The 56,708-nt window shown below is 72.7% G+C and carries 49 protein-coding genes, 4 tRNA genes and 1 pseudogene (1 of these 54 only partly in view); 28 read left to right on the top strand and 26 right to left on the bottom strand.

What is annotated here, in order from left to right:
* Window positions 1-178: 178 nt before the first annotated feature.
* From ACZ6A9_RS08690 to ACZ6A9_RS08700, 3 genes are all read left to right on the top strand, one after another.
* Window positions 179-670, top strand: coding sequence for a MarR family winged helix-turn-helix transcriptional regulator (locus tag ACZ6A9_RS08690; protein ID WP_468980981.1), 492 nt, complete (start codon window positions 179-181; stop codon window positions 668-670).
* A gap of 85 nt (window positions 671-755) precedes the next feature.
* Complete coding sequence (locus ACZ6A9_RS08695; protein WP_468982857.1) at window positions 756-3,152, top strand: MFS transporter; 2,397 nt, start codon at window positions 756-758, stop codon at window positions 3,150-3,152.
* Window positions 3,153-3,279: 127 nt separating this feature from the next.
* On the top strand, window positions 3,280-3,396 hold the full coding sequence (locus ACZ6A9_RS08700) for a YceI family protein (RefSeq protein WP_468980984.1): 117 nt from the start codon (window positions 3,280-3,282) through the stop codon (window positions 3,394-3,396).
* A gap of 283 nt (window positions 3,397-3,679) precedes the next feature.
* Here the strand turns inward: ACZ6A9_RS08700 and ACZ6A9_RS08705 are convergent, their stop codons facing one another.
* A complete protein-coding gene (locus ACZ6A9_RS08705) occupies window positions 3,680-4,360 on the bottom strand; it encodes a GAF and ANTAR domain-containing protein (protein WP_468980987.1) in 681 nt (226 codons plus the stop codon).
* A 215-nt stretch (window positions 4,361-4,575) separates the two neighbouring features.
* Here ACZ6A9_RS08705 and ACZ6A9_RS08710 point away from each other — a divergent pair, with 215 nt between their 5' ends.
* Together ACZ6A9_RS08710 and ACZ6A9_RS08715 are read left to right on the top strand one after the other, a co-directional pair.
* Window positions 4,576-4,935, top strand: coding sequence for an STAS domain-containing protein (locus tag ACZ6A9_RS08710; RefSeq protein ID WP_468980990.1), 360 nt, complete (start codon window positions 4,576-4,578; stop codon window positions 4,933-4,935).
* Window positions 4,936-4,944: 9 nt separating this feature from the next.
* Window positions 4,945-5,415: a PPOX class F420-dependent oxidoreductase gene (locus tag ACZ6A9_RS08715; protein ID WP_468980993.1), complete on the top strand. Its 471-nt coding sequence runs from the start codon at window positions 4,945-4,947 to the stop codon at window positions 5,413-5,415.
* Window positions 5,416-5,440: 25 nt separating this feature from the next.
* Here the strand turns inward: ACZ6A9_RS08715 and ACZ6A9_RS08720 are convergent, their stop codons facing one another.
* From ACZ6A9_RS08720 to ACZ6A9_RS08755, 8 genes and pseudogenes are all read right to left on the bottom strand, one after another.
* Window positions 5,441-6,214, bottom strand: a complete 774-nt coding sequence (locus tag ACZ6A9_RS08720; protein WP_468980997.1) for a TetR/AcrR family transcriptional regulator — start codon at window positions 6,212-6,214, stop codon at window positions 5,441-5,443.
* Window positions 6,215-6,284: 70 nt separating this feature from the next.
* Window positions 6,285-7,808, bottom strand: coding sequence for an MFS transporter (locus ACZ6A9_RS08725; protein ID WP_468981001.1), 1,524 nt, complete (start codon window positions 7,806-7,808; stop codon window positions 6,285-6,287).
* A 52-nt stretch (window positions 7,809-7,860) separates the two neighbouring features.
* Entirely contained in the window at window positions 7,861-10,065 is a 2,205-nt protein-coding gene (locus ACZ6A9_RS08730; protein ID WP_468981004.1) for an ArnT family glycosyltransferase, read from the bottom strand.
* A complete protein-coding gene (locus ACZ6A9_RS08735; protein WP_468981008.1) occupies window positions 10,062-11,399 on the bottom strand; it encodes a bifunctional glycosyltransferase family 2/GtrA family protein in 1,338 nt (445 codons plus the stop codon). The genes ACZ6A9_RS08730 and ACZ6A9_RS08735 overlap by 4 nt, the downstream gene beginning before the upstream one ends.
* Before the next feature lie 14 nt (window positions 11,400-11,413).
* Window positions 11,414-12,964 (bottom strand): sensor histidine kinase, encoded by a 1,551-nt coding sequence (locus tag ACZ6A9_RS08740; protein ID WP_468981010.1) that lies wholly within the window; start codon window positions 12,962-12,964, stop codon window positions 11,414-11,416.
* The gene (locus ACZ6A9_RS08745) at window positions 12,961-13,701 is read right to left on the bottom strand and encodes a response regulator transcription factor (protein WP_468982860.1); all 741 of its coding nucleotides are present in this window, start codon (window positions 13,699-13,701) and stop codon (window positions 12,961-12,963) included. Before ACZ6A9_RS08745 ends, ACZ6A9_RS08740 begins: the two co-directional genes overlap by 4 nt.
* 84 nt (window positions 13,702-13,785) lie before the next feature.
* A pseudogene (locus ACZ6A9_RS08750) lies at window positions 13,786-14,057 on the bottom strand (amidohydrolase family protein); the annotation flags it as partial.
* Between the two features lie 45 nt (window positions 14,058-14,102).
* A complete protein-coding gene (locus ACZ6A9_RS08755; protein ID WP_468981014.1) occupies window positions 14,103-14,975 on the bottom strand; it encodes a DUF2797 domain-containing protein in 873 nt (290 codons plus the stop codon).
* Window positions 14,976-15,118: 143 nt separating this feature from the next.
* Here ACZ6A9_RS08755 and ACZ6A9_RS08760 point away from each other — a divergent pair, with 143 nt between their 5' ends.
* The 4 genes from ACZ6A9_RS08760 (at window position 15,119) to ACZ6A9_RS08775 (ending at window position 18,039) form a co-directional block, all read left to right on the top strand.
* Window positions 15,119-15,550: a DUF7144 family membrane protein gene (locus tag ACZ6A9_RS08760; protein ID WP_468981017.1), complete on the top strand. Its 432-nt coding sequence runs from the start codon at window positions 15,119-15,121 to the stop codon at window positions 15,548-15,550.
* A 65-nt stretch (window positions 15,551-15,615) separates the two neighbouring features.
* A complete protein-coding gene (locus tag ACZ6A9_RS08765) occupies window positions 15,616-16,077 on the top strand; it encodes a potassium channel family protein (protein ID WP_468982863.1) in 462 nt (153 codons plus the stop codon).
* A 171-nt stretch (window positions 16,078-16,248) separates the two neighbouring features.
* Window positions 16,249-17,637, top strand: coding sequence for an FAD-binding oxidoreductase (locus ACZ6A9_RS08770; protein WP_468981019.1), 1,389 nt, complete (start codon window positions 16,249-16,251; stop codon window positions 17,635-17,637).
* Window positions 17,638-17,730: 93 nt separating this feature from the next.
* On the top strand, window positions 17,731-18,039 hold the full coding sequence (locus tag ACZ6A9_RS08775) for a hypothetical protein (RefSeq protein ID WP_468981022.1): 309 nt from the start codon (window positions 17,731-17,733) through the stop codon (window positions 18,037-18,039).
* Window positions 18,040-18,146: 107 nt separating this feature from the next.
* Here ACZ6A9_RS08775 and ACZ6A9_RS08780 read toward each other — a convergent pair.
* Together ACZ6A9_RS08780 and ACZ6A9_RS08785 are read right to left on the bottom strand one after the other, a co-directional pair.
* Window positions 18,147-18,219 (bottom strand) — tRNA-Arg (locus ACZ6A9_RS08780).
* Between the two features lie 189 nt (window positions 18,220-18,408).
* Window positions 18,409-18,499, bottom strand: a tRNA-Ser gene (locus ACZ6A9_RS08785).
* Window positions 18,500-18,940: 441 nt separating this feature from the next.
* On the opposite strand from ACZ6A9_RS08785, the gene ACZ6A9_RS08790 reads away from it, so the two are divergent.
* On the top strand, window positions 18,941-23,158 hold the full coding sequence (locus ACZ6A9_RS08790) for a PAS domain-containing protein (RefSeq protein WP_468981024.1): 4,218 nt from the start codon (window positions 18,941-18,943) through the stop codon (window positions 23,156-23,158).
* A gap of 84 nt (window positions 23,159-23,242) precedes the next feature.
* Here the strand turns inward: ACZ6A9_RS08790 and ACZ6A9_RS08795 are convergent, their stop codons facing one another.
* The 3 genes from ACZ6A9_RS08795 to ACZ6A9_RS08805 all read right to left on the bottom strand — a co-directional run bounded on the left by ACZ6A9_RS08795 (window position 23,243) and on the right by ACZ6A9_RS08805 (window position 26,202).
* Complete coding sequence (locus ACZ6A9_RS08795; protein WP_468982867.1) at window positions 23,243-24,886, bottom strand: long-chain fatty acid--CoA ligase; 1,644 nt, start codon at window positions 24,884-24,886, stop codon at window positions 23,243-23,245.
* Window positions 24,887-25,038: 152 nt separating this feature from the next.
* Complete coding sequence (locus tag ACZ6A9_RS08800; RefSeq protein ID WP_468981026.1) at window positions 25,039-25,599, bottom strand: SigE family RNA polymerase sigma factor; 561 nt, start codon at window positions 25,597-25,599, stop codon at window positions 25,039-25,041.
* Between the two features lie 279 nt (window positions 25,600-25,878).
* Complete coding sequence (locus ACZ6A9_RS08805; protein WP_468981028.1) at window positions 25,879-26,202, bottom strand: hypothetical protein; 324 nt, start codon at window positions 26,200-26,202, stop codon at window positions 25,879-25,881.
* Between the two features lie 358 nt (window positions 26,203-26,560).
* On the opposite strand from ACZ6A9_RS08805, the gene ACZ6A9_RS08810 reads away from it, so the two are divergent.
* The 3 genes from ACZ6A9_RS08810 to ACZ6A9_RS08820 all read left to right on the top strand — a co-directional run bounded on the left by ACZ6A9_RS08810 (window position 26,561) and on the right by ACZ6A9_RS08820 (window position 28,481).
* Window positions 26,561-27,427 carry a bifunctional DNA primase/polymerase gene (locus ACZ6A9_RS08810; RefSeq protein ID WP_468981031.1) on the top strand — a complete coding sequence of 289 codons (867 nt, stop codon included), beginning with the start codon at window positions 26,561-26,563 and terminating at the stop codon, window positions 27,425-27,427.
* An 89-nt stretch (window positions 27,428-27,516) separates the two neighbouring features.
* Window positions 27,517-27,948 (top strand): hypothetical protein, encoded by a 432-nt coding sequence (locus ACZ6A9_RS08815; protein ID WP_468981033.1) that lies wholly within the window; start codon window positions 27,517-27,519, stop codon window positions 27,946-27,948.
* A 2-nt stretch (window positions 27,949-27,950) separates the two neighbouring features.
* Complete coding sequence (locus tag ACZ6A9_RS08820) at window positions 27,951-28,481, top strand: DinB family protein (protein ID WP_468981035.1); 531 nt, start codon at window positions 27,951-27,953, stop codon at window positions 28,479-28,481.
* 9 nt (window positions 28,482-28,490) lie between these two features.
* On the opposite strand, the gene ACZ6A9_RS08825 is transcribed toward ACZ6A9_RS08820, so the two are convergent.
* The 4 genes from ACZ6A9_RS08825 to ACZ6A9_RS08840 all read right to left on the bottom strand — a co-directional run bounded on the left by ACZ6A9_RS08825 (window position 28,491) and on the right by ACZ6A9_RS08840 (window position 31,739).
* Complete coding sequence (locus ACZ6A9_RS08825) at window positions 28,491-29,348, bottom strand: GNAT family N-acetyltransferase (RefSeq protein WP_468981038.1); 858 nt, start codon at window positions 29,346-29,348, stop codon at window positions 28,491-28,493.
* A gap of 243 nt (window positions 29,349-29,591) precedes the next feature.
* A complete protein-coding gene (locus ACZ6A9_RS08830) occupies window positions 29,592-30,029 on the bottom strand; it encodes a hypothetical protein (RefSeq protein ID WP_468981042.1) in 438 nt (145 codons plus the stop codon).
* Window positions 30,030-30,136: 107 nt separating this feature from the next.
* Window positions 30,137-30,223 (bottom strand) — tRNA-Ser (locus ACZ6A9_RS08835).
* A gap of 64 nt (window positions 30,224-30,287) precedes the next feature.
* Window positions 30,288-31,739 (bottom strand): S1C family serine protease, encoded by a 1,452-nt coding sequence (locus ACZ6A9_RS08840; protein ID WP_468981046.1) that lies wholly within the window; start codon window positions 31,737-31,739, stop codon window positions 30,288-30,290.
* 289 nt (window positions 31,740-32,028) lie between these two features.
* Here ACZ6A9_RS08840 and ACZ6A9_RS08845 point away from each other — a divergent pair, with 289 nt between their 5' ends.
* From ACZ6A9_RS08845 to ACZ6A9_RS08855, 3 genes are all read left to right on the top strand, one after another.
* A complete protein-coding gene (locus ACZ6A9_RS08845) occupies window positions 32,029-32,859 on the top strand; it encodes a glycerophosphodiester phosphodiesterase (RefSeq protein ID WP_468981049.1) in 831 nt (276 codons plus the stop codon).
* A 264-nt stretch (window positions 32,860-33,123) separates the two neighbouring features.
* Window positions 33,124-33,681, top strand: coding sequence for an ATP-binding protein (locus ACZ6A9_RS08850; RefSeq protein ID WP_468981052.1), 558 nt, complete (start codon window positions 33,124-33,126; stop codon window positions 33,679-33,681).
* 148 nt (window positions 33,682-33,829) lie between these two features.
* The gene (locus tag ACZ6A9_RS08855; RefSeq protein WP_468981054.1) at window positions 33,830-34,795 is read left to right on the top strand and encodes a DUF5926 family protein; all 966 of its coding nucleotides are present in this window, start codon (window positions 33,830-33,832) and stop codon (window positions 34,793-34,795) included.
* A 349-nt stretch (window positions 34,796-35,144) separates the two neighbouring features.
* On the opposite strand, the gene ACZ6A9_RS08860 is transcribed toward ACZ6A9_RS08855, so the two are convergent.
* Window positions 35,145-35,672 carry a hypothetical protein gene (locus ACZ6A9_RS08860; protein ID WP_468981057.1) on the bottom strand — a complete coding sequence of 176 codons (528 nt, stop codon included), beginning with the start codon at window positions 35,670-35,672 and terminating at the stop codon, window positions 35,145-35,147.
* Window positions 35,673-35,801: 129 nt separating this feature from the next.
* Window positions 35,802-36,467: a bifunctional DNA primase/polymerase gene (locus ACZ6A9_RS08865; RefSeq protein ID WP_468981060.1), complete on the bottom strand. Its 666-nt coding sequence runs from the start codon at window positions 36,465-36,467 to the stop codon at window positions 35,802-35,804.
* Between the two features lie 505 nt (window positions 36,468-36,972).
* Here ACZ6A9_RS08865 and ACZ6A9_RS08870 point away from each other — a divergent pair.
* Together ACZ6A9_RS08870 and ACZ6A9_RS08875 are read left to right on the top strand one after the other, a co-directional pair.
* Window positions 36,973-38,484, top strand: coding sequence for a PP2C family protein-serine/threonine phosphatase (locus ACZ6A9_RS08870; RefSeq protein WP_468981062.1), 1,512 nt, complete (start codon window positions 36,973-36,975; stop codon window positions 38,482-38,484).
* 274 nt (window positions 38,485-38,758) lie between these two features.
* On the top strand, window positions 38,759-40,216 hold the full coding sequence (locus ACZ6A9_RS08875) for an aminopeptidase P family protein (protein WP_468981067.1): 1,458 nt from the start codon (window positions 38,759-38,761) through the stop codon (window positions 40,214-40,216).
* A 75-nt stretch (window positions 40,217-40,291) separates the two neighbouring features.
* Here ACZ6A9_RS08875 and ACZ6A9_RS08880 read toward each other — a convergent pair whose 3' ends face one another.
* Entirely contained in the window at window positions 40,292-40,759 is a 468-nt protein-coding gene (locus tag ACZ6A9_RS08880) for an ATP-binding protein (protein WP_468981073.1), read from the bottom strand.
* 229 nt (window positions 40,760-40,988) lie between these two features.
* Between ACZ6A9_RS08880 and ACZ6A9_RS08885 the strand changes: the two genes are divergently transcribed.
* From ACZ6A9_RS08885 to ACZ6A9_RS08925, 9 genes are all read left to right on the top strand, one after another.
* On the top strand, window positions 40,989-41,798 hold the full coding sequence (locus tag ACZ6A9_RS08885) for a hypothetical protein (RefSeq protein WP_468981079.1): 810 nt from the start codon (window positions 40,989-40,991) through the stop codon (window positions 41,796-41,798).
* A 245-nt stretch (window positions 41,799-42,043) separates the two neighbouring features.
* Complete coding sequence (locus tag ACZ6A9_RS08890) at window positions 42,044-42,805, top strand: YcnI family copper-binding membrane protein (protein ID WP_468981084.1); 762 nt, start codon at window positions 42,044-42,046, stop codon at window positions 42,803-42,805.
* A gap of 92 nt (window positions 42,806-42,897) precedes the next feature.
* The gene (locus tag ACZ6A9_RS08895; protein WP_468981088.1) at window positions 42,898-43,554 is read left to right on the top strand and encodes an SCO family protein; all 657 of its coding nucleotides are present in this window, start codon (window positions 42,898-42,900) and stop codon (window positions 43,552-43,554) included.
* Window positions 43,551-44,012 carry a copper chaperone PCu(A)C gene (locus tag ACZ6A9_RS08900; RefSeq protein ID WP_468981094.1) on the top strand — a complete coding sequence of 154 codons (462 nt, stop codon included), beginning with the start codon at window positions 43,551-43,553 and terminating at the stop codon, window positions 44,010-44,012. Before ACZ6A9_RS08895 ends, ACZ6A9_RS08900 begins: the two co-directional genes overlap by 4 nt.
* Window positions 44,013-44,025: 13 nt before the next feature.
* The gene (locus ACZ6A9_RS08905) at window positions 44,026-46,245 is read left to right on the top strand and encodes a copper resistance CopC/CopD family protein (RefSeq protein WP_468981099.1); all 2,220 of its coding nucleotides are present in this window, start codon (window positions 44,026-44,028) and stop codon (window positions 46,243-46,245) included.
* 6 nt (window positions 46,246-46,251) lie between these two features.
* Entirely contained in the window at window positions 46,252-47,538 is a 1,287-nt protein-coding gene (efeB, locus tag ACZ6A9_RS08910) for an iron uptake transporter deferrochelatase/peroxidase subunit (protein ID WP_468981102.1), read from the top strand.
* Between the two features lie 70 nt (window positions 47,539-47,608).
* Complete coding sequence (gene pheA, locus ACZ6A9_RS08915; protein WP_468981104.1) at window positions 47,609-48,541, top strand: prephenate dehydratase; 933 nt, start codon at window positions 47,609-47,611, stop codon at window positions 48,539-48,541.
* A 547-nt stretch (window positions 48,542-49,088) separates the two neighbouring features.
* Window positions 49,089-50,366 (top strand): serine--tRNA ligase, encoded by a 1,278-nt coding sequence (gene serS / locus ACZ6A9_RS08920; protein WP_468981107.1) that lies wholly within the window; start codon window positions 49,089-49,091, stop codon window positions 50,364-50,366.
* A complete protein-coding gene (locus ACZ6A9_RS08925; RefSeq protein ID WP_468981109.1) occupies window positions 50,363-51,166 on the top strand; it encodes an HAD family hydrolase in 804 nt (267 codons plus the stop codon). The genes serS and ACZ6A9_RS08925 overlap by 4 nt, the downstream gene beginning before the upstream one ends.
* A 14-nt stretch (window positions 51,167-51,180) precedes the next feature.
* Here ACZ6A9_RS08925 and ACZ6A9_RS08930 read toward each other — a convergent pair.
* The 5 genes from ACZ6A9_RS08930 to ACZ6A9_RS08950 form a co-directional block, all read right to left on the bottom strand.
* Window positions 51,181-51,269: transfer RNA gene (locus ACZ6A9_RS08930), tRNA-OTHER, on the bottom strand.
* A gap of 338 nt (window positions 51,270-51,607) precedes the next feature.
* A complete protein-coding gene (locus ACZ6A9_RS08935) occupies window positions 51,608-52,327 on the bottom strand; it encodes an ABC transporter permease subunit (protein WP_468981111.1) in 720 nt (239 codons plus the stop codon).
* A gap of 10 nt (window positions 52,328-52,337) precedes the next feature.
* On the bottom strand, window positions 52,338-53,249 hold the full coding sequence (locus ACZ6A9_RS08940) for an ABC transporter ATP-binding protein (RefSeq protein ID WP_468981114.1): 912 nt from the start codon (window positions 53,247-53,249) through the stop codon (window positions 52,338-52,340).
* A 52-nt stretch (window positions 53,250-53,301) separates the two neighbouring features.
* On the bottom strand, window positions 53,302-54,216 hold the full coding sequence (locus ACZ6A9_RS08945; RefSeq protein WP_468981118.1) for an ABC transporter permease: 915 nt from the start codon (window positions 54,214-54,216) through the stop codon (window positions 53,302-53,304).
* Window positions 54,206-55,225 (bottom strand): ABC transporter ATP-binding protein, encoded by a 1,020-nt coding sequence (locus tag ACZ6A9_RS08950; RefSeq protein WP_468982870.1) that lies wholly within the window; start codon window positions 55,223-55,225, stop codon window positions 54,206-54,208. The genes ACZ6A9_RS08945 and ACZ6A9_RS08950 overlap by 11 nt, the downstream gene beginning before the upstream one ends.
* A gap of 135 nt (window positions 55,226-55,360) precedes the next feature.
* On the opposite strand from ACZ6A9_RS08950, the gene ACZ6A9_RS08955 reads away from it, so the two are divergent.
* Window positions 55,361-56,708 carry the 5' portion of an SDR family oxidoreductase gene (locus ACZ6A9_RS08955; RefSeq protein WP_468982874.1) on the top strand. It continues 401 nt past the right edge of the window, so the window shows 1,348 of its 1,749 coding nt (coding positions 1-1,348); it begins with the start codon at window positions 55,361-55,363; its stop codon lies off the right edge, out of view.

Below are 56,708 nucleotides of genomic sequence, written 5' to 3' on the forward strand. Positions count from 1 at the left end.
CGGACCGCGCGGAGGCCGCCGCAGGCCGGGGCGGTGCGGGTGCACCGCCTGCGACCTGCGTGTTTACTGTCGCGATTACTTGCCTTTGCCAAGTTTTTGGATCGCCCCGCCTCCTTTTGCTTGCCTGTAGCAACCATTGACTTCTATCGTTGCTTCGAGCAACGAAATGGGAGGTGCCATGGCCGGGACGGCGCAGTACGAGGAACTGGTCCGACAGTTCAGCGCCTTCGGCGCCGTCAAACGGGAGATGAACCGGATCATGCCGGCGGACTGCCCCAGCGGCTCCGCGCCCGTGCTGACCCTCCTCGGCCGCCACGGCGACATGCGCATGAGCAGGCTCGCCGAACTGCTCTCCATGGACCTGTCCGTCACCAGCCGCCACGTCGCCCACCTGGCCGAGCGCGGATGGATCGAGCGCTCCTGGGACCCCGCCGACAAACGGTCCCGCATCCTGCGCCTCACCCCCGCCGGGCGGACGCAGCTCGACGAGCTGTTCCGGCTGACCACCCGCCTGCTAGCCGATCGCCTCGGCGACTGGTCCGACGAGGAGGTCGGCCGCCTCGCCCAGCTGATGGCCCGGCTCAGGGACAGCTTCGGCGAGAGCCGCACCGCGACCAGGCCGGCGCCTCCCGCACCCGAACAGACCACCCGTACACCCGCAAGCACCTAAGAGAAGGACGCCCATGGCAACGACCACACCAGCCGGTGTGCGGGCTCATGCCAAGCACGGGGGAGGCTCCTCCGCAGACGCTCCGATGACCCACCGGCAGATCATGGAGGCACTGTCCGGGCTGCTGCTCGGCATGTTCGCCGCCATCCTGTCGTCGACCATCGTCACCAACGCCCTGCCCGAGATCGTGGGTGACCTCGGCGGCGGCCAGAGCGCCTACACCTGGGTCGTCACCGCCTCGCTGCTGACGATGACCGCCTCCACCCCGCTGTGGGGCAAGCTCGCCGACCTGTTCAGCAAGAAGGTCCTGGTCCAGATAGCCCTCTGCGTCTTCGTCCTCGGCTCCGTCGTGGCCGGACTGGCGCAGAACCCGGCCATGCTCATCAGCGCACGTGCCATCCAGGGCCTGGGCGCCGGCGGCCTGGCCGCCCTCGCCCAGATCATCATGGCCGCGATGATCTCCCCCCGGGAGCGCGGCCGCTACTCCGGCTACCTCGGCGCCACCTTCGCCGTCGCCACCGTCGGCGGCCCGCTCCTCGGCGGTGTCATCACCGACACCAGCTGGCTCGGCTGGCGCTGGTGCCTCTACGTCGGTGTCCCCTTCGCGCTGATCGCGCTCGTCGTCCTGCAGAAGACGCTGCACCTCCCCCTGGTCAAGCGCCGGGTCGAGGTCGACTGGGCGGGCGCCTTCTTCGTCACCGCCGCCGTCAGCCTGCTGCTCGTCTGGGTCACCTTCGCCGACGACAAGTACGACTGGCTCTCCTGGCAGACGGGCGTCATGGTCGGCGGTTCGATCGCCCTGACGCTGGTCTTCCTGTTCGTCGAGAGCAGGGCCGCCGAGCCGATCATCCCGCTGCGCCTGTTCCGCAACCGCACCATCACCCTGGCCTCGCTGGCCTCGCTGTTCGTCGGCATCGCGATGTTCGCCGGCACCGTCTACTTCAGCCAGTACTTCCAGCTGGCCCGGGACAAGTCCCCGACCATGTCGGGCGTCATGACGATTCCGATGATCGGCGGCATCTTCGTGTCGTCCACGGTCTCCGGCATCGTCATCACCCGGACCGGCCGGTGGAAGGCATGGCTGCTGGCCGGCGGCGTGCTGCTCACGGCGGGCCTGGGTCTGCTCGGCACCATGCGCTACGACACCCCGTACTGGCACATCGCCCTCTTCATGGCACTGCTGGGCCTCGGCGTCGGCATGATGATGCAGAACCTGGTGCTGTGCACACAGAACCAGGTGGCCCCGGGCGACCTGGGCTCCGCCTCCTCGGTGGTGACCTTCTTCCGGTCCCTCGGCGGCGCGGTCGGCGTCTCCGTCCTCGGCTCGGTCATGTCGACCCGGATCACCCATTACGCCCAGGACACCATCGGCCGGCTCGACCCGCAGGAGCAGGCGGCGGCCGCCAAGGCCTCCGGCAGCGGCGCGATCCCCGACATGGACCTGCTGCCCCCGCCCATCCGCACCTGGCTGGAGAGCGCCTACGGGCACGGCATCGCCGACATCTTCCTGTACGTCACCCCGGTCGCCCTGCTCGCCTTCCTGGTGACCCTGTTCATCAAGGAGGTCCCGCTGCGGACCACCGGCGCGCTGGCCCAGGCGGCGGAGGAGAAGGCCACGACGGTGGCCCCGGCCGCCGGGGGCACCGCGGCCGCCGGCGCCGAGGAGGACGCCGCCGCCCCGGTGCCGGCCACCACCGGCCCCGCGGAGGGTTCCTCCCCGGCCGGCATCCCGGTGCGCGGGGTGGTGCGCGGCGCCGACGGCGTGCCCGTGCCGCGGGCGGCCGTCACGCTGATCTCGCTCGGCGGGCGCCAGCTGGGCCGCTCGGTGGCCCGGGCCGACGGCGGCTACGCGGTGGACGCGCCCGGGGCCGGGTCGTACGTCCTGATCGCCGCCGCCGACGGCCACCAGCCGCAGGCGTCCACGGTCGTGGTGGACGGCGGACCGCTCGCCCACGACGTCCTGCTCAGCGGCACCGGCGGGCTGGCCGGAACGGTGCACGCGTCCGGCACCGGGGCGCCGGTGACGGACGCCATGGTGGTCGTCACCGATGTGCGCGGCGACCTGCTGGCCGGCGGGAGCACCGGTGAGCAGGGCGAGTTCTCGTTCGCCGAGCTGGTGCCCGGCACGGTGACCCTCGCGGTGAACGCCGACGGCTACCGGCCGCGCGCGCAGCCCGTGCAGGTCGGCGGCACCGGGGTGACCCGCGTCGAGATCGGCCTGGAGACCGGCGCCCTGCTGCGGGGCGTGGTCCGCGCCCCGCACGGGCCGCTGGCCGACGCCCGGGTCACCCTGCTCGACGCGGCGGGCCACGTGATCGGCACGGCGACGACGGGTGCGGACGGCGCGTACGCCTTCGCCGACCTGGACGACGGCGAGTACACCGTCGTCGCCGCGGGCTACCCGCCGGTCGCCGCCGCGCTGACGGTCACCGGCGGCGGAGCCGACGGCCACGACATCGAGCTCGCCCACCCGGGCGAGTGACCGAGAACCCCGGCCCGTGGCGGGCCGCGCGTCCTGTAGCGGAGACGCGCCCCGCCCCGGGCCGGTCCCACGACGCCCCCTGGTCGAGGTCGCCCCGGACGACGTCACGCGGTCCGGGGTGGAGGCGGTGATCCGGGCCGCGTCCATCGACACCGGCAACAGCACCCGGGACACCCACCTGCGCTCCGCGGACTGCCTGGACGTCGAACGCCACCCCGGGACACCTACCGTTCCACCGGCCTGACCGGGCGGGTCCCGACCGCCGGACGGTCCACGGCGAGCTGTCCCCGCGCGGGGTCGTCCGCCCCGTCGACCTGGACCTCGCCCGCCTCGGCACCGGCGCGGAACCCTGGGGCGGCGCCCGGGCGGCCTTCCGCGCCACGGCCGAACTGCGGCGCGAGGGCTCCGCGATGCACTACAACCAGGTCGTCCGGGCCGGCATCGCCGCCATCGGGCACGACGCTGCGGGCGGAACCGGACGTCCAGGGCCGTGCGGGGCGGGCCGCTCCCGGCCTTCTGAGGACCCCTCAGGGCGTCTCGTGGGCGTCGACGATCCGGCGGGCGAGGTCGCGCAGCTTCACGTTCTCCCGCTGCGAGGCCCGTACCAGGCTGTCGAAGGCGCCGGCCGCGTCCATGTCCATGCGCTCCATGAGGATGCCGGTGGCCTGGCCGATCAGGTCCCGGGTGCGCATGGCCTCGGTGAGCTGCTCGCGCACGGTGGCGGAGTCCAGGGCGATGCCCACGTGCGCGGTGAACAGCCGTCCGACCCGCAGCGCGGACGCGTCGAAGGCGCGCGGCTTGCGGGCGTACGCGCTGAGCACGGTCAGCCGGCGCCGGTCGGCGCGCAGCCGCAGCGAGAGCACCGAACGCAGACCGAGACCGGACAGGTCGTCCGCGCCCTCGTCCCCCTCGCTGTCCTCGACCTCGGCCACCGGGGCGGTCCACAGACGGTGCCAGTACGGCTGTCTCCCCGGTTCGGGGCGGCCGGCCTCGGCGACGCGCACCACCTCGTCGGTCCAGGCGAGGGTCTGCCTGCGGTTGTCGCGCTCCATGACGGAGATGCCCGCGTGCTCGGCGCCCGGCACGAGGTCCACGGCGAGCCGGACCGCGGTGTCCAGGGTGCTGTCCGGGGTGGACGTCTCGTGCAGTCGGCACGCCGCGTCCGTCAGCGCTTCCGCCAGTTCCGCACCGGCAGGGAAACGGGGCAAATCAGAAAACCGGGACGCAGCCACCACGAACCTCTTCGGCGAGCACGGCCGAAGAGGCCGTGCGCGGGAGAGCTCCGCAGCACATTCCCGACTGCGAGCACAGGACGGACACAATTTTAGCCGCTTCCGGTGACGCACTCCGACGTGGTGCAATGGGGGTGGGTCAGGAAGTGGCCTTGCCGGAACTCCGGACGCACGTCTGCCAGGTGACTGCCGTGACCCTCCTTCCCGAACCCTCCGGGGAACACACCCCGACCGCACACGTACGGTTCGCGTTCCCGGCCGAGATCGACTTCTCCAACGCGGACCGGCTGCTGCCGCAGGTCATGGCCCGCGCCCTGCCCCGTCCCGGCTGCCCGGCCCGGCTCCTGGTCCTCGACCTCACCGCGACGGAGTTCATGGACTCCCAGGGCGTCCGCCTCATCAACGACGTGCACCGGCTGCTGCGCCCCGAGACCCGGGTGTACGTGGTGGCCGGCCCGGAGAGCCTGGCGAGCCGTGTGCTGGAACTGACCGGCGTGCGCCGCGACATCCCGGTCTACGACAACCTGCCCGAGGCGATGGCCGCCCACTAGCCTGGCGCCATGGCACCGAACATCGCGACGAACACCCGGGTCTCCCTCGACGAGCTGCTGGACTTCGTACGACCCCGGCACCGGGCGGTCCTGCTGACCCGGCGGGCGGACGGCGGCCCCCAGGGCTCGCCGCTGACCTGCGGGGTCGACGACTCGGGACGGATCGTGATGTCCACCTACCCCGAGCGCGCCAAGACGCGGAACGCCAAGCGGGACACCCGGGTGAGCCTGATCGTCCTGAGCGACGAGTGGGACGGGCCGTGGGTGCAGATCGACGGCACCGCCGAGGTGGTGGACGCGCCCGAGTCCGTGGAACCGCTGGTGGAGTACTACCGGAACATCGCCGGTGAGCACCCCGACTGGGACGAGTACCGGGCGGCGATGCTCAAGCAGGGAAAGTCGCTCATCCGGGTCACCCCGGAGCGCTGGGGGCCGGTGGCGACCGGCGGGTTCCCCGCGCGACTCGTCGAGGGGGACTGAGGAGGAGCGCCGAGGGACGGCCCGCTCAGTCCCGGCCGCGGGCCACCATCGCCTCGATGCCGGCCACCAGCAGGTCCAGGGCGAAGGCGAAGTCCCGCTCCATCATCTCCTCGACCGTGTCACCGCCGCGGGCCGCCATGATCCGCGTCGACTCCTCGAACACCCCGACGGGATCCGGTGACCGCGTCACCGCGGTCATGGCCCGCTCGTGGTACTCGTCGGGCGTCATGCCCGTCGCGGCGACACGGGTGTGGAAGTGGCCCTCGATCGTCCCGTAGCCGTACACGAACTGGAAGACGGCCGAGATGGCCCCGGTCACCCCGTGCTCCGGCAGGCCGGTCCTGCTGATGACCTGCTGGATCACCCGGGAGAACCGCAGCGCGTTGGGCCCGATGTTGAGGAACCGTCCGGCCAGCGGCGACAGCCAGGGGTGGCGCACCAGCAGGGCGCGGTACTCGCGGGCGAGGGCGCGCAGCTGGTCACGCCAGTCCTCGTCGGCGGCGGGGTCGGGCAGACTCAGCTCGCCGAAGGAGTGGTCCAGGGCCAGTTCGAGGAGGTCGTCCTTGGTGTCGACGTACCAGTAGACGGACATCGCCGTCACGTTCAGCTCGGCGGCGAGCCGGCGCATGGAGAACTTGGCCGGTCCCTCGGCGTCCAGCAGCCCTACGGTGACCTCGGTGATCCTCTCCCGGTCGAGGCCCGAGGGCTGTCCGCCGGACCGCCCGCCGCGGCGGTCCGTGCCCTCCAGCCAGACACTGGTCCGCGGCGCACCGCCGGACCGCTGGGCTGCCCTCACCATGGCGCACCTTCCTCGACTCGCCGGCACCGGTCGGCGCCGTCACCCGGTCCGGGTTCCGGCCGTCCGGCCCTCAGGCCTTCTCCCGCGATTCTGCCCGGTCCGCGCGGCGCAGCAACGCCGCCGCGATCAGTCCGCCGAGCAGCACGGCCACCGCCCCCACCAGCAGACTCGTCTCCAGCCCGGCGGAGAACGCGTCGGTGATCCGCGCCCGTTCGCCGTCCGAGCCCGCCGCGGCCAGCGCCACCGGGAGCGAGGTCGCCGCCACCGGCACCAGCGCCGCGAACCGCGCGTTGAGCACCGCGCCCAGCACCGCCACGCCGAGCCCGGTGCCGAACTCGGCGAGGGTGCCGTTGATCCCGGCACCGACGCCCGCCTTCTCGCGCGGGACGGAACTCATCACCGCGTGCGCCATCACCGGGCTGCCGATCGCCGTGCCCGCCCCGATCAGGACCAGGCCGAGCAGCGTACCGGCGTAGCCGTGCTCGGTGAGCGTGGCGATCGACACCAGTCCGCCCGCCATCAGGGTCATGCCGACGGCTATGGAGAGCGGGGTGCCCATCCTCGCCGCCCACGTGGTGCCGACGCCCGTGAAGTTGAGGGCGACGACGGTCATGGCCATCGGCGCGGTGCGCAGTCCCGCCTCCAGCGGGCCGTAGCCGAGGACGAACTGCAGGTACTGGGTGAGCAGGAACAGCGCGCCGCCCATGCCGAAGGTGATCAGCACCAGTCCGCCGACCGCGCCCGTGAACCGGCGGTTGCGGAAGAAGCTCAGGTCGAGCATCGGGTGGGGGACGCGGCTCTCCCAGAGGGCGAAGAGGCCGAGGACCAGGCCGGCCGTCACCGCCGTGGCCAGCACCCGGGTGGAGGTCCAGCCGTGTTCGGGGCCCGAGATGATCGCGTACACCAACGCGGTCATGCCGATGGTGGAGAGGACCGCGCCGACCAGGTCGGGGCGGTCGCCCTGCCGGTTCCTCGACTCGGGGACGTAGGCGGTGACGGCGGCCAGCGCGAGGGCCACGACCGGCAGGTTGATCAGGAAGATCGCGCCCCACCAGAAGTGGTTCAGCACGACGCCGCCGACCAGTGGACCGGCCGCGAAGCCCAGCGAGTTGACGGCGCTCCAGATGCCGATCGCCTTGGGCTGCTCCTCGGGCGTGAAGATCTGCATCACCACGGCGAGGGTCGTGGTCAGCAGCAGCGCCCCGCCCACCCCCATGCCGGCCCGGGCGGCGATCAACTGGCCGGACGACTGGGCCAGTCCGGCCACCAGCGACCCCGCTCCGAACAGGGCCAGGCCCACGATCAGCATCTTCTTGCGGCCGTAGCGGTCGGCGGCGTTGCCCGCGCTGAGCAGCAGGCCCGACTGCACCAGGGAGTAGGCGTTGATCATCCACTGGATGTCGGCGGTCGACGCGTCCAGCTCCCGGGTGAGCGAGGGGATGGCCACGTTCAGGACGGTGTTGTCCAGCAGCACGGTGAGCTGGGCGAGGCAGATGACACCGAGGATCAGCCAGCGCCTGGCGTGACCCTGCGGCGGGAGGTCCGCCCGGCCGGGAGAGCGGCCGGGGGCGTGCTCCGGGGAGGACGTCGTCATGCTGTACACCGTAGAACAGCTCCCATACGGTGTACAGCTCGACTGGTGTGCGTCAGCTGCCGGTCCGCTCCCGGGTGAGGTCGTAGAAGGTCGCCGTACCGGCCGTCACCTCCTCGAAGTTCTCCTCCACCCAGGACGTGATCCGCGCGGAGGCGCCGGAGTCACGGCCGCCGCCGCCCATCGCGCCGCCGGCGACGAAGTAGTGGATCCTTCCGTCGGCCACGTGCTCCTTGAACTGCGCGAGTGTCGGGGAGGGGTCGGTGCCGTTGAAGCCGCCGATCGCCATCATCGGTGCGCCGGTGGCGAGTTGGTAACTGGCGGCGTTCTGGGCGCCGACGGCCGCGGCGGCCCAGGTGTAGTCGCCGGCGTCCGTCTCCAGCAGTTCCCTCGCCTCCGCGCCGACGGTCGCACCGCCGAGGAGACCACCCATGCCGCCGGCACCGGGCGTCCCGCCGGCTTCGGCGCCGGTGCCGGGGGCCGTCTGCTGGTCGCGGCCGGGGGGCAGGGCGCCCTGGCCGTCCTGGCCGCCGTCCTGACCGTCCCGGCCCGTCGGGCCGCCGCCGGGGAAGCCGCCGGTGCCGGTGCCGTTGCCGCCGGTGCCGTCGCCGTCCGTGCCACCGCCGGACGGCGCCTGACCCTGCTGGCTCCGGCCCCCGCCGGGACCGTCGCCGCCTCCGGGCCGCCCCCCACTGCCCATGCCCGCCCCCGCCGGGCCGGCCGTGACGATGGAGCCGGAGTGCCCCTGCTGGACGGTGCTCAGCGTGTACGCCGTCGGACCGGCCAGCGCCGTCACCAGGGCGAGGCCCGCCGCGGCGAGCGCCACCCGGCGCCCCACCCGGCCCGCGAAGACCAGGCCGAGCGCGGCGGCCGACCCGCCGACCAGGACCGGCCACTTCAGCCAGGGCAGGTAGTCGGGCGTGCGGTGGAGCAGTACGTACCCCCAGGCCGCCGTCGCCGTGACGGCGGCCGCCAGCGTGAGCGACACCCAGGGCGTCCGCCGCCTCTCCCACAGCGCCACCGCGCCCGCGCCGGTCACGGCCGCGAGGTAGGGGGCGAGGGCCACCGTGTAGTACTGGTGGAAGATGCCGGCCATGTAGCTGAAGACGGCCGTGGTCATCAGCAGCGAGCCGCCCCACACCAGGAACGACGCCCGGGCGAGGTCGGTCCGTGCGGCCTTCCGGGTGAGGACCAGCCCTCCGGCGAGCAGGAGCAGCGCGGCGGGCAGCAGCCAGGAGATCTGGCCGCCGACCTCGGAGTCGAACATCCTGTCCCAGCCGGTCTCCCCCCACTGGCCGCCACCGCCCATGCCACCACCGCCGCCGACGCTGCCCGTCTCGTCGCCGTTGAGCCGGCCGAGGCCGTTGTAGCCGAAGGTCAGCTCCAGGAAGCTGTTGTCCTGCGAGCCGCCGATGTAGGGCCGCGAGGACGCGGGCCACAGTTCGACGACCGCCACCCACCAGCCGCCGGAGACGACCAGCGCGGCGGTCGCCAGCGCCAGCTGCGCCAGCCGCTTCCGTATCCGGACCGGCGCGCAGACGCCGTACACGAGCGCGAGGGCGGGCAGGATCAGGAAGGCCTGGAGGGTCTTGGCGAGGAACGCGAAACCGATCGCGACCCCGGCCCACACCAGCCACTTGGTACGGCCGTCCTCGAGGGCCCGCAGGACGAGGTAGCAGGCGACGGACATCAGCAGGGCCAGCATCGCGTCCGGGTTGTTGAACCGGAACATCAGCGCCGCGACCGGGGTCAGGGCGAGGACCGCGCCCGCGATCAGACCGGCCACCGCGCCGAAGCGGCGGCGGACGGACGCGTGGACGACGGCGACCGTGCCGACGCCCATGAGCACCTCGGGCACGAGGATCGCCCAGGAGTTCAGGCCGAAGATCCGCACCGACAGCTCCATCGGCCACAGGGAGGCCGGGGGCTTGTCGACGGTGATGGCGTTCGCCGCGTCCAGGGAGCCGAAGAAGAACGCCTTCCAGGACTCGCTGCCCGCCTGCACGGCCGCCGAGTAGAAGGAGTTGGCGTAGCCGGAGGCGCTCAGGTTGCAGAGGTAGAGCGCGCCGGTCACCAGCAGCAGGGCGAGCAGGGCGGGGCGCGACCAGCGCGGGTCCCGCGGTGCGGTGGGCGTCGCGGGGAGAGGTGGTGCGGGCGCGGCGGGCGGTGGGCCCGGGAGGGGCGGATCGGCCGGGAAGGGCTGATCGGCCGGGAGGGGCTGATCGGCCGGGGGGCGCGTCCGGTCGTACTGCGGGGTCATCGCAAGTCCCTCGGCTCGTGGTCGGCGGGGGCGGAACGGGTATGGGGCGGGGCGGGGCGCGAGGGGGCGGCGTGGGCCGGGGCCGGACGGGCCGCGGCTCCGTCCGGGAACACCCACGCCCGGAACAGCAGGAACCGCAGCACGGTGGCCGCGAGGTTCGCGGCGACGAGCACCGCGAGTTCGGTGGAGTGGGCGGGGTCGCCGCTCGCCGTGTTCAGCGCGGCGAGCGAGCCGCTGGTCAGCGCGAGGCCGATGCCGAAGACGACCAGCCCCTGCGCCTGGTGCCGGACGGCCCCGGCGCGCCCCCGCACCCCGAACGTGAGGCGGCGGTTGGCGGCGGTGTTGGCGACGGCGGAGACCAGCAGGGCGAGCCCGTTGGCGGTCTGGGAGCCGGCGAAGGCGCGGAAACCGCTGTAGAGCAGCAGGTAGAAGAGGGTGGACAGGGCACCCACGACGCAGAAGCCGAGCAACTGACGGGCCAGGCCCTGCGGTACGTCCTCGATGTCCCGGTCGCGGGGGTCGTCGCCGAAGGGCCGGGCGAGCCGGTCCAGCGGCAGCGACCCGGTGGCCAGGGCCCTGCCGACGCGCCAGACGCCCTTGAGGTCGTCGGTCGCCGTCCGCACGATGCGCACGGTGGAGTCCGGGTCGTCGACCCAGTCGACCGGCACCTCGTGGATCCGCAGCCCCGCGCGCTCGGCGAGCACCAGCAGCTCGGTGTCGAAGAACCAGCCGCTGTCCTCCACCAGCGGCAGCAGCACCTGGGCCACGTCACGGCGGATCGCCTTGAACCCGCACTGCGCGTCGGAGAAGCGTGCCTGCAGCGAGCCGCGCAGGATCAGGTTGTAGGTGCGGCTGATGAACTCCCGCTTGGCACCCCGCACCACCCGCGCGCTGCGGCTCAGCCGGGATCCGATGGCGAGGTCGGAGTGGCCGGAGATCAGCGGGGCGACCAGCGGCAGCAGGGCGTTGAGGCCGGTGGAGAGGTCGACGTCCATGTAGGCGAGGACGGGGGCGTCGGAGGTCGCCCAGACCGTCCGAAGCGCCCGGCCGCGGCCCTTGTGCTCCAGGCGGACGGCCCGGACCTCCGCGATCCGCTCCGCCAGCTCGTCGGCCACGTAGGGGGTGCCGTCGGTGGAGGCGTTGTCGGCGATGGTGATGCGGAACGCGTAGGGGAAGGTGCGGCGGAGGTGCTCGTGCAGTCGGCGGACGCACGGCCGGAGGTCCTTCTCCTCGTTGTGGACGGGGATCACGACGTCCAGAACCGGCGTACCGGATCCGGCGGCCGGGAGGTGCTCCCGCGCCGGCAGGGCACCGGGAGAGGATTCGGTTCGCATGGAACCGACTCTGTTCAAGCGCCCTGTCGTGCCCGTGTGGTGAGGCTGTGCCGTGGCTGTGAGTACGGCGGTGGCGTGGGAGGCGCGCTCACCGCGGGCAGGTGCAGGCTGAACACGGTCCGTCCGGGCGCGCTGTCGACGGTCACGGCTCCGCCGTGCGCGGCCGCGACGGCCTGCACGATGGCCAGGCCCAGGCCGGTCGATCCGGTGGACCGGGTGCGCGCCGAGTCGCCGCGCGCGAACCGTTCGAAGACGTGGGGGAGCAGGGAGGGCGGGATGCCGGGGCCGTCGTCCTCCACGTCCACGCGGAGCCGGGGGCCGTCGCGGCGCACCCGCGCGGTGACGGTGGTGCCCGGCGGGGTGTGGTGGCGGGCGTTGCCGAGCAGGTTGACGAGGACCTGCTGGAGCCGGGCCGCGTCACCGGTCACGGGGGCGGGGTCGTCGGGCAGTTCGAGACGCCAGAGGTGGTCCTGGCCGGCGGCGCGGGCGTCGCTGACGCAGTCCACGACGAGCGGTACGAGGTCGGTCGGCTCGCACTGCAGGGGGCGGCCGGCGTCCAGCCGGGCCAGCAGCAGCAGGTCCTCGACCAGCAGGGACATCCGGCCCGCCTCGGACTCGATCCGCCCGAGCGCGTGCCGGGTACCGGGTCCGGCCTCCTCCCGGCCCCGGCGGGTGAGTTCGGCGTACCCGCGGATGGAGGCGAGGGGCGTGCGCAGTTCGTGGCTGGCGTCCGCGACGAACTGCCGTACCCGCGTCTCGCTCTCCTGGCGTGCGTGCAGGGCGCCGTGGACGTGGTCGAGCATCCGGTTCAGCGCGGCGCCGACCCGGCCGACCTCGGTGTGCGGGTCGCACTCGGACGGCGGGACGCGCTCCTCGAGGGTGACCTCGCCCCGGTGCAGGGGGAGTTCGGCGACGCGGGTGGCGGTGACGGCGACCCGGCGCAGGGGGCGGGTGGCGACGCCGACGATGACGGCGCCGGCGAGGGAGGCGGCGACGAGACCGGCGGCGGTGACACTGATCTCGACGAGGACCAGGGTGTTGATCGTGCTGTCCACGCCGGCCGTGGGGAGGGCGACGTAGAAGGCGCCGTTGTTGCCTACCTGGTGGGCGACGCGGTAGCTGCCCAGTCCGGGGACGTCCACGGTGTGCTCGTCGTGGTCGCGCGGGACGGTGCCGAGGGCCGCCAGCTGGGCGTCGGTGAGGACACCGGCCTCGGGCGCGGTCACACCGTTGACGACCGTCCTGTTGCTCACCACCCCCTCGGTCACCCGGCCGTCCCCGACCGTCGCGCCGATGACGCCGAAGCCCTGCGGGCCCTTGGTGACGAAGCCGAGGGGGTCGTCCTGGCGCGGCGGCTCGGGGAGGGGCCGGCCGCCGACCGGGCCGCCCGCCGCCCGCATGGCCACCTCGCGCACCTGGCCGTCGAGCTGCTCGTACAGATGGGACCGCAGCGCCAGCGTCGTCACCGTGCCGATCACCGCGCACACCACCGCGATCAGCGCCACGGACGCGACGACGAGCCGCGTCCGCAGGGTCCGCGGACGCGGTCGCCGCCACCCGATCACGACACCGCGGGCTTGATCAGGTATCCGGCGCCGCGCCGGGTGTGGATCATCGGCTCCCGGCCGGCGTCGATCTTCCGGCGCAGGTAGGAGATGTACAGCTCGACGACATTCGCCTGGCCGCCGAAGTCGTAGGACCAGACCCGGTCGAGGATCTGGGCCTTGCTGAGCACGCGCCGCGGGTTGCGCATGAGGAAGCGCAGCAGCTCGAACTCGGTGGCGGTGAGGTGGATGCCCTGGCCGCCCCGGGTGACCTCGTGGCTGTCCTCGTCGAGCGTGAGGTCGCCGACGACCAGCACGGACTCGGGGCGGCGGTCGGTGGCGCCGGAGCGGCGGATCAGTCCCCGCAGCCGGGCGACGACCTCCTCCAGGCTGAACGGCTTGGTGACGTAGTCGTCCCCGCCCGCCGTCAGCCCGGCGATACGGTCCTCGACGGCGTCCTTGGCGGTCAGGAACAGCACGGGTACGTCGGGCAGGTCGCGGCGCAGCCGCCCGAGGACGGCCAGCCCGTCCATGTCCGGCAGCATCATGTCCAGGACGACGGCGTCGGGGCGGAACTCCCGGGCGGCGCGGAGGGCGCCCTGGCCGTCCCCGGCGCTGCGGATCTGCCAGCCCTCGTAGCGCAGGGCCATGGACAGCAGCTCGGTGATCGACTGCTCGTCGTCCACCACGAGCACGCGGACGGGGCTCCCGTCCGGCCTGAGCAGTTCGGTGCGCCCCTGGGGCGAGATCGTGGTCATACCGCACACGATGTGCGGCACCTCTGAGAAGACTCTTTTCCCCACCTGTGTTTTCCCTGAGAAACCCACCACCGTCCCGAGCCGGCCCGGCTCGTGCGGGTAGAGCGTCGCGGTGAAGGCCCGCACGCCGAACGCCCGCGGCAGTGCCGCCCGTTCGGTCTCCTCCTCGCGGTGGTGATCGGCCACTCGACGCCGCCGGTCAGTGGCCCCGGTGCGTCGAAGTAGGCCCACACCTTGCGCAGCACCCGCTCCGGCGTGAAGTGCGTGTGCACGCCGACGAGCCCGGGCAGCCCGAGCCCTTCCCATAAACGCCGCACGCCACCGGCTTCGGCACGGGTCACGCGGTGGTCGCTCATGCCGACACGATCACCCGTGACCGCGCCCCCGCTCCGGGGGCGGGGTCAGAACAGCCCGTCCTGCGCGGCCGGCCTCTCCTTCAGCGGCCGGACCGGCACCGCGCCCTCCCTCCCGGTGGCCGGGACCAGCGCCCACCCGGTCAGCAGCCGGGTGTCCAGCACCACCACCCCGCTGTCCGTCAGCAGGTGCAGGTCGGGTCCTGCGGCGGCCACCAGCTCACCGCTCACCGCGCTCCCGGCGACCAGTTCGCGGACCTGCCCCACCGCGGCCGGCACGCCCGCCAGCCCGAACACGCCGACGTGATCGACGGCTTCGAACGGTGCGGGGGTGAGCGACTCCGGCCATCCACCGAGGGCGCGTGCCCTCGCGTGCAGCCCGGCGATCTCCACCGCCCGTTCTCCGGCCGTCACCGGGAGCGCCGCCCTCGCCGCCCTCTTGTCGGCGTAGGGGATCCGGTCGGGCACCCGGAGCGCGGCGCGCAGCAGCTCCTCGGTGCGCCGCGCCGCCATCAGCGGCCCGCTGCCCAGCCAGGTGAAGCAGACCGCCCCCTGCTCCAGCAGCCGCGCCCGCCCCCGCCGCACCGCGGTGATCCCGACCTTGGTCATGCCGGGCCCGAACCACGCCAGGTACACGCGGTAGGGCCGCGGGTCGTCCGCGAGGGTGTCGGCGGCCACCGAGTGCGCCCGGTCCAGCCGGGCGCACTCCTCGCAGCGCGCCCCCGTACTGCGCGCGGGAACCGGCGCCGCGAGCGGACACGCGTGTCCCCGTGCCCCCACACAGGTCCGCACGCCCCCTTCCGCGACGCCGAAGGCCACCCGTTTCCCCCGGGCCAGCGGCGAGCGGCGGCCACCGTCCCACGTCAGCACGGGACCGTCCGCCGACCACCGCAGCCCCGCGCACCTCCATGCCTGTGCCATCCCCGCCGAGACTAGGGGGCACCACTGACAACGCCTTCGCCCGGCGGCCCGGCACCGCCCGCCGAGGTGCCGGGTGCGATCCGCGGTGCCAGTCTGGACTGAGGTATCGCACCGCTCGGGGACGTCCGAAAGGCCGAGAACACATGGCGAGCAATGTCAGCGGTACGCGCCACCAGGCGACCGGGAGGCAGGCGGAGAACCCCTGGGCGACGAGCTGGACGGTCGCCGCGGCGGTCCTGATGACCTTCGGCGGCATCATGGCGATCTTCCAGGGCATCGCCGCCATCGCGAAGGACGACGTCTTCGTCACCACCCCGAACTTCACCTACGAGTTCAGCCTGACCGGGTGGGGCTGGGTCCACCTGATCCTCGGCGCGCTGGTGACCGCCGCCGGCATCGCCCTGATCAAGGGGTCGACCTGGGCCAGGATGGTGGGTGTGGCCCTGGCCGGGCTCAGCATGGTCGCCAACTTCGTGTGGCTGCCGTACTTCCCGGTGTGGTCGATCGTCCTCATCATCATCGACGGCTTCATCATCTGGGCCCTGTGCGCACCCCGCCGCGAGAACCAGGCGTAGGGCGCGCGTCCACGGTCCGGGGCGCCCTGTGGCCCTGGCTGGTCCAGGTGGCCGGGGTGACGGTGATGGTCGCCGGGTATTTCCTGCTGCCCCTCGACGGTCTCGGACCGCAGCGGCCGGTCCTGAGCTGGGTGGTCTTCTGCATCGCGTTGACGCTGATCGCGCTCATGCTGTTGCGGCAGGTCGTGCGGGTGCTGCTGTCCGTCCCCGACGTCCGTCCGGGCATGGTCATCCCGCCCCTGATGTGCCTGGCCATCCTGGTCTTCGCCACCGCCTACCTGGCGCTGGCGAAGAGCCCGGGCGAGATCGACGGCATCACCACCCGCCTGGACGCCCTGTACTTCACCCTGGTCACCCTCGCCACGATCGGCTACGGCGACATCACCCCGCACGGGCAGGCGGCGCGGCTGGTCGCCGTCCTGCAGATCCTCTACGCGTTCGTCTTCCTCACCGCGGCAACCACCAGTCTGACCCGCCACCTCCAGGAAACCGTCCGCCGGCGCGAGCACCCGCACCGGCCCGACTGATCCGCCACATCGCGCCCTCATGTGTGCTGCGTCACACTGATAGCAGTGGGGTTCGCTCTTCCGGGCCCCCGGACCCGGGCCCTGGGACGAACGTCGGCCGTCCGCCGTTCCGTCCGCCCGCGACCCATCCGCCTCCCCGATCCTTCCGAGGGGTGTCCGCTCATGAGCGGCATGGACGCAACTGCTCTCGACAGCCTGCGCACGGCCTCGCGAGGACGTGTCGTCACACCGCAGGACGCGGAGTACGACGAGACCCGCAGCATCTACAACGCCATGATCGACCGGCGCCCGGCCGCCCTCGCCCAGTGCACGGGCACGGCGGACGTGCGCACCACCATCGCCTTCGCCCAGGAGACGGGCGCCGACCTCGCCGTCCGCGGCGGCGGGCACAGCGGGCCGGGCCTGTGCCTGGTCGACGGCGGGCTCACCCTCGACCTGTCCCCGATGCGCTGGGTCCGGGTCGACCCGGAGACCGGGACCGTGCGGGTGGGCGGCGGCAGCCGACTCGGCGACCTGGACCACGAGGCGCACGCCTTCGGCCTGGGCGTACCGAGCGGGATCAACTCGACCACGGGGGTCGGCGGCCTCACCCTGGGCGGTGGCCACGGCCACCTCACCCGCACGTACGGGCTGACGGTCGACAGCCTGATCGGCGCGGACGTCGTCCTGGCCGACGGCAGCGTCGTCGCCGCCTCCGAGAAGGAGCACCCCGACCTGCTGTGGGCGCTGCGCGGCGGCGGGGGCAACTTCGGGGTGGTCACGTCGTTCACGTTCCGGCCGCACCCGGTGGACACGGTCGGGGTGGGGGCGACCGTGTGGCCGGTGGAGCGCACACCGGAGGTGCTGCGCTGGTACCGGGAGTTCCTGCCGGCCGCGCCGGAGGACCTCAACGGGTTCTTCGCGCTGATGACCGTCCCGCCGGGACCACCCTTCCCGGAACCGCTCCACGGCCAGAAGATGTGCGCCGTGATCTGGTGCCGCACGGGCGACATGGAGGACGGCCGCCTGGAGGAGACGCTGTCCGTGGTCAACGAACCGGCCCCGCCGGCCTTCCACTTCGCCACGCCGATGCCCTATCCCGCCCTGCAGACCATGTTCGACGACCTCGTCCCCAAGGGCCTGCAGTGGTACTGGCGGGGCGACTTCTTCGACGGCATCCCCGACGAGGCGGTCGCCGTGATCGAGCGGTACGGCCACGCCCTCCCCACCGCCCTGTCGACGATGCACTTGTACCCGGTGGACGGAGCGGCCCACCGGGTCGCCCCCGGCGAGACGGCCTGGGCCTACCGGGACGCCGTGTGGTCCGGTGTCATCGCCGGCATCGACCCCGACCCGGCCAACGCCGACGCGGTCCGGCAGTGGTGCGTCGACTTCTGGACCGACCTCCACCCGCACTCCATGGGCGGCTCGTACGTCAACTTCCTCGGCGAGGCGGAGGGCACCGAACGCGTCCGCTCCACCTACCGCGACAACTACGACCGTCTCGCGGTCGTCAAACGCGCCTACGACCCGCACAACTTCTTCCGCGCCAACCAGAACATCGCCCCGGCCGCGGCCTGATCGTCACACCCCGCGCGCGGCACACTCGCGACGGTGTCCATCGTCCCGGCCCGGACCTTGCTGTCCGCCGTCGCTGTACAGCAGGATCGGACGATGTCCCGATCCGCAGGCGCGCACACCGCCGATCCGTGCCCCCGGTGCTTCGTCGAGGCGGTCCGCCTGGGCAGCCCGACGGCCGTCGCGGGACGCGAGGTCGTCGCGTACCTCTGCGATCGCTGCGCGCACCTCTGGTCCCGGCCGGTCGAGGAGGACCTGGAGGTCCACGACGTCGTGAGGGTGGACCTCCCCGGAGGCACGCTCTACGGCATCGCCTGGCAGGTGGAGGCCGACCGCGTCCAGGTACGCGGTACGGGTGGTGCCTGGCTGCGGTGGGTCGAACGCTGGAGGGTCATCGTCCACTGACGACGCCCTGAGACGTCGGGTACCGGCTGACCCGGTCGCTGCACTTAGCTGCGGTACGACCTTGAAACGCCAGAGACCCCGGATCACTCCGGGGTCTCTGGCCTGTGTGCACTCGGCAGGATTCGAACCTGCAACCTTCTGATCCGTAGTCAGATGCTCTATCCGTTAAGCTACGAGTGCTTGTCTCTTCATTTGTCTCGCCGCTCCCGGCCCTTGCGGCCCGCTCGCGGCGACAGGAAGAACATTACATGACTGCCGCCGCCATGTGAAATCCGTTAGTCCCACCCCTTGTGACCTGCACGAACACCGGATCCGGGGAGGGCGGCACGACGAAGCCCCGGCCACAGGGGCCGGGGCTTCGTGATGGTGCGGAGGCGGAGGGATTTGAACCCTCGATGGGCTTTAAGACCCAAACCGCATTAGCAGTGCGGCGCCATAGACCGGACTAGGCGACGCCTCCTCACGCATGACCTCCGCGCGTGAGCGCGAGCGGTCGGTGCGTGCCGATGATGACACAACCGCGTGGCCTGCCACCAATCGGTCCCCACGGTACTAGGCGGGAAGCCCGCAGGGCAAAGCACTTCCGGTCATCGGCCCGGCGTGGCGCGCGACCGCCCGCCGGGGCCGGCACCGTCCCCCTCCTCCCCGGCCCCGGGCGGCGAGTCGGGGCACAGGGGGCGTAAAGGTCCCGCGAAGATCCGGGACGCGTCGGCGCAGGCAGACACCGGTCCGGGCGGCACCGGGCGTCACGGGGTCGTCACTTCCTGGTGCGATGTACGTCCCATCCGGCGCCGCGAGCGCGACCCCAGCCCTTAGACTCCCTCGCGTGACACGTTGCGGGCAGGTTGGCAAGATGGCCCGAGCGGTCGGCACGTCGCGGTAACAGGGAGGAAGCGGTCTCGTGAGCAGCAGGCCATCCCGAGGCGCTGCTCGCCTCGCAGCCATACTGGACGCGCTTCCCGACGCGCTGGTCCTGGTCAACGCCAACGGGACCGTCGTCAACGCCAACACCATCGCCCTGGAGGCCTTCGAGACCCCGGGCACGGCGCTGGTGGGGCGGGGGCTGCTGGATCTGCTGCCGCAGTTCGACAGCAAGCTCATCCCGGGATCCATGCGGCGGCCCGACCACATCGACCCCCGCGCGCGTACGAAGCCGACCCGGATGACCGCCCGGCGCACCGACGGCAGCGAGTTCCCCGTCGAGGTCACCAGCGCGAACCTGGACACCGGCCAGCAGGCCTACGACAACTACGGCTACGCCGGCGACGAGCTGCTGATGCTCGTCGTCCGCGACCTCTCCGGCACCGTGGACACCGAGGCCGAGCTGGCGCGTTCGCAGCGGCAGACCGAGATGATCCTGCGCGCCGCCTCCGAGGGCGTCGTCGGCACCGACACCGACGGGCGGATCGTCCTCGTCAACCCGGCCGCCGCCCAGATACTGGGCTACCGGGCCGGTGAACTCGGCGGACGCGAACTGCACACCCTGGTCCTGCACTCGCGCGCCGACGGCTCCCCCTTCCCGTACGACGAGTCCCCGCTCGCCGACACCCTGCGCTCCGGACGCAAGCACCGGGTGCGCGGGCAGGTGCTGTACTCCAAGAGCGGCGACAAGCTGCCGGTCGACCTGACGACCGCTCCGGTGCGCGACGGCGACCAGCTCGTCGGCGCCGTGATGACCTTCCTCGACCGCCGCCCCTACGACGCGCTCGCCCGCGAGAAGGACGACGCCGAGCGGGAGCACGCCGAGGAGCTGGAGCGCCTCGCCGAGGAACACGGCTCGGAACTCACCGCCCTGCGCCAGAGCCACATCGCCGAACTGGAGCGGCTCGGCGAGAAGCACGCGGAGGAGCTCGCCGCGAACGAGGAGCGGTACGCCGCCCTCGGTGAGCGGGAGAAGGACCGGTACGAGGCCCTCGCCGCCCGGCACGAACAGCTGCTCACCCTGCTCGGCCAGTCCCTGCGCGGCCCGCTGGACGAGCTGCGCCGCGAGCTGTCCGCGCTGGCCGCGGACGACGCCGGGCAGCTGTGGCCGGAGGCCAACCAGGTGCTCCACCACCTGTCGGCCGGCTATGCCCGCATCACCACGCTCATCGACAACGTGCTCGGCTACCAGCGGCTCGACGTGGGCGCCGAGCAGGTCGCCCGGACGAAGGTGATGCTCGACGCCGTCGTCGCCGCGGGGGTCGACGGGGCCGTGGAACTGATCGGTCCGGGGCGGGTGCAGTTCGCCGTGCACGCGCCGCCCATCGAGGCGGAGGTGGACCCGCGGCTGCTCGCCACGGCCCTCGCGCACCTGGTCGCGGACGTCGCCGGTGTCGACGCGACCGGCAACACGCCCCTGTCGGCGGGCGGATACCTGGACAACACCGTGGTGGTCGCGGCGGCGCAGCGCGGCGAGGTCGTCCGCATCGAGGTGCGCGGGCCGTACGGCGGCGGAGACCCGGTGCACGAGCCGATCGTGCGCGGGATCGTCCGGGCGCACGGCGGTGTGCTGCAGACGCACGAGGTGCCGGGGATGAGCGGCAGCGCGTTCGTCCTCGAGGTGCCGATCGGCGGCGGGGCGGGGGCCGTGGCCGCCACCCCGGCTCCGGTACCGGCCGAGGCTCCCGGGCCGGCCGGAACCCCGGTCCCGGCGGAGGCTCCGGTGCTGCCCGAGGCTCCGGTGCCGGCCGAGGAGGCCGCGGGCGGACGGCGACGGGCACGGCGCTCCTCCGTGGACGCCTTCCTGGAGAGCGAGGTGCCCGGCCCGGACGACGGCGCCGCCACCGGGACGGCACCCACCGGCACGGCACCCACCGGCCGGCGCAGGCGCCGCGCGGCCGCCGAAGAGCCCGCGCAGGTACAGCTGCCGGCCCAGGCGTCCGGTGAGGGAACGACCGCGTCCGGCGGTACCGGCCGACGGCGCGGGCGCCCCGCCGAGGACGCTCCGGCCGGTGCCGCGCTCGAACTCGCGGGTGGCGGAGTCTCCGAGGGGGCGGTCGTCACCGCCGCCGAGCACGCGGCGGGCGCCGCCGCCTCGAACACCGGTCTGGGCGGGACCGTACCCCCGCAGGGGGTTCCCGCGCCCGCCGGCCGACTGACCGGGCAGGGGGCGGGTGAGCAGCAGGCGCTGCCGCCGGCGCTGCCCGCGCCGGCCACCGGCCGGAACGGGTCGGCCGGGACGCCGCAGTCGGCCGAGGTGGCCGTGCACGTGCCGGCCCAGGCGTCGGGGCAGGCGGAACAGCAGCCGACGGGACGGCGCCGCCGGGCGCTGGCCGCCGCCACCGAGCGGGCCGCCGCGCAGGAGGCCGCGCCCCGCACCGTGTTCGCGCTGCCGCCCGCCGAAGCGGACCAGGGGGAGGGGACCGGACAGGCCGAGGTCGTCGGGCAGCCGGCACGGACCGGCGCGAACGGATCCGCCGCACCCGGTGGAGCTCCGGCCGGCGACGGCCGCCACGACGCCGTACCGCACGACCAGGCCGACGACCACACCCCGCCGCAGCCGCATCCGACCAGCGCACCGACCGGCCGCCGACGGCGGGCCGTCACGCAGCCGGCGGAGGCGGCACCGGACGCACCTGCCACGCCGGTCGTCCCGGCTCCAGGGGCTCCGGAGCAGTGGGGCGCGGTGCCTCCGCAAGCGATGCCCGTACCCGCACAGGGTCACCCCCAGGCCCCGGCGGCGGCGCCGCTTCCCGCGGCCCAGCCGCTCCCGGCCGAGGCCGCGCCCACGCCTGCTCCCGCTCCCGCTCAGGTGACTCCGGCGGAAGGCACCCCGGTCCCGCAGCCGTGGCCCGCCGGTGACGACTCCGGCGCCGGTGTGCCCGCAATGCCGGTCCCTGACCCGCCGCAGCCGACGACGCCCGCCGGCGGGACGCCGCTGCCTCCGGAAGGCGCGCCGGCGCCCGCGCCGCGGGCCGCTCAGCCGCTGCCCGAGGAGGCCGCGGCGCCGGTGGACCCGAACTCGACGCAGGGACGTGCGATCAGCGTGCGGACGCTGGGGCAGGGCGTGCCGTTCACCCGGCAGGCCGCCCAGGTCCAGCAGCCGCTGCCCACGGCCACGCCTCCCCCGCACCAGCCGGGCGGCTCCGGACGCCGCCGCAAGCTCGGTACGCGCCCCGACGCGCCCGCGGCCACCGGTGCCGAGCAGAACGCGAGCCCGCACCCGACGGCCGGGCCCGGGCCCGCATCCGCGCAGGCACCGGCCCCGCGGCAGGCCGCCGCTGCGGCCCTCGCCCAGGCGCAGCCGTCCCCCGCCGGGCAGTCCCGGCTCGCGCCCCAGGCCGAGGCCGCCGGACGCTCGTACGCCATAGGCGCGCCCGACGCGGATGCCGCCGAGGGGCCCGAACCGCTGGACGGGCCGGGCGGTGCCGTCGAGGTGGCGGACACCCCGCGTCCGCAGCCGATGGACGACGAGCTGCCGCCGGAGCCGCTGGACAACCCGCGCCGGCTGCTGGTGTGGCCCGCGCCGGACGTCTCGACGCAGCAGGCGCTGAGCGACCGTGGCTACCGGCCGGTGATCGTGCACTCGCGCGAGGAGGTCGACGCGCAGATCGCGGCCTTCCCCGCCGCGCTGTTCGTCGACCCGCTGACCGGGCCCATCACGCGCACGGCACTGCAGTCGCTGCGGCAGGCGGCGGTGGCGGCCGAGGTGCCGGTGCTGGTCACGGCCGGGCTCGGACAGGCATCGCGCGATGCCGCGTACGGCGCCGATCCCGCCGTCCTGCTGAAGGCGCTCGCGCCGCGTGACAGTGAGCAGCACCCCCCGCGGGTGCTGCTGATCGAGGAGCACGCGGAGATCGCGCTGGCGCTGACCGGGACGCTGGAGCGGCGCGGGATGCAGGTCGCCCGGGCGGCGAGCGACGCGGACGCGGTGGCGCTGGCGGGGCAGTTGCGGCCGAACCTCGTGGTGATGGACCTGATGCAGGTGCACCGCCGGCAGGCCGGGATCATCGACTGGCTGCGGGCCAACGGACAGCTCGACCGCACCCCGCTGGTCGTCTACACGGCCGCCGTCGACCAGGCGGACCTGCCGCGGCTGGCCTCCGGCGAGACGGTGCTGTTCCTCGCGGAGCGGTCCACCAGCCCCGAGGTACAGGAGAGGATCGTCGACCTGCTCTCGCGGATCGGGACCAACTGACCGGCGTCCGCCTGGTGAACGACGTGCGCCGGGCGGTGAGCGGGGAGTTTCCCGCTCACCGCCCGGCGCGTCGCCGTCCGTGCGTCAGATCTGCGTGACGTCCAGCGTGCCCTCGGCGTACTGCCGGCGCAGGACCTTCTTGTCGAACTTGCCGACGCTGGTCTTCGGCACCGACTCGATCACCGTCCAGCGCTCCGGGAGCTGCCACTTGGCGATCTTGCCCTCCTCCTGGAGGAAGGCGCGCAGGGTGTTGAAGTCGGCGGTGGAGCCCTCCTTGAGGACGACGGTGGCCAGCGGGCGCTCGCCCCACTTGTCGTCCGGGACGGCGACCACGGCGGCCTCGGCGACCTCCGGGTGGGACATCAGCGCGTTCTCCAGCTCGACCGAGGAGATCCATTCGCCGCCGGACTTGATGACGTCCTTGGCGCGGTCGGTCAGGGTCAGGAAGCCGTCGGGGCTGATGGTGCCGACGTCGCCGGTCTTCAGCCAGCCGTCCTCGCTGAACTTGTCGGCGGGGCGCAGCGGTTCGGCGCCGGGGCCGTTGTAGTAGGCGCCCGCGATCCACGCTCCGCGGACCTCCAGCTCGCCGGCCGACTCGCCGTCCCAGGGGAGGCGTTCGCCGCCGGGTCCGGTGAGACGGGCCTCGACGCCGGCCGGGAAGCGGCCCTGGGTGAGCCGGTAGGCGAACTCGGACTCGGTGCCGACGGCGCTCGCCGGCGGGCGGGCGATGGTGCCGAGCGGGGAGGTCTCCGTCATGCCCCACGCGTGGCAGACCCGCATGCCCAGCTTGTCGAAGGCCTCCATCAGGGAGGGCGGACAGGCGGAGCCGCCGATGGTGACCTGGGTGAGGGCGGAGACGTCCCGGGGCCTGGCGGTCAGCTCGGCGAGCAGGCCCTGCCAGATGGTGGGGACGGCGGCGGCGTGCGTCGGCCGCTCGCTCTCGATCATCTCGGCGAGCGGGGCGGGCTGCAGGAAGCGGTCCGGCATCAGCATGTTGACGCCGGTCATGAACGTGGCGTGCGGCAGTCCCCACGCGTTGACGTGGAACTGCGGGACGACGACCAGCGAGGTGTCCTCGTCGGTGAGGCCCATCGACTGCGCCATGTTGACCTGCATCGAGTGCAGGTAGATCGAGCGGTGGCTGTAGACGACGCCCTTGGGGTCGCCGGTGGTGCCGGAGGTGTAGCACATGGCGGCGGCGGACCGCTCGTCCAGCTCCGGCCAGTCGTAGGCGACGGGCTGTCCGGCGATCAGGTCCTCGTACTCGTGCAGCCGCACGGTGGCGCCGGCCAGGGCCGAGCGGTCACCGGGACCGGAGACGACCACGTGCTCGACGGTCTTCAGGTGCGGCAGCAGCGGGGCGAGCAGGGGGATCAGCGAGCCGTTGACGAGGATGACCCGGTCGGCGGCGTGATGGACGATCCAGGCGAGCTGCTCGGGGGGCAGGCGGAGGTTCAGGGTGTGGAGGACGGCTCCCATGGAGGGGATCGCGAAGTACGCCTCGACGTGCTCGGCGTTGTTCCACATGAGAGTGGCGACGCGTTCGTCACCGGTGACGCCGAGGTCCTCGCGCAGGGCGTGGGCCAGCTGGGCCGCACGGGCGCCGATCTCCGCGTAGGAGCGGCGCTGCGGCTCGCCCTCGCCGGTCCAGGTGATGACCTGCGATGTGCCGTGGATCGTCGACCCGTGGGTCAGGATCCTCGAGATCAGCAGCGGTACGTCCTGCATGGTACTCAGCACGGCGTCCTCCTGGGCGACAGCGGCGTCGCCTGCGCGTCGGTACGGGTTGCGCTGATTCTGCGCACATACCGCGCGGTATGTCACTAGCGGGACGGATGATCGATCACCCGGCGCCGAGGGACTGCGTCCCTCATTGCCGCTCATTGCCGGACAAGTCCCAGCTCGGCGTCGTCGCGGAGTTTGCCGAGCGCCCTGGAGACCGCGGACTTCACCGTGCCGACCGAGACGCCGAGCACCTCGGCCGTCTGCACCTCGCTGAGGTCCTCGTAGTACCGCAGCACGACCATCGCCCGCTGCCGCGCGGGCAGCCGCATGATCGCCCGCCACATCGCGTCGCGCAGCGCCTGCCGCTCGGCCGGGTCCTCGCCGCCGGGTGCCGGGTCGGGCTCGGGCAGCTCGTCGCAGGCGAACTCGTCGACCCTGCGCTTGCGCCACTGCGACGTGCGCGTGTTGAGCAGCGCCCTGCGCACATAGCCGTCGAGCGCACGGTGGTCCTCGATGCGCTCCCAGGCCACGTACGTCTTGGTGAGCGCGGTCTGCAGCAGGTCCTCCGCGTCGCTCGGGTTCCCGGTCAGCGACCGGGCGGTACGCAGGAGCACCGGATGGCGGGCTCGCATGTACGACGAGAACGACGGGTACGGGAGGGTCTGCGTCGGTGGGGCAGCGGCGTGCGAAGCGCTGGTGCAGACGAGTGTGGTCATGTCTCCACGCTAGGAGCGGGCCCCGTCCGGCGGATCGGCCGCAGGTCCAGAACCCGCGTCCCCCTCAGGTTGTAGGGGTGGGGCCGTCCCCACCTCCTGGAGGTGGACGAGCGGATGAGGGGGTACTGCGGGTCGGCCCCTGGGGGACCGGACGGCACGGGGGCCGCCGCAGGCGTGCTCCGCACCCGGGGCACGCCTGCGCGGCGGTACCGGAGTACCGCCGCGCGGACGCCCCGCACCCCAGGAAGCGCACCCCACACGATCAGAACGCCGGCGTCCTCACCACAGGGGGGTGAAGCTGATGGCCACGTTGTCGTTGCCCTGGTTGACGGCCGTGAACGCGGAACCGTTGACCTGGGCGGTGTTGCTCAGGTTCGCGGCGCCGGGACCGCCGGCCTGCTGCTGCGTGGTGGCCGAGGTGCCGAAGTTGTCGCCGCCGACACCGGTGCCGAGGGCCCCGGCCTCGCCGCTGATGGCCGTCGCGTCTGATCCGTCGTCCGCGAGGGCGCCGGTGTCCGCCGTCGCCACGCCGGCGAACAGGGCGGCCGCGAGCGGGAGCGCGGAGACCGCGGCGATGACACGGGCGGTACGGATGCTTGCCATGTTGTGTTCCCTCCAGAACCCACAGGACGCACCGGCTCAGTGCCGCAAGTGCGTGAAGTACGGCTTTCACCAGGGAAGTTGACCCCCGCCCCGGTGTCGTCCACGACGTCGCGAGATCAGGATTGCCCACCGGATCGCCCGGAACCACCCCGGAAGACGCGATTCGCACGCAAGCGTGACGACAGGGCGATAAACCCCACCTCGCCCCCGAGTTGCCCAGCTCGCACCAGAGCCCTCCCCGCACCCAAGCACCCCAAGGGGGGAAGCGTTACGGCACGTTTCCGCCGGTCCGGCCCGCCCAGGCGGGCCGCACCCCCCACCCCTTCCCTTCTTCGAACGCTTGTACGAAAATAGTCGCATGGCCACCACCGACCGGCAGGCCACGACACTGGCCCTCGCACACGCCCTGTCAGCCGCCGAGCGCGGACTGGCCGTCATCCCCCTGTCCCGGACGAAACTCCCGGCCCTGCGCTCCCCGCACCGCGCCGGCCCGCAGCCCGCGGGGCCGCCCTGTCACGGCGAGTGCGGCCGCTTCGGCCACGGCGTCCACGACGCCTCCACCGATCCCTCCCGCATCCGCGCCCTGTTCGCCGCCGCACCCCGCGCCACCGGCTACGGGATCGCATGCGGCCTCCCCCCGCACCACCTCATCGGCGTCGACCTGGACACCAAGACCGGCACGGACGCCCTGGCCGCCCTCCGCGAGCTGGCCCTGCGCCACCTCTTCACCCTCCCCGCCACCGTGATCGTCCTGACCCCGAGCGGCGGCCGCCACCTGTGGCTGAGCGGCCCGCCCGACGTCATCGTCCCCAACTCCGCCGGCCGCCTCGCCCCCGGCATCGACATCAGGGGTGCCGGCGGCTACCTCGTCGGCCCCGGCTCCCGCACCGGCCACGGCACCTACCGGGCCGCCCCCGGCACCGCTCACCTCCCCCCGGCGGCCTGCCCGCCCGCCCTGCTGCGCCTGCTCCTCCCACCGCCCCGCCCCCACCACCCGACACCCCCTTCCGCCGGCAGGCACGGCCAGGGCCTCGTCCAGTTCGTCCTCGCGGCGCACGAGGGCCAGCGCAACACGCGCCTGTTCTGGGCGGCCTGCCGCGCCTACGAGGACGGCATCGGCCCCGCCCTGGTGGACCCCCTGGTCGACGCGGCCCGCACCACCGGCCTGTCCGAACGCGAGGCCCGCGCGACGATCGCGTCGGCCGCCCGCATGACGGGCCACTGACACCACCCTCCTCCCGCCCCGCCCTGCCTCGCCCAGCCCGCCCCGAAAACCGAAAGCGTTGAATGCGCCACCGTTCTAAGGTGCCGACCATGGCACTCGCCCGCGTCGTCCTCTCCTCCGGCCGCTCGGTCGACCTCTCCGAGCTGCGCATGTCGTCGACGTACGGCGGACTGCTCGAGGGGTACCCCTGCAAGCGCCTCAACGACCTCAGGATCGCCGGACTGCTCCGCACCGCCGAGCACTCCTCCCCCCGCACGCCGGTCCATCTGATCCAGCCCCCGCGCGAGTACCCCGACCAGTACGCGGGTGCCTTCGGTCCGGTGGAGGTACTGCCCGCCGTGACCTGCGTCGGCAGGTTCAGCTCCGAGGCCGTCGACCCGGCCCACGACCGCGTCCTGTACCGCTCCCACCTCACCGTGGCCTGGTTCCAGCCCACCCCGCACGTCCCCACGGGCTGCGACGCCGAACCCGCCCTGCGGGACATCTCCTGGGAACTGCTCGCCACCGACGAGGAGCTGTGACGATGCCTTCCTCCACCACGCCCCGCACCGAACTGCTCCGCCTGCAGTTCGACCTGACCTGGTCGCTGTTCGAGTACCACCTGGAGCGACTGGAGCCGGAGGACTTCCTCTGGGAACCGGTCCCCCTCTGCTGGACGGTACGCCGCTCCCCCGGGGGCACCTGGATCCCCGACTGGGCGGACACCGAACCGGACCCCGTGCCCGTACCGACCATCGCCTGGCTGACCTGGCACATCGGCTGGTGGTGGAGCGTGACACTGGACCACGCGCGGGGGCACGCCCCCCGCGAGCGGACCGACATCACCTGGCCCGGCGAGGGCCGGACGACGGTGGAGTGGCTGCGCGGCCTGCGCCAGGACTGGCTCGCCGTGCTCGACGACCTGACCGACGCCGACCTGGACGCCACGGCCCCGTTCCCCTGGCCGGACGACCCGGCGCACACCCAGGCGCACACGCTCGCCTGGGTGAACGCCGAACTCATGAAGAACGCCGCGGAGATCGGCCAGCTCCGCCTGCTGCGGGCCGTCTCCTGACCAGCTCCCTCACGCGAAGTCGTACACCGACCAGTCGGTGAGCGTGCGGTAGCCCAGCCGCTGGTACAGGACGTTGCTGGAGGGGTTGGCCCGGTCCGCGAACAGCACGACGTCCCGCGCGCCCGCCTCCAGCGCGGCCCGGCTCACCTCCGCCGTCACGGCGCCCGCGTACCCCCGGCCGCGCAGCCCGGCCGGCGTGTAGACGACGTCCACCTGCACCTGACCCCCGATCAGCGGGTTCATCCCCGCGACGGCGACGGGCATGCCGTCCGGGGTCTCCCAGAGCGTGTACCGCTTGTCGGCGAACCGGCTCTCCCCCCACGTGCCGACCTCCCAGTCGACCTCCTCACCCACCGCCTCGGCGAACTCCCGGCACCAGTGGGCGGCTTCCTCCACATCGCCCTCGCCCAGGACCCGCCCCCGCCCGGCCGGCAGCGGATCCGGCGGCGTGAGCGTGCCGAGGCGGTACAGCCGCAGCCGCGTGTCCCGCATCCTCGGCGTCACACCGGTACGCCGCTGCCAGGCCCCGGCGAACGCGGTGGCGCCGGCGTGGTCCGCGCTGACCGAGGGCAGAGAGGGCAGGACGGCGGCCAGACGCTCAGCCAGACTCGCCGCCTGTCCCTCCGTCAGCGGGCTGACACCCATCCCTCGCGGCGCAAGCCGGTAGAAGGTCCCCTCCACCGCACCCGCCCGCTCCAGCACCCCGAAGAGAACGGCCCCGCCGAACGCTTCCGCCCCCCGCCTCCGTACCCTCTCCGCCCACGTCAACTGCATGACGTGCGGCCCGGGCCGCGCACGCAGGAAGTCCCCTGCCCGCCCGAGGAAGTCCTCGACGTCACCGGTGAGGTACCAGCCATCAGATCCCATGCCCTCACCCTGCCCCACCCCGCCCGTGCACTCCTCACCTTCCGGTCAACGCCTCCGCCGCCAGGCCAGGACGATCCCGACCGCGGCCGGCACGACCGCCACACCGGCGAACCAGGCCGGCATCACTTCGAGCCCCTTGTACGCCACCGGGACGGCCATGGACATCGAACCTCCTCGGAAACGAAGCACGTGTGGAACGACCCCCGGACACCTACCCGCCTCGGAAGCCGTTCTGCACTGCCGTCAGGAGTTCGCCGTCCCGTCCGCCACCGGTCGGACCCGCCGGTGCAGAACCGCGCCGGCACACACCAGGACGACGGCGAGCCCGGCCGGCAGCAGGACGAGCACGTTGATCGACACGGAGGTGTGCTCCACCACCGCACCGTCGGCGTAGACGCAGGCGCTGCGAAGGGGCCAGTACTCCTGCACGACGGCCGCCAACGCGGCGCCGGAGGCGTTCCGGTCGTCGCACAGTGCGGGAAACGGCCCTCCCAGGGTGACGGAGAGCCACCCGTAGCAGTACACGGCCGCTGCCGAAGCCCCGAAGAACAGAGCGAGCACGGCACAGAGCCTGGGCAGAGCCAGGGGTGAGACGTTCAGCATCAGGACGACGGTCACGGCGCTCGCCGCCGCGACGGCCAGAGCGACGAGCAGCAGCACGCCCACCAGAGGCAGCGGCACCGTGACCCCTCCTCGCGACAGCACGCAGAGCGCGGCACGCCACCCTCTCACGGGAACGGCCCCCGACCGGACATCCAGGTCGGGGGCCGTTCCTCCTGCTCTCAGCGCGGAGGCGGTGGGATTTGAACCCACGGTGACATCGCTGCCACGACGGTTTTCAAGACCGTTCCCTTAGGCCGCTCGGGCACGCCTCCCCGCGCCTGCCGGTGATCGGCGGCGCGGGGACAAGGGTAACGGGTCCGGGGTGCGCGGGTGCGGTCAGCTGTCGCCCACGCGGGAGCCCAGGGTGAGTTCCGTGGTGCGCTCCTTGCCGTCGCGTTCGTAGGTGATCGTGACCTCGTCGCCCGGCTTGTGGGTCCAGATCTCGCCGATCAGGGTCGGCCCGGAGTCGATGACGCGGTCGTCGAGCTTGGTGATGACGTCGCCGGGCTCGAGGCCTGCCTTGTCGGCGGGGCCGCCGGGGTCGACGGGCTCGGAGCCGCCCGCGCCCTGCTCGGTGATCTTCGCGCCGCCCGCCGTCTCCTCCAGGGACACCGACGCGCCGATCTTGGCGTACACCGGCTTGCCCGTCTTGATCAGCTCCTGGGCGACGTACTTGGCCTGGTTGATCGGAATGGCGAAGCCGAGGCCGATGGAGCCGGCCTGGCCCGTGCCGAAGCCACCGTTGCCGGTGGACTGGATCGCGGAGTTGATGCCGATGACGTTGCCCTGCGCGTCCAGCAGCGGGCCGCCGGAGTTGCCCGGGTTGATGGACGCGTCGGTCTGCAGCGCGCTCATGTACGAGGCCTGGCTGCCGCTGCCGTCGCTGGAGGCCACCGGGCGGTTCTTCGCGCTGATGATGCCGGTCGTCACCGTGTTGGACAGGCCGAAGGGCGCGCCGATGGCGATCGTCGAGTCACCGACGGCCACGTCGTCGGAGTTGCCGAGGGTCAGCGGCTTGAGGTCGGAGGGGGCGTCGTCGAGCTTGATGACCGCGACGTCGTAGCCCTGGGCGTGACCGACGACCTCGCCCGCGTACTTCCTGCCGTTCGGGAAGGTCGCCGAGACCTTGCCACCGTCGACGGCTTCCGCCACCACGTGGCTGTTGGTGACGATGTGGCCCTGGGTGTCGAAGACGAAGCCGGTTCCGGTGCCGCCCTCACCGCTGCTGCTCTGGGCCTCGATGGTGACCGTGCTCGGCAGCGCCCTGGCCGCCACGGCGGCGACCGTGCCCGGGTCGCGCTTCACGTTGCCGCCGCTGGTGGACGACGACACGGTGGTCGAGCTGTTGGTGTCGTTCTCCCTGGCCAGCGTGTAGCCGAGGCCGCCGCCCAGACCGCCCGCGACCAGCGCGGCCACCAGGACCGCGGCGACCGTGCGGCCGCGCCCACCGCCGTTCTTCGGTGCCGGCTGCTGGTACGAGGAGCCCCAGCCGCCGTGTCCGGCACCGCCGTCGCCGTAGGAGGGGGTGGCCGGTGGCGGGGGCCAGGCGGGGTCGGGCGCGGAGGAGGAGTGGGCGCCGGCCGGCGGGCCGCCCGGTGCGGCGGGGTCCTGGTGCGCGTCGCCGGCCGGGGTGCCCTGCGGACCGTAGCCCTGCTGTGCGGCAGGGTACGGAGTCGCTCCCGGCCCCGGGTGACCCTGGTGCGCCGAAGCAGCGGGAGCATCCACCGGCGGGGACGGCGGTGCGGACGGGGCCGGGGGGACCGCGTTGCCCTCGTTCTCGGTGCTCACAGCTTTTCTCCTCGATCCACGGCTGTTGTTTCCCGGTCGCACTCGGACCCGCTCGTTCACGCACGTCCACGGGTCCGGTGCGAGGCAGCTGCGCTGGTCACTTTGTATGACGTCAGCTTTTCCCACGGGCCGTCAGGGCACCATAAGCCGTTCCTGTGGGTCCGGGGCCATTCTTTATATAGGGCATTACTCACGTAAGGCGCGCCACCCGATGCCTCCGACCGGACGTCCGCACCGTTCACGCCACTCCGGGCACACGTCTACCCGGTCACGGTGGCACCATGACGCGGTGACCCACGCACGGCAGCACCGGACCCGAGTCGTCGCACACCGCGGGGCGTCGGAGGACGCCCCCGAGCACACCCTCGCCGCGTACCGCAAGGCGATCGAGGACGGTGCGGACGCACTCGAATGCGACGTACGCCTCACCGCCGACGGCCACCTCGTGTGCGTGCACGACCGTCGGGTCAACCGTACGTCCAACGGGCGCGGTGCGGTCTCGGCGCTCGAGCTCTCCGATCTCGCCGCCCTGGACTTCGGCTCCTGGAAGAGCCGTGACCCCTCCGGCGGGCCGCGCGTGGAGGAGCCCGACTGGGAGCACCGCCCGGAGGACCGGGAGGCCACCTCCGTCCTCACCCTGGAGCGGCTGCTGGAACTCGTCTCCGACGCCGGGCGCCGGGTCGAGCTGGCGATCGAGACCAAGCACCCGACGCGGTGGGCGGGGCAGGTGGAGGAGCGGTTGCTGCTCCTGCTGAAGCGGTTCGGGCTCGACACCCCGGCCGCCCCCGAGGACTCGACGGTGCGCGTGATGAGCTTCTCCGCGCGGTCGCTGCACCGGGTGCGCGCCGCCTCGCCGACCCTGCCCACGGTCTACCTGACCCAGTTCGTCACGCCGCGCCTGCGCGACGGGCGGCTGCCCGTCGGCGTGGGGATCGCGGGACCGTCGATCCGCATCGCGCGCAGCCACCCCGCCTCCATCGAACGCCTCAAGGAGGCCGGCCACCAGGTGCACGTGTGGACGGTGAACGAGCCACGGGACGTGGACCTCTGCGTGCGTCTCGGCGTGGACGCCATCATCACCAACCGCCCCCGCGCGGTGCTCGACCGACTCGGCCGGTGACCACACGGTGATCGCTTCTCGCCACTTCCGTCCCATCCGCCCCAGGAAATAACCGCAGATGTCTTGACCCCGCCCATGAGCCGGGCGCATCCTCGCATCTCGGCCACACCGATGAATTCCAGCCACACGGTTACGGGGAGTGCTCCGGCGCGTTCGGTGCGTGTTCGATCGTTTCGAGTGCGTCACCCCTCATGGATCGGCCGGTTTCCGGTTCAGGCCAATGGGGCATCCACTCCGTGGCGTGGGGCGAAGGAGGTCTCGGGGGTGGCGTTGGTGGTGGCACAGGAGGTGCCCACGTCGTCGAGCATGGCCGTTCCCCATGGCCCTGCGGGCGTGGGGAAGGCGAGGCACCGTATGCGCACGCAGCTGCGCGACGGGGGCGTGGCGGACACGGTCATCGACGATGCCGTACTGATCCTTTCCGAGCTGTTGAGCAATGCGTGCAAGCACGGCCGGCCACTCGGCGGCGTGCCTGCCGGGGACGGCGACGTGCGCGCCGCGTGGCGGGTGGACCCGTGCGGCCGGCTCGTCGTCGAGGTCACGGACGGCGGCGGTCCGACCCGCCCGGCGCCGGCGACCCCCTCGGTCACGGCGCACGGCGGGCGGGGGCTGAACATCATCACCGCGCTGGCCGACGACTGGGGCGTGCGCGACGAGGTGCCGGGCGAGGTCACGGTGTGGGTCGTCGTCCACGACGACGTGTACGACCCGGACGCGGCAGCCTCGCACCGGCGCGAGGACTTCGCGGCACGCGTGACGGCCCCGCCGGTCACCCGCATCACCGGGCTGGACTTCGCGGACGTCTTCGACGACCTGGACTGAGGACGGCCCTCGGCCGAGGACATCCCCGGCCGAGGGCGGGACGGCGTGTTGACGGGACGGCCCGTTGTCCACAGGTTCCCGCCGGTCGGGGCGCGAACGGCTAGGCTCGCGCCCGTACGAGACGAGCCGTAACCGGGAGACACCCACGATGGCCAAGAAGCGACCCCAGACGAAGGCCAAGCGCCCGCAGCTCACGGACGGGCAGATCCCGGTCGTCGGCGCCCGCGAGCCCTGCCCCTGCGGCAGCGGCCGCCGCTACAAGGCGTGCCATGGCCGTGCCGCAGCGCACGCCGTGACCGAGCTGGTGCACCGCCCGTTCGAGGGTCTGCCCGGCGAGTGCGACTGGGTGGCGCTTCGCGAGCTGGTGCCGGCCGCCACCGTCGAGCTGCCCCTCAAGGACGGTCTGCCCGAGGGCGTCCCGTCCGTGACCCTGGCCACAGTGCTTCCGATGGCCTGGCCCGCGCTGCGCCGGGACGACGGTTCGGTCCTGCTCGGCCTGCAGAACGACACCTCCTCCGGGGACATCAGCCGCGACCTGGCCGACACGCTGCAGCGTGCGCTCGCCGCCGACCCGGGCACGCCGGTGCAGGCGCGGCGCGCGCCCGCCGACGGCCCCCGGCTGCAGGACCTGCTGGATCCCGACGGCGCGTTCGAGCCGGTGGTGCACAGCGGGTTCGAGTTCTGGGTCCCGGACCCGGAGAACGCCACGCCGGACGTCACCGCCTCCCTGGAGCGGGCCAACGCCGCGGCCATCCCGACCGTCAAGCTGTCGGGCGTGGACTCCGCGTACTGGTGCGAGACACCTGAGAAGAACCACCTGCGGTGGGTCATGCCGCACCCCGAGGAGCAGCTTCTGGACGCTCTCGCGCGCCTGCACGCGGCCGGCCGTTCCTCCCTCGGCGAGGGCACCCGTCTCGTGGGCTCCTTCCGCGCTCACGGGCTCACCGTGCCGGTCTGGGACCTGCCCAGCGGAGTCGGGGCCGACGACGTGGAGAAGCCGGCCGCCGAGTTCGCCGAGCGGCTCACCGCCGCACTCGCCGAGGACGCGCCGCTCACCGCCGACGAGCGCCGCGCCCGCGGCGGCCTGACGAACCGCCAGGTCACCCTCAGCTGAGGCACCCGCGGACCGGGGGGTTCCGCCGGCGGCCGGCCGGCGGAACCCCCCGCGTCACGCCTCAGCGTCCGAACGCACAACTCCCCTCGCGTACAAGCCAGTCGGTGACCGGAAAGCCGAGATCGAATTTGCGAACCGCCGATATCTTGTTACCGTTCCATTAGCCCGGTTGCTGGTGCATCCCCCGTCGCCAGCAACCGGGTCTTTGCGTGCCCACCGCCGCTCACGCAGCGCGACCGCCGGTCCACGGCGCGTCTCCGCCCCGTCCACGGTTCGCCTCCGTCCCGTCACGGCTCGTCTCCGCCCGGTCCACCGGCCGTCGACACCGTCAACCGGTCTTCCCGGTACGTCAGTTGGTTCCGGCGCGCAGCAGCAACCGCTCTCCCGCGGTGCGGTCCGCGAACTCCGCGATCGCCGTGTACCGCGCGAGCCTCCCGGATCCGCGCTCGCGCGGCGTTTCGCACAGGGCGGGTTCGTCGCCGGTGTCCAGGACGCAGTGTGTCAGCACGGTCCGGCCGTCCGGACCCATGAGGCTCAGCGCGACGGCCCGTTCCTCACCGCCGGCGTCGCGGTAGTAGGTCCGCGCCCGGACGGTGTCGCCCTGCGCCACCACACAGGTCCGCGCCTCGATGCCGTCGGGGGAGGAGAGCGCGGGCCCGCAGCGGACGGCGGTGGATCCGTGCGGGCCGGGCGGCGACGGGTCCGCGGCGGGCGGCGTCCGCGCCTTCCCGTCGCCGGGCTCGGCGGCTTCGGCTTCGCTGGGTGAGGAGCGTCCGTCGCTGGGTGAGGAGCGTCCGGAGTCGTGCGGCCGTCCGGCGCCGCCCGCGGGCTCCGCCCCTGGGGGCGGAGCGACCGCACAGGCCGCGGCGGCGCCCACGACGGCGGCGGCGAGGGCGACGAGCGGAGCTCTTCGGCCGGCCCTGACGCGGTCCCCGGCATGACGCGACGTGCCCCGGGAAGACAGCGCCCCGGGGCGGTCGGCCGGCGCCGCGCGCGCCGGTTCGGGTCACATCTCGGGTGCGCTCACGCCCGTACGGGTGAGGGCCTCGACCACGGCGTCCACCACGGCTTCGACGCCGGGCACCCAGGGCGAGGCCGAACCGGGCAGCGGCGCCCGCTCCCAGCGGACTCCGCCCTGCGCCGTCTCGGACGGGGGCAGGGCGAGATAACCGCCCTCGCCGTGGAAACGCAGGGAGCCGGGGACGAACTCCTTGGCGTACAGCAGCTCGCCCAGCTGCTCCATGGAGTACGGCTGCACCAGGATCGACCAGCGGGTGGGCGAGGCGACGACCGGCCCCAGCCGCATGCCGTGGTGGTCGAGGGCCCCGAGGGCGCGGGCGGCCGGCACGGCGGGCAGGGACACCGCGCACGGGGCCCTGCCTCCGGTGGCGAGGATGATCGGCGCCGCGGGCCGGTTGCCCCACCACCAGCGCACCATGCGCGCGTCGGTGGTGGCGGCGAGGAGGCCGGGGTCGAACGGGTGGGCACCCGGCACCGTGCACTCGGGGTCGGGGCAGCCGCAGCGGGACCGGCCCTGCGGGTCGGCCGTCACGCCGGGGAGTACGGGCCACCGCCACTGCGCCGCGTAGGTCAGGGCCGCGCCGATCAGCTCGGGCCCGCCGTCACCGCGCCGGGACAGGAGCCTGCGTCGCCTTCCGAGGATCTCGCGCATGAGCGCTCGTTCCTTTCCGTTGCACGCCTGGCAACACCGTGGTCCAGATCACGTCATGTGTCGATCACTTCACTGTGCGTACCTGTTGGCGCATCACACCCCCGCGCCGGGCAGGGGTAACCCCTCCGGGCCGAGCATGGGCTGCCTCCGCGGCCGCTCCACCCGTACCGCGTCTGTCAGAAGTACGGGCGTGGCGTGGGGGTGGCGAAGTCTGGCGTTTACCGTCGCGCGTGGTTCTCTCCGCCTCCGCCACGGGAGGATGGGGCACGGTCGTCGGTGGTTAAGACGCCCGGGTCCGTCGCCAGGTTCCCGAGCGGTTACCCACCACTCCTGGACTTCACCGAGTACGTACCCATCACGACCGCTGTGACGCTTCCGTCGAGCAAGGCCAGTCGACCGCAATATGCCTCCCCCTGAGGCAGTTTCAAGCCAACTTCGCTTTTCGGCAAGGGGTCTGCGGGGAGTTCCCTTCAGTCTCACAGACACCAGGAATCCCAGCAGGACAATGCTGGACATCTCCTCACGAGTACGTGTACATGTGGAGACACTGCCGGCGACGCAGAATGACATGGGGGTTCGCGATGCTTTCGAGCAGTACGTACCGGTCGGAAAGCCGGACGCCATGAACGCCCCGCACCCGCCGAAAGTGGCCGGAATCGATTCAACGGTTCCCGCACCGGCCCACACTGTCGCGTCCGTCACGGGTACCTCTCCGGCCCCGGTGGCAAACATCCATCACGCGCCGGGCGCGCTGCTCCAGGACCGTCTGGCGGGCTGGGTCTCCGACCTCACCACCCTCCACGAGCTGACAGAACGCCTGGTCCGCGCGGGCACGCTCGACGAGGCGCTCCGGGAACTGCTCCGGGCAGGAGCCGCGCTGGTCGGCGCGCGGCGTGGTCTCGTGGCCCTGGAGCCCGCCGACGGACTCGGCCCGGCCACCACCGTCGGCCTCGGCCTGGCCCGCTCGGACCTCGGCCACCTCGAGACGGTGCCGCGCAGCTCCCTCTCGTACGGCAGGATCCTGGACGGTCTGCCCGGCGCCGACGACGGCATCAGCGAACCCGACCTGTTCGGCGAGCAGGGGCTCGACCCCCAACACCGCGAGGTCGCCGCCCGCCTCGGTTACGCCGCCAGCTTCGCCCTCCCCCTCACCACCGGGGCCGCCGGACGCCTGGGCGCCGCGGTGTGGCTCTACGACGAGCCGGCCGAGCCGTCGAAGCGGCAGCGCCACCTGGTCGGCCTCTACATCCGTCAGGCCGCCGAGTACCTGGGCCGGCTGCTCGAGCTCGAGCACACGCGCACGTCCATGGCCACGATGACCGAGGAACTCCTGCCGTCGCGCCTCCCCCGGGTCGCCGGCGTGCAGCTCGCCGCGCGGCACCGCACGTCCCCGCGCGGCGGCGGCGACTGGTACGACGCGCTGCCGCTGCCGGACGCGGCCCTCGGTCTGGCCGTCGGGTCCGTCACCGGGTCGGGGCCCAGCGCGGTCGCGGCGATGGGCCGGCTGCGCGCGTCGTTGCGGGCGTACGCCGTGATGGAGGGCGAGGACCCGGTCGCCGTCCTCTCCGACCTGGAACTGCTGCTCCGGCTCACCGAGCCCGCCCGGTCGGCCACCGCCCTGTTCGGCTACTGCGAGCCCGCCCTGCGCCGGATCACCCTCGCCGGGGCCGGACACAGCCCGCCGCTGCTGCTCGGGGACCGCCGCACGGAGTTCGTCGAGACCTCGGTCTCCGCGCCGCTGGGCATGCTCGCCTGCTGGGAGGCGCCGAGCGTGGAGGTCCAGGTGGAGGCGGGGGAGACAGTGCTGTTCTACACCGACGGCCTGCTGCACCGCACCGGCGACCCGACCGACCGGGCCTTCGCCCGGCTGCACGCCGCGGCGGCCGGAGTACCCACGGCCCTGCGCCGGGACCCCGGCGCCGTAGCCGACCACGTCCTGCGCGCGGTGCTGCCGGAGGGGGCCGGCACCGCGGACTCCACGGAGGACGTGGTGCTGCTGGCGGCCCGGTTCGAGTGACGGCCCGGAACCACCCGGTGCCCGTGGCCGCGTCCTGACGGGCCCTGCCCGGCCGCCGCCTGGTCCGCGCGACGCACGCGGTCCCCGTTGTCATGAGCCGGTGCGCCGGCGGGAGCGTCGTGCGGCCCACCGCCCGGAGGTGCCGTCGCGCCACCGTGCCTCCGCCGGCGGTCGTCCACGCGTGGGTCGTCGGTAACAGGCACAGCGCCGGTTCGTCCGTTTCCGCCCGACCGTACGATGGGGGTGGTCCAGTGCCGTATCGAGGAGGATGACCGTGGCGGAGGAGCTGCCGGAGACCCCGGAGACTGCCGAGGAGGAGCCCGTCAAGCAGCGCAAGAACGGCCTGTACCCGGGCGTGTCCGACGAGCTGGCCGAGAGCATGAGGAGCGGCTGGGCCGACACCGAACTGCACGACCTGGAGCCGATCGCGCAGGCCGCCGAGACGGCCGCCCGCCGCGCGGCGCTGTCCGCCCGCTTCCCGGGCGAGCGTCTGGTCGTCCCCGCGGGCAACCTGAGGACCCGCTCCAACGACACCGAGTACTCCTTCCGCGCGTCGGTCGAGTACGCGTACCTCACCGGCAACCAGACGGAGGACGGCGTCCTCGTCATGGAGCCCACGGCCGAAGGCCACGAGGCGACGATCTACCTTCTGCCCCGCTCCGACCGTGAGAACGGCGAGTTCTGGCTGGACGGCCAGGGCGAGCTGTGGGTCGGCCGCCGCCACTCCCTCACCGAGTCCGAGAAGTTGTACGGCATCCCCGCCTCCGACGTGCGCGAACTCGCCGGGACGCTGCGCGAGGCCACCGGCCCGGTACGTGCGGTGCGCGGCCACGACGCCGGGATCGAGGCGGCACTGACCGACAAGGTCACCGCCGAACGCGACGAGGAGCTGCGCGTCTTCCTCTCCGAGATGCGTCTGGTCAAGGACGACTTCGAGATCGGCGAGCTGCAGAAGGCCGTCGACTCCACCGTGCGCGGCTTCGAGGACGTCGTGAAGGTCCTGGACAAGGCCGAGGCGACCAGCGAGCGCTACATCGAGGGAACGTTCTTCCTGCGCGCCCGCGTGGAGGGCAACGACGTCGGCTACGGCTCCATCTGCGCCGCCGGCCCGCACGCCTGCACGCTGCACTGGGTCCGCAACGACGGCCCGGTCCGCTCGGGCGACCTGCTGCTGCTCGACGCGGGCGTGGAGACGCACACGTACTACACGGCCGACGTCACCCGCACGCTGCCGGTCAACGGCCGCTACAGCGAGCTGCAGAAGAAGATCTACGACGCCGTGTACGACGCCCAGGAGGCCGGCATCGCGGCCGTGCAGCCGGGCGCCAAGTACCGGGACTTCCACGACGCCGCGCAGCGCGTGCTGACCGAGCGGCTCGTCGAGTGGGGTCTGGTGGAAGGCCCGGTCGAGCGGGTGCTGGAACTCGGGCTGCAGCGCCGCTGGACACTGCACGGCACCGGCCACATGCTCGGCATGGACGTCCACGACTGCGCCGCCGCGCGGACCGAGACCTACGTCGACGGCACCCTGGAGCCCGGCATGGTGCTCACCGTCGAGCCGGGCCTGTACTTCCAGGCCGACGACCTGACCGTGCCCGAGGAGTACCGGGGCATCGGCGTCCGCATCGAGGACGACATCCTCGTCACCGAGGACGGCAACCGGAACCTGTCCGCGGGACTGCCCCGGCGGTCGGACGAGGTCGAGGCCTGGATGGCCGGCCTGAAGGGCTGACCCACCGCACGACGACGGCACGGCCGGGTACGCGCTCGCGTACCCGGCCGTCGCCGCGCCGGGGTGCGGCCGTTCCTAGACGGCGACGAGCGGGGCGTCCTCGCGCCACTTCAGGATCTTGTCGAAGCTCACCACCGCGCCGCCCCGGCCCGGCTTGTTGCCGAAGTGCACGTGGTCGGCCAGCTCCCGGATGAGACAGAGGCCCCGGCCGTTCTCGGCGTCGGACGGCGCCGGACGGACCGTCGGCCGGGGGCGGCCGCCGGCGGCCGCGGCGGGAAAGCCGGGGCCCGCGTCGGTGACCTCGATGCGGCACTTCTCCCCGTCGAGGTAGGCGGTCACCCGGTACGCCTCCGAGGTGCAGCCCCGTGCGGTGTCCCCGCCGTGCTCGACCGCGTTCGCGCAGGCCTCGCTGAGGGCGATCGAGAGGTCGTAGGAGATGTCGGGGTCGACGCCCGCGGTCTCCATGGTGCCGAGCAGCAGGCGCCGGGCGAGCGGCACACTGGCGGCGTCGCGCCGCAGATGGAGTGACCACCAGATGCTCATGCTCCAGCCTCCTGGCTGCGGCTCGACATACCGTTACGTATTGCCCTGAGTACTCACTTGTAAGCGTGAAGTTGACGTGACGCCGCCCATATGGCGGGTGTGACGTGATAGCGACCGGTACATGTGGCGCGACTCCGCGCGTCCCGGGCAGAGGTGATCTTACGGTCGTACCTCATCTTGCGGACCTGCCGTACGGCGAGCGGAGGGCCGGTGCGATGATGAGGCCGCCATGTCTGCCCCCCCTCCGCACACGGTGCGCTCCGGACGAGGCGTCCGGATCCTGCGGGCCGCGGTGTTCGCCGCGGTCTGTGTCGTGCTGGCCGGGGCAGGCCACACCCTCGCCTCCCGCGCCGCCGTCCCGCTGTGGACACTGGGCGCGGGATTCCTCGGCGCGGTCGCGATCGCCGCGCCGCTCGCCGGACGCACGCGCTCCCTGACAGGCATCGCGGCGATGCTGGCGCTCGGCCAGACGGCACTGCACACCCTGTTCGGACTGGGACAGCACGGCGCACCCGCCGCGGGTCCGTCGTCCGCGCTGTCCGACGCCGCGCTGGTCGAGCGGGCCGCGCGGCTGCTGTGCGGAACCGCCGCGACGGGAATCAGCCCCGCGCGGGCCGAGCGCGTCCTCACCGACGCGGGGATCCACCCCGGCGGGGCGGACGCCCATGCGGCGGACGCTGTAACGGCCGGCCCCGGTTCGCCCGCGGCCCTGCTGCCGTCGCTGCCGATGCTGCTCGGCCACGTCCTCGCGGCGGTGGCCGCGGGATGGCTGCTGCGCCGCGGCGAGCTGGCCCTGCTGCGGCTGACCGAGCTGTCGGCGCACGGGGTCGCCGAGGGCGCCCTCGTACGGTCCCTCCGCGCGGCGCTCGCCCTGGTGCGCGCCCTGCGCGCCGGTCTTCCGGGAGCACCGCAGGAGGCCCCGCGTCGGGGACGTGCCGCCCTGCTCACGGCTCCCGTGCCCCGGAGCCCCGCGCTCCAGCACACGGTGATCCGCCGGGGCCCGCCCGCCGCCGCCCCCGCATTCGCTCTCGCCGCCTGACGCGAGGCGACCGCCACTCCGCAACCTCCGGGTCGGCGAGGCCCTCCGGGCTTCCGGCTTCCGCCCTTCTGAGCTTCCGGCTTCCGGGCTTGCGGTGAGGAGAGGCGACGCCCGCGCGCGGCCCGCGCGTGTGCGTCCGTCGCCCGTGTGCGTCCGGGGCCCCGTCGTGAAGGCGGACCGTCCGGCCGCGCCCCGGCGTGTCCTCACCGTCAGCGAAACCTCGATCGAAGCGGAGTGCTTCTGCCGTGAAGGCTTCTCGTATCACCGCCACCGCCGCCGTCGCCGGTGCCACCGTCCTCGCCCTGTCCTCCCCCGCCCTCGCGCACGTCAGCGTGCAGCCCGAGGGCGAAGCCGCCAAGGGCGGCTACGCGGTCCTCGGCTTCAAGGTCCCCAACGAGCGGGACAACGCCTCGACCACCAAGCTCGAGATCAACTTCCCCACGGACCACCCGCTGGCCTCCGTGATGCCGCAGCCGGTCGAGGGCTGGGACATCCAGGTCACCAAGTCCAAGCTGGACAAGCCGCTCGAGATGCACGGCAAGAAGATCGACGAGGCGGTCTCCAAGGTCACCTGGACCGCCAAGGGCGACGGCATCGAGCCCGGCTTCTTCCAGAAGTTCCCTGTGTCCGTCGGCACTCTTCCCGAGGACGCCGACGAACTCGTCTTCAAGGCCCTGCAGACCTACTCCAACAAGGAGGTCGTCCGCTGGATCGAGGTGCCGCAGAAGGGGCAGGAAGAGCCCGGCCACCCGGCTCCCGTGCTCGCCCTCTCCGCCGCCACCGGGGACCACCACGGCGCCTCCGGCGCCGACAAGGCCTCCGACTCCGGCTCCGACTCCGGCTCCGACTCCGCCTCGGCCGAGAAGGCGTCCGCCCGGACCTCCGGCGACGGCGACTCCGGCGGCACGGACACCACCGCCCGTGTCCTGGGCGTCGTCGGCATCGTGGTCGGCGCGGCGGGCGTCGCCTACGGCGTGCTCGCCGGGCGCCGCCGCACCACCGCCTGATCCCCCGCTCCTCCCCACCCTGCGCACCGGGGCCATCCGCTGCCCCGCGCCGGCCCCGGTGCGCGCCCAGCACTCACTTCCAGGAACCATCCATGCGCAAGAAGACCTTCGCGGCGGCAGCCCTGCTCGCCGCCGCCTCCCTCACCCTCTCCGCCTGCGGCAGCGGCAACGACGGCGGTGGCGACCCCGTGGCCGTGGTGTCCGAGGAGGCCGGCGCCGAGAAGGCGGCCACCGTCCTGGACAAGCCGTTCGAGAAGCCCGACCTCGTCCTGACCGACACCCGGGGCGAGGAGTACGACTTCCGCGCCGAGACCGCAGGCAGGCCCACCCTCATCTACTTCGGCTACACGCACTGCCCCGACGTCTGCCCGCTGACGATGAACAACCTCGCCGTGGCCAAGAAGCAGCTGCCCCAGGACCAGCAGGACAAGCTGCGGATCGTGTTCGTCACCACCGACCCCGAGCGGGACACCTCCGCCGCGCTCGGCACGTGGCTCAAGGGCATCGACCCCCAGGTCGTCGGCCTGACCGGCGACTTCGCCACCATCCAGGCCGGTGCCCGCACCCTCGGCATCACCATCGACCCGCCGCGCAAGGACGACAAGGGCAAGACCGTCTCCGACCACGGCACCCAGGTCATCGCCTTCTCCCCCGAGACCGACGGCGGTTACGTCCTCTACGGTGAGGACGCCACCGTCGAGGACTACACCAGGGACCTCCCGAAGCTCATCAAGGGCGCGAAGCCGTGAGGCGCCTGGCGGTGACGGCCCTGGTAGTCGCCGGGGCGCTGACGCTGGCCGGGTGCGGCGGCTCGGACGGACCGGGCTCCGGTGACGGCGGGGCGGACCTGTCCGTGGACTCCGCGTACATGCCGCAGCCGGTCTCGGACATGGCCGCCGGCTTCCTCACCATCACCAACGACGGCGACGCCGCCGACCGGCTGACCTCGGTCACCAGCGACGTCGGCGAGGTCACCGTGCACGAGACCGTGGACGGCGCCATGCAGCAGGTCGAGGCACTCGACATCCCGGCCCACGGCAGCCTGGTGCTGGAGAGCGGCGGCAACCACCTGATGTTCGAGCAGCTGAAGCAGCGGCCGAAGCAGGGCCAGAAGGTGTCCGTCGAACTGCGCTTCGACCACTCCGACCCCGTCACGGTCGAGATCCCGGTGAAGCCCGCCACCTACACCCCGAAGACCGGACACTGAGGGAGACACCCCTGTGACCCAGATCATCGCCCCCCGCGTGCGGACCCTGGTGCTGCTGTTCCTGGCCGTCACCGGCGCGCTCTTCGCCGGGGCCGCTCCCGCGTCCGCGCACGCCGCGCTGACCGGCAGCGACCCCGGTCGGGGGGCGGTGGTCGACACGGCTCCCACCCAGGTCTCGCTCACCTTCTCCGAGCCGGTCGCGGTCAGCGACGACGCCGTGCGGGTGCTGGATCCCAAGGGGACGCGGGTGGACAAGGGCGACCCGGCCAACGCGAGCGGCACCACCTACACCGTGCGACTGCTCAGCGGGCTGCCCGACGGCACGTACACCGTGGCCTACCAGGTGGTGTCGGCGGACAGCCATCCGGTCGCCGGTGCCTTCACCTTCTCCATCGGCGCACCGTCCGAGACCTCCGTCTCGGTCTCCGCGCAGGGGTCCGACGACGGCCCGGTGGGCTGGCTGTACGGCCTCGGCCGGTACGTGTCGTACGCCGGGTTCGCCGTCATGGCCGGCGGTGCCGCCTTCGTGCTCGCCTGCTGGAGGCGCGGTTCCGGGGTGCGGGTGATGCAGCGGCTGGTCGTCTCCGGGTGGCTGGCGCTCACCTCGGCCACGCTCGGACTGCTGCTCCTGCGCGGCTCCTACACCACCTCGGGCGCGGTCGGCGACGTCTTCGACCTCTCGCTGCTCGGGAACGTGCTGCAGACCAAGACGGGTGCGGCGCTGGTCTCCCGGCTGCTGCTGCTCGCCGCGGCGGCGCTCTTCATCGCCGTGCTGTTCGGCTCCCACGACGAGCGTGACGACGAGGAGAAGCGTGATCTGACCTTCGGCCTCGCGATCGGGGGCACGGTCGTCGCGGCGGGGCTCGCCGCGAGCTGGGCGATGTCCGAGCACGCCTCCCAGGGGCTCCAGCCCGGTATCGCCATGCCGGTCGACGTGGTGCACCTGCTGGCCGTCGCCGCCTGGTTCGGCGGGCTCACCGCGCTGCTCGTCGCACTCTTGCGGGCGCCCGCCGAGACTCCGGTCGACCGCGATGCCGTCCGGCGGTTCTCGCGACTCGCCTTCGGCAGCGTGATCGCGCTGGTCCTCACCGGGACCTACCAGAGCTGGCGGCAGCTCGGTGCCTGGTCGGCCTTCACCGACACCCGCTACGGGCAGTTGCTCCTCGTCAAGCTCGGACTCGTGGTGGTGCTGGTCGGTGTCGCCTCCGTCTCACGGCGGTGGACGGCGCGACTGGCCGGGGCCCCCGTGGCGGCCGGGACCGCCGAAGGCACCGGCACGTCCGAGAAGACGCCTGCGACCGAGAGGGCCGCGACCGAGGGGACGGGCACGGGCACGGCCGAGGAGGCGGCCGCGACCGAGTCGGCTCTGCCCGGTGCCCGGACGACGTCCGGCGCCCGCCGGGACGCGGTCGGTGCCGGAGGGACGGAGAAGGCCACCGACACGGAGGACCCGACCGCCGAAGCCACGGCCGGGGCCGGTGCCACGGCCGGGGCCGGAACGACGACCGGGGCTGAAGCGGCATCCGGAGCCGAAGCGGCGGACGGCGCCGGAACGGTCACCACGGCAGCCGGAACGGCCACCGGACCCGGAGCCACCGCCGGGGCCGGAAGGGCGTCCGGGGCCGGAGCGGTGGACGGGGCGGGATCCGCGCGGGCCGCCCAGCTCGCCCGGCAGCGGGCCGCGGTGGAGAACGCCCGGCAGAAGCGCCTGCGGAACGCCGACCCCCACCGCTCGGGGCTGCGCCGCTCCGTGCTCGCCGAGGCGGGCATCGCCGTCGTCCTGCTCGCCGTCACCACCGTGCTGACGCAGACAGAGCCGGGACGCACGGAACAGGAGGCCCAGGCGGCCGGTGCCGCCTCCTCCGCTTCCTCCTCGACCGGCCAGGGCACCGGCGCGGTGACCCTGAACATGCCCTTCGACACCGGCGGTGAGAACGGCAAAGGCGTCGTCTCGCTCGACCTCGATCCGGCCCGCGTCGGAAAGAACGTCCTGCACGTCTATGTGGAGGGTGCGGGCAGCCGCCCGCTCGACATCCCCGAGGTGACGATCGCCTTCACCCTCTCCGCCCAGGACATCGGGCCGCTGCCCGTCATCCCCGACCGCGTCGCCGCCGGGCACTGGTCGGCGAGCGATGTGCAACTCCCCATGGCGGGCGACTGGAAGGTCGAGGTGACCGTGCGCACCTCCGACATCGACCAGGTGACCGTCTCGAAGAACGCGCAGATCGGCTGAACCACCATGGCTGACCAGTCCATTCCACAGGTCCGTGCCCCGCAGGCGCTCCAGGAGGAGCCCGTCGGCCGCACCACGGGGGCAGGCGTCTCCCGCCGCCGGCTGCTCGGCACGGCAGGTGCCACGGGGCTCGTCCTCGGAGCGGCGGGCGGGGCCGTGGGACACGCCTCGGCGCCCACCGGAGCCACACCGCTGACGTCGCTGGGCGACAGCCGCGTGCCGTTTCACGTGAAACATCAGCCGGGCATCACCCAGCCCCTCCAGGCCCGAGGCCACCTCATCGCCTTCGACCTGGCCCCCGGCGCCGGCCGCAAGGAGGCGGCCGCCCTGCTGCGCCGCTGGTCGGACTCGGCCCGTCGGCTGATGGCGGGCGAGCCGACCGCTCAGGGAGACACCGGTGTGGCCCGTGACGCCGGTCCCTCCTCGCTGACCCTCACCTTCGGTTTCGGCCACAGCTTCTTCGGGCGTACCGGGCTGGAGAAGCAGCGCCCGGTGTCCCTGGACCCGCTGCCCGACTTCTCCTCCGACCGCCTCGACAAGGCGCACAGCAACGGCGATCTGTGGGTGCAGATCGGCGCGGACGACGCCCTCGTGGCCTTCCACGCCCTGCGCGCCGTCCAGAAGGACGCGGGGTCGGCGGCCAGGGTGCGCTGGCAGATGAACGGGTTCAACCGGTCCCCGGGTGCCACCTCCCACCCCATGACCGCACGCAACCTGATGGGCCAGGTCGACGGCACCCGCAATCCCAAGCCCACCGAATCCGACTTCGACCAGCGGATCTTCGTACCGGAGAAGGGCGAGCCCGCCTGGATGGCGAACGGCTCCTATGCCGTCGTACGCCGTATCCGCATGCTGTTGGACGATTGGGAGCAGTTGTCGGTCACGGAGCAGGAACAGGTGATCGGGCGCCGGAAGTCCGACGGGGCGCCGCTGTCCGGAGGTACCGAGACGACCGCCATGGACCTGGAGAAGACCGACGCCGAGGGCGCTCTGGTGGTCCCGTTCAACGCCCACGCGAGGATCACCCGGCCCGACCAGAACGGCGGCGCGGCGATGCTCCGCCGCCCGTTCTCGTACCACGACGGGATCGCCCCGGACGGGGTCCCGGACGCGGGTCTGCTGTTCATCTGCTGGCAGGCGGACCCGCTGCGCGGTTTCGTGCCGGTGCAGCGCAAGCTGGACCGGGGCGACGCGCTGACCCCGTTCATCCGTCACGAGGCCAGCGGACTGTTCGCGGTCCCGGGTGGTGCGGCGGAGGGCGAGTATGTGGGTCAGGCGCTGCTGGAGGGGTGAGAGCGGCCCGGTGTCACCCCTGGGGGCTTTCCGGGAGTTGCGGTCGGCGAAGGCCCATTAGGGTGAGGACATGCCAGCGAGCTATGCGTATCTCGGCCCAGAGGGCACCTTCACCGAAGTGGCCCTGCGTACCCTCCCCGAGGCGGCGACCCGTGAGCTGATCCCTTACGTGTCCGTGCAGTCCGCGCTCGACGCGGTGCGGGTGGGCGAGGCGGAGGCCGCTTTCGTCCCCATCGAGAACTCGGTCGAAGGCGGGATCACCACCACCCTCGACGAGCTGGTCGCGGGTACCCCGTTGATGATCTACCGCGAGGTGCTGCTGTCGATCACCTTCGCGCTGCTGGTGCGTCCGGGCACCACGTTGTCGGACGTCAAGACGGTCACCGCCCATCCGGCCGCACAGCCGCAGGTACGCAACTGGCTGAAGACACACCTCCCGGACGCCGTCTGGGAATCGGCCGCCTCGAACGCGGACGGTGCGCGGCTGGTCCAGGAGGGCCGCTACGACGCCGCCTTCGCCGGTGAGTTCGCGGCGGCCCGGTACGGCCTGGAGCCCTTGGAGACGGGGATCCACGACGCGGAGAACGCGCAGACCCGGTTCGTCCTGGTGGGTCGCCCCGCCCGGCCGGCCGCACCCACCGGCGCGGACAAGACCTCCGTGGTGCTGTGGCAGAACGACGACCATCCCGGCGGCCTGCGCGACCTGCTGGGCGAGTTCGCCACGCGCGGCATCAACCTGATGCTGCTCCAGTCCCGGCCGACCGGCGAAGGAATCGGCAACTACTGCTTCTGTGTCGATGCCGAGGGCCACATCTCGGACCGCCGGATGGCCGAGGCGCTGATGGGACTGAAGCGGATCTGTCTCCAGGTGCGTTATCTCGGTTCGTACCCGCGTGCGGATGTGCGGCCGGGGGAGGTGCGGCCTCCGTTCCCCGGGACGTCGGACGAGGAGTTCACGGGGGCGGCGGACTGGGTGGCGCGGTGCCAGGACGGCCGGTTCTGAGACGAGGCGCGGCGGCCCGGAGTCCGGTCCTTCCCTGCGGGGGAGTTGTCCACAGAAGTTATCCACAGGTCCGCTTCTCGACCTGGGGACAAGTCGACACCGAAGCGCGCTTCGGTCGATAAATCACCCTTCTCCCCATGATCGCGTCCATCGTTCCGACCCTCACCCTTCGTCCATTCTTTTCCCTTGGTCAACCCTTTAGGGCGAAGCCTTTCCCCTCAAAGGTGGGGATAGAGAGGGTTTGTGCGGGGAATCCCCGGCATCGGCCACCGCTTCGGAGTGATCAATTCCGAAGTCCACAGATCCTCCCCACACCCTGTGGATAACTTTCCCGGAGTGGAAATGCCTGTGGACAACCAGACCCAAGTGCCGCCCCACGCAAGGGATTCGGTCCGACCGGCAGCGGGCGACGCGACTGCTCAAGGAGGTGGCACCCTGGGATCCGACCCCAGGAACACAAGGCGCATTTCACTCATAACGCCACGTGATCTGTTCCTCCGCAATAGTGAGTCGTGGGCCGTCATCCCGCACCGGTAGCCTTGACCGCGTGATTGACCTTCGCCTGCTCCGTGAGGACCCCGACCGTGTGCGCGCTTCGCAGCGCGCCCGTGGAGAGGACGTCGCACTCGTCGACGCTCTCCTGTCCGCCGACGAACGGCGCAGGTCGTCCGGCGTCCGCTTCGACGAGCTGCGCGCCGAGCAGAAGTCGCTCGGCAAGCTCATCCCCAAGGCGGCCGGCGACGAGAAGGCCGAGCTGCTGAGGAAGGCCGAACAGCTCAAGGCCGACGTGAAGGCCGCCGACGCCGACCGGGACGCCGCCGCCGCCGAGACGCAGGACCTGCTGTCCAAGCTGAGCAACCTCGTCCACCCCGACGTGCCCGTCGGCGGCGAGGAGGACTTCGTCACGCTGGAGACGCACGGCAGCATCCGCGACTTCGGCGCGGAGGGCTTCGAGCCCAGGGACCACCTCGAGCTCGGCCACATCCTGGGCGCCATCGACGTCGAGCGCGGTGCCAAGGTGTCCGGCTCGCGCTTCTACTTCCTCACCGGTGTCGGTGCCCTGCTGGAACTCGCCCTGGTGAACGCGGCGATCGCCCAGGCCACCGCGGCCGGCTTCACGCCGATGCTGACCCCGGCCCTGGTCCGCCCCCAGTCCATGGCGGGCACCGGCTTCCTCGGTCAGGCCGCGCAGGACGTCTACCACCTCGAGAAGGACGACCTCTACCTGGTCGGCACCTCCGAGGTGCCGCTGGCGGCGTACCACATGGACGAGATCATCGACGCCGACCGGCTGCCGCTGCGCTACGCGGGCTTCTCGCCCTGCTTCCGCCGCGAGGCCGGCTCGCACGGCAAGGACACCCGGGGCATCTTCCGCGTGCACCAGTTCGACAAGGTCGAGATGTTCTCGTACGTCGCCCCGGAGGACTCCCAGGCGGAGCACCAGCGCCTGCTGGAGTGGGAGAAGCAGTGGCTGACCTCGCTGGAGCTGCCGTTCCGCGTGATCGACGTCGCCTCGGGCGACCTGGGCTCCTCGGCCGCGCGTAAGTACGACTGCGAGGCGTGGATCCCGACCCAGGGCAAGTACCGCGAGCTGACCTCGACCTCGGACTGCACCGAGTTCCAGTCGCGCCGGCTGTCGATCCGCGTCCGCGAGGACAAGAAGGTGCGCCCGCTGGCCACGCTCAACGGCACGCTGTGCGCCGTACCGCGCACCATCGTGGCGATCCTGGAGAACCACCAGCAGGCCGACGGCTCGGTCCGCGTGCCGGAGGTGCTGCGTCCGTACCTGGGCGGCCGGGAGTTCCTCGAACCGGTCACCAAGTGAGCGCGGCCTTCCCCTACGGGCTCGTCGCCACCGATCTCGACGGCACGCTGCTGCGGAACGACCACTCGGTCTCCCGCCGCACCCGTGACGCGCTCGCCGCGGCCACCGCGGCGGGCGCCGCCCACATCGTCGTCACCGGCCGCGCCGTGCCCTGGACCCGCCCCATACTCGACGACCTCGGCTACACCGGACTGGCCGTCTGCGGCCAGGGCGCGCAGGTGTACGACGCCGGAGCCCACCGGCTGCTCACGTCGGTGACGCTGGACCGGCAGCTCGCCGGGGTGGCCCTGGCCAAGATCGAGGCGGAGGTCGGCCCGCTGTACCTGGCGGCCAGCCGTGACGGGCTGGACGGCGAGGTGCTGGTCGGTCCCGGATACGAGGTCCACGGCGCGTTGCCCGCGATGCCGTTCACGGATGCCGCCGACGTGTGGGCGGCGCCCCTGAACAAGCTGTACATCCAGCATCCGGAGTTGACCTCCGACGAGCTGGCCGAGGCCGCCACCCGCACCGCCGGCGGGTTCGTCACGGTCACCATGGCCGGCGAGGGCATCGTCGAACTGCTCCCGCTCGGCCTGTCGAAGGCGACGGGACTGTCGCTGGCGGCCCGTCGGCTGGGCGTGAAGGCGGCGGGGACGATCGCCTTCGGCGACATGCCGAACGACCTTCCCATGTTCGCCTGGGCCGGACACGGCGTGGCCATGGCCAACGCCCACCCGGACCTGCGGGCGGTGGCCGACGAGGTGACGGCCTCCAACGAGGAGGACGGCATCGCGGTGGTGCTGGAGCGGTTGCTGGGCTGACGCCCGGCGCCCCGCGGAGGATGCACGGATCGAACGTGCGCGGGCTTCTGGGCCCGACCTTGGCCCGAACCGAGCCAATGCCTTACCTCTCGGCCAATCCTCCGGGCAGGGCGGCCCACGCGACACCAGCGCGTGCTCGAAGCGGCCGCCCCGGGCAGCTCCCGTGCGGGGCGGACTCGACGGAGCAGCAGGGACTACTCCGGAGTCCGCCGCGGGCTGCCCTGAAGGGAGCTGGACGTACTGCCGTGCATGGACATCGTCCCGCTCCTCTCCCGGCGCATGACGCCGGACCCTCCCGGCGCTGCGGACACCCTCACTCTGCCCGCCGGACGAACCGGACGCCACCGAATAAACGGGCGGGCGGCGCCGCTGCCCCATGGGCGGGCGGCGCCGCTGCCACGGCGGGCGGCGCCGGCACCCGGTCCGCCGGGACGAGCGTCCTCACTCCTCGCCGGCGAGCGTCAGCGAACGCAGCTTCTGGCCGGCGTACCAGGTGGCCAGCACGGTGACCGCGGCGAGCAGCACCGTCGCGGTCGTCAGGCTCACGTCCGAGGTGACCAGGTCACCGCCGGAGACCTTCTGCGCCACGGCCAGCGCCCACTGCTGGACGCTCAGCGTGCGCGCGCCGGGCACCAGGGAACCGAACAGCGCCTCCCAGACCAGTGCGTAGACCAGTCCGAAGACCACCGCGTGCCGCGAGACCGTGCCGAGCAGCAGGAAGAGTGCCGCATAGGCGATGGAGGCGACCAGCGCGGCCACCGTGTAGGCGACGGCGACCTGCTGGCCGTTGCCGTTCAGGATGAGGCCGGCGATCAGGGTCGGGACCGCCGAGAACACCATGGTGACGGCGATCGCCACGATCAGCTTGGTGTAGATGATCGTGGGCCGCTTGATCGGCTTGGACAGCAGGTACACGACCGAGCCGTCGTCGATCTCGGGACCGATCGCGCCGGTGCCCGCGATGACACCGATGATCGGCACCATGGTGGCGAGCGCCAGGCCGCCCAGCACGTCGGCGGCGGTCTGGTCGTCGGCGCCGGCGAGACCGCGCACCGCCAGGGAGATCGCGATCAGCAGCAGGGGCAGCGCGCCCAGGATGAGGGCCCGGCGGCGGCCGAGCAGGGCCCGGTAGGTGAGCCGGGCGACTGTGGGGTCGTACATGTTCGGCCTCCTACGCCGCGACGAGATACGAGAAGACGGACTCGAGGGACTCGTCGGACGGCGAGACCGTGAGCAGCCGGATGCCGTGCTCGCGCGCGACCTTCGGCAGCAGGGACGTGAAGCGGCCGAAGTCGACGGCCTGGATGCGCAGGGCGCCCTCCGCCACGTCCACCTCGATGCCGGACGTCGACGGGTCGGCGATCAGCGCGGCCGCGAGCGCGCGGTCGTCACTGGAACGCACCAGGTAGCGGTGCGGGCGGTCCGTCATCAGGCGGCGGATCCGGCGGAAGTCGCCGCCGGCCGCGTGCCGGCCGGCGACGACGACCTCGATGTGCCAGGCGAGCTGCTCGACCTCTTCGAGGATGTGGGACGAGAACAGCACGGTGCGGCCCTCGTCGCCCATGCGCCGCAGCAGGTCCATCAGCTGCATGCGCTGGCGCGGGTCCATGCCGTTGAAGGGCTCGTCCAGCAGGAGCAGCGACGGCTCGTGGACCAGCGCCGAGGCCATCTTCACGCGCTGCCGCATGCCCTTGGAGTACGTGGCGATCTTGCGGTCCTGCGCGTACTCCATCTCTACCGTGGCCAGCGCCTTCTGGGCTGCCTTGGCGCCCAGGCCGTGCAGTTCGGCGTTGGCGACGACGAACTCGCGGCCGGTCAGGAAGTCGTACATCGCCTCGCGCTCGGGGACGATGCCGATGTGCCGGTAGATGGACTCGTTGCGCCACACCTGCTGTCCGTCGAGGGTGACGGAGCCGGTGGAGGGGGCGAGGAAGCCGCCCATCATGTTGATGAGGGTGGACTTCCCGGCACCGTTGGGGCCGAGGAGACCGGTGACGCCCGGGCCGATGGTCATGGTGATGTCGTTGACGGCGACCACGTTGCCGAACCAGCGGGAGACATGGTCGATCGTGAGAGTGCTCATGGGCGCAGCCCGTTCCGTGAGGAGGAGGTGGCGGGCGACGGGTCGGGCGTGGTCACAGGCCCACCTTCTTGTAGCGGCGCACCAGCAGGCCGTAGCCGGCGGCGATCAGGCCGAGGGTGAACAGGACGAAGACGACGCCTTCGGCGCGGTCCGGGCCCACCCCGCCGGGGAAGGCGGAGCTCGCGCCCAGGAAGGCGGACTGCACCCCGTCGATGAGGGTGATGGGCGAGAACAGGCCGATCCAGATGCCGGCGTCGCCGCTGCCCTGGACGTCCGCGATCGCCTGGAGGGTGGAGACCGCGCCGTAGGAGATGGTCAGGACGGCGATCACGGCCGCGATGCCGAAGCCGCGGCGCGGGGTGACCGACGCGATGACCAGGCCGATGCCGGCGAAGAGCAGCGAGAGCAGTGCCACGGAGACGAGTCCCTGTGCGAATCCCTTGGTCTGGTCGGTGAAGTCGAGCTTGGCCAGCAGCGCGCCGGCGTACAGCACCAGCAGGGGGGCGGCGGTGAGGATGAACAGGGCGGAGGCCAGCGCGGCGAACTTGGCGCGCACGTAGTCGGCGGTCTCGATGGGACGCGAGAAGTACAGCGGTACGGTCTTGAAGCGCAGGTCGCGCGAGACGGACGTGGGCGCCTGCGAAGCGACGTACAGGCTGATGACGGCCTGCATGACGATCGCGTAGCGCGTGTAGTCGACAGGCAGGTCGTTGGCCTTGGTGGCGACCGCGACGGCCACCATGATGGCCGCGGGCACGCACATCACCACGAACAGCAGCATCGGCAGCACCTTGGACTTCACCGACCGGCCGAGTCCGTAAGAGCCGCGCAGGGACTGCGAGTACAGCGACAGCCGCGCGTAGCCGCGGCCCAGGCGGGGGCCGTCGTAGGAGCGGTAGCCGATGTTGTGGATGCGGGTGTCACCCGCAGCGGTGGCCGGTGTCCGCGTGGACTGCTCAGCTGCCATGACCGACCGCCTCCTTCCGCTGCTCGTCGCGCTGTTCGCCGTTGTCGGTGAAGACCTCGGAGATGTGGTGCCTGCGCTGTTCCATGCGCACCAGTCCGAGGCCGAGGTCCGCGATGACGTCACGGACCAGGTCGTACGTCTCCTCGCCCCGGGCGGTGAGCAGCAGGACGTGTCCGGCGCCCGGCAGTCCGCTGCCGTCCTCGACGCTCACCCCGCGCGCGTGGAGCGCCTCGCGGACCGCGCGGGTGCCGTCGGGGTGCTCGTCGGTGTCGGTGACCTCGATCGCGAGGGTCGTGGTGGTCTGGGTGAAGTCCGTGGTGGCGCTGGAACGCAGCAGTTTGCCGCCGTCGATGACGACGACGTGGTCACAGGTGCGTTCGAGCTCGCCCAGCAGGTGGGAGGTGACCAGGACGGAGATGCCGAAGTCGGTGTGGATGCGTCGGATCAGGCCGAGCATCTCGTCGCGGCCGACCGGGTCGAGGCCGTTGGTCGGCTCGTCCAGGAAGACCAGCTGGGGGTCGTGCACCAGGGCCTGCGCGAGCTTCACCCGCTGCTTCATACCGGTCGAGTAGCCGCCGATGGGGCGGTAGCGCTCCTCGTACAGGCCGACGTGGCGCAGCGTGTCCGCGGTGCGCTCCCGCGCGGCGGTGGGCGGCAGGCCGGACATGCGCGCCATGTGGACGACGAACTCGGTGGCCGAGACGTCCGGAGGCAGGCAGTCGTGTTCCGGCATGTAGCCGACCCGCTCGCGGATGGCGGGGCCCTTGGTGACCACGTCGAGGCCGAGCACCTCGGCGCGGCCCTCGGTGGCGGGGGACAGACCCAGAAGGATCTTGATCAGTGTGGACTTGCCGGCTCCATTGGCTCCGACGAGTCCGGTCACACCGGGCCCGACGTCCACGGAGAGCCGGTCAAGAGCGGTCACCCTGGGGAACCGCTTGCTCAGGCTTTCGGTCGCGATCACAGTCACGTCCCCGACGGTAGTGACCCGTACCACCGGGGTCGTCAGACCGGAGAGCTGTCTTGGGCTCCCCCTGGAGTCGTACGGGCCCGTAAGGGAAGCCCCGCCCGAGAGCCGTGCACGGGGCTCGGGGCGCTGTTGACGAGCCCTCTGACGACTGCCACATTCGCCGGTGTGACGCGGATGAGGGGTGCGCGGGAGCGCTGGGTGCCCACGGGCGGGGTCGAGCTGTGTGTGGCCGAGCTGGGCGAGCCCGGGCGGCCCGTGGTCGTCCTGGTGCACGGCTATCCGGACAGCAAGGAGGTGTGGTCCCAGGTCGCGTCCCGGCTCGCGGAGCGTTTCCACGTCGTGGCGTACGACGTGCGGGGTCACGGCCGGTCGACGGCGCCGCGTCCACTGCGCGGCGGGTTCACGCTGGAGAAGCTGACCGACGACTTCCTCGCGGTCGTGGACGCGGTGAGCCCGGACCGTCCCGTGCACCTGGTGGGGCACGACTGGGGGTCGGTGCAGTCCTGGGAGTTCGTGACCGTCGGGCGCGCCGAGGGGCGGATCGCCTCCTTCACCTCGATGTCGGGCCCCTCGCTCGACCACTTCGGGCACTGGATCGACCGTCAGGTGAAGCGGCCGACACCGCGCCGGCTCGGCCGGCTGCTGGGGCAGGGCGCCAAGTCCTGGTACGTCTACCTGCTGCACACGCCCGTACTGCCGGAGCTGGCGTGGCGCGGGCCGCTCGGCAAGGCATGGCCGCGACTCCTCGAGCACCACGAGAAGGTGCCCGGCGACGGCTATCCGACCCCGTCCCTGCCCTCGGACGCGGCCCACGGCGCCTGGCTCTACCGGGACAACGTGCGCCCCCGGCTGCGCAACCCGCGCACCGACGCCTACGCGCACGCGCCGGTGCAGCTCATCACTCCCCTGGAGGACGCGTTCCTCTCGGAGCGGCTCTACGAGGATCTCGAGCAGTGGGCGCCGCGGCTGACCCGGCGGACGCTGCGGGCCGGGCACTGGGTGCCGCGCAGCCGCCCGGACCTGCTGGCGACGTGGATCACCGACTTCGTGACGTCCGTGGAGCAGGGCCGGGCCCAGGTGCCGTCGGCGAGCCGGTACGCCGACCGGTTCGGCGGGCAGCTGGTCCTCGTGACGGGGGCGGGCAGCGGCATCGGGCGGGCCACCGCGCTCGCGTTCGCCGAGGCGGGTGCGCGCGTGCTGGCGGTCGACCGGGACGCTGAGGCCGCCGCCGGCACCGCCGGGGAGGCCCTCCGGCGGGGTGCTGCGGCGGCCTGGGCCGAGCCGGCGGACGTGTCGGACGAGCGGGCGATGGAGAAGCTCGCCGAACGGGTCACCACCGAGTACGGCGTGCTGGACGTCCTGGTGAACAACGCCGGCATCGGACTGAGCGGCTCGTTCCTCGACACCACCGCGGAGGACTGGAGGCAGGTCCTCGACGTCAACCTGTGGGGAGTGATCCACGGATGCCGCCTCTTCGGACGGCGGATGTCCGAGCGCGGACAGGGCGGCCACATCGTCAATG

The organism is Streptomyces sp. NPDC041124 (genome assembly GCF_055592385.1).

Excerpts from the sequence above, each read along its gene's own strand:
- ACZ6A9_RS08690 (WP_468980981.1), top strand. The coding sequence starts at position 179 with ATGGCCGGGACGGCGCAGTACGAGGAACTGGTCCGACAGTTCAGCGCC.
- ACZ6A9_RS08695 (WP_468982857.1), top strand. The coding sequence starts at position 756 with ATGACCCACCGGCAGATCATGGAGGCACTGTCCGGGCTGCTGCTCGGC.
- ACZ6A9_RS08715 (WP_468980993.1), top strand. The coding sequence starts at position 4,945 with ATGGCACCGAACATCGCGACGAACACCCGGGTCTCCCTCGACGAGCTG.
- ACZ6A9_RS08720 (WP_468980997.1), bottom strand. The coding sequence starts at position 6,214 with ATGGTGAGGGCAGCCCAGCGGTCCGGCGGTGCGCCGCGGACCAGTGTC.
- ACZ6A9_RS08725 (WP_468981001.1), bottom strand. The coding sequence starts at position 7,808 with ATGACGACGTCCTCCCCGGAGCACGCCCCCGGCCGCTCTCCCGGCCGG.
- ACZ6A9_RS08730 (WP_468981004.1), bottom strand. The coding sequence starts at position 10,065 with ATGACCCCGCAGTACGACCGGACGCGCCCCCCGGCCGATCAGCCCCTC.
- ACZ6A9_RS08735 (WP_468981008.1), bottom strand. The coding sequence starts at position 11,399 with ATGCGAACCGAATCCTCTCCCGGTGCCCTGCCGGCGCGGGAGCACCTC.
- ACZ6A9_RS08745 (WP_468982860.1), bottom strand. The coding sequence starts at position 13,701 with ATGACCACGATCTCGCCCCAGGGGCGCACCGAACTGCTCAGGCCGGAC.
- ACZ6A9_RS08755 (WP_468981014.1), bottom strand. The coding sequence starts at position 14,975 with ATGGCACAGGCATGGAGGTGCGCGGGGCTGCGGTGGTCGGCGGACGGT.
- ACZ6A9_RS08760 (WP_468981017.1), top strand. The coding sequence starts at position 15,119 with ATGGCGAGCAATGTCAGCGGTACGCGCCACCAGGCGACCGGGAGGCAG.
- ACZ6A9_RS08765 (WP_468982863.1), top strand. The coding sequence starts at position 15,616 with ATGGTCGCCGGGTATTTCCTGCTGCCCCTCGACGGTCTCGGACCGCAG.
- ACZ6A9_RS08770 (WP_468981019.1), top strand. The coding sequence starts at position 16,249 with ATGGACGCAACTGCTCTCGACAGCCTGCGCACGGCCTCGCGAGGACGT.
- ACZ6A9_RS08775 (WP_468981022.1), top strand. The coding sequence starts at position 17,731 with ATGTCCCGATCCGCAGGCGCGCACACCGCCGATCCGTGCCCCCGGTGC.
- ACZ6A9_RS08795 (WP_468982867.1), bottom strand. The coding sequence starts at position 24,886 with ATGCAGGACGTACCGCTGCTGATCTCGAGGATCCTGACCCACGGGTCG.
- ACZ6A9_RS08800 (WP_468981026.1), bottom strand. The coding sequence starts at position 25,599 with ATGACCACACTCGTCTGCACCAGCGCTTCGCACGCCGCTGCCCCACCG.
- ACZ6A9_RS08805 (WP_468981028.1), bottom strand. The coding sequence starts at position 26,202 with ATGGCAAGCATCCGTACCGCCCGTGTCATCGCCGCGGTCTCCGCGCTC.
- ACZ6A9_RS08810 (WP_468981031.1), top strand. The coding sequence starts at position 26,561 with ATGGCCACCACCGACCGGCAGGCCACGACACTGGCCCTCGCACACGCC.
- ACZ6A9_RS08815 (WP_468981033.1), top strand. The coding sequence starts at position 27,517 with ATGGCACTCGCCCGCGTCGTCCTCTCCTCCGGCCGCTCGGTCGACCTC.
- ACZ6A9_RS08820 (WP_468981035.1), top strand. The coding sequence starts at position 27,951 with ATGCCTTCCTCCACCACGCCCCGCACCGAACTGCTCCGCCTGCAGTTC.
- ACZ6A9_RS08825 (WP_468981038.1), bottom strand. The coding sequence starts at position 29,348 with ATGGGATCTGATGGCTGGTACCTCACCGGTGACGTCGAGGACTTCCTC.
- ACZ6A9_RS08855 (WP_468981054.1), top strand. The coding sequence starts at position 33,830 with ATGGCCAAGAAGCGACCCCAGACGAAGGCCAAGCGCCCGCAGCTCACG.
- ACZ6A9_RS08865 (WP_468981060.1), bottom strand. The coding sequence starts at position 36,467 with ATGCGCGAGATCCTCGGAAGGCGACGCAGGCTCCTGTCCCGGCGCGGT.
- ACZ6A9_RS08870 (WP_468981062.1), top strand. The coding sequence starts at position 36,973 with ATGCTGGACATCTCCTCACGAGTACGTGTACATGTGGAGACACTGCCG.
- ACZ6A9_RS08880 (WP_468981073.1), bottom strand. The coding sequence starts at position 40,759 with ATGAGCATCTGGTGGTCACTCCATCTGCGGCGCGACGCCGCCAGTGTG.
- ACZ6A9_RS08885 (WP_468981079.1), top strand. The coding sequence starts at position 40,989 with ATGTCTGCCCCCCCTCCGCACACGGTGCGCTCCGGACGAGGCGTCCGG.
- ACZ6A9_RS08895 (WP_468981088.1), top strand. The coding sequence starts at position 42,898 with ATGCGCAAGAAGACCTTCGCGGCGGCAGCCCTGCTCGCCGCCGCCTCC.
- efeB (WP_468981102.1), top strand. The coding sequence starts at position 46,252 with ATGGCTGACCAGTCCATTCCACAGGTCCGTGCCCCGCAGGCGCTCCAG.
- pheA (WP_468981104.1), top strand. The coding sequence starts at position 47,609 with ATGCCAGCGAGCTATGCGTATCTCGGCCCAGAGGGCACCTTCACCGAA.
- ACZ6A9_RS08935 (WP_468981111.1), bottom strand. The coding sequence starts at position 52,327 with ATGTACGACCCCACAGTCGCCCGGCTCACCTACCGGGCCCTGCTCGGC.
- ACZ6A9_RS08940 (WP_468981114.1), bottom strand. The coding sequence starts at position 53,249 with ATGAGCACTCTCACGATCGACCATGTCTCCCGCTGGTTCGGCAACGTG.
- ACZ6A9_RS08945 (WP_468981118.1), bottom strand. The coding sequence starts at position 54,216 with ATGGCAGCTGAGCAGTCCACGCGGACACCGGCCACCGCTGCGGGTGAC.